This is a genomic window from Brenneria sp. L3-3C-1, assembly GCF_016456245.1.
GTDB lineage: Bacteria > Pseudomonadota > Gammaproteobacteria > Enterobacterales > Enterobacteriaceae > Brenneria.
Map to the genome: position 1 here is coordinate 230686 of NZ_JAEMHF010000002.1, position 57671 is coordinate 288356.

Annotated in this window: 48 protein-coding genes (2 of these 48 only partly in view); 24 read left to right on the forward strand and 24 right to left on the reverse strand. The window is 55.8% G+C overall.

Annotation, left to right across the window (positions count from 1 at the left end; all coding sequences use genetic code 11):
• On the forward strand, positions 1-539 hold the 3' portion of the coding sequence (locus JG725_RS07525; protein ID WP_172289799.1) for an aspartate/glutamate racemase family protein. 157 nt of this gene lie to the left of the window's left edge; only the last 539 of its 696 coding nucleotides appear in the window; the start codon falls outside the window, past its left edge; it ends in the stop codon at positions 537-539.
• Between the two features lie 158 nt (positions 540-697).
• On the opposite strand, the gene ypfM is transcribed toward JG725_RS07525, so the two are convergent.
• On the reverse strand, positions 698-757 hold the full coding sequence (gene ypfM / locus JG725_RS20870; protein WP_172290025.1) for a protein YpfM: 60 nt from the start codon (positions 755-757) through the stop codon (positions 698-700).
• Positions 758-989: 232 nt separating this feature from the next.
• Here ypfM and JG725_RS07535 point away from each other — a divergent pair, with 232 nt between their 5' ends.
• Genes JG725_RS07535 through JG725_RS07550 form a run of 4 tightly spaced genes read left to right on the forward strand, consistent with a single transcriptional unit; the run spans position 990 to position 3361 of the window.
• Entirely contained in the window at positions 990-1367 is a 378-nt protein-coding gene (locus JG725_RS07535; RefSeq protein ID WP_199377445.1) for an ArsC family reductase, read from the forward strand.
• A gap of 1 nt (position 1368) precedes the next feature.
• Positions 1369-2496 (forward strand): succinyl-diaminopimelate desuccinylase, encoded by a 1128-nt coding sequence (gene dapE / locus JG725_RS07540; protein WP_199377447.1) that lies wholly within the window; start codon positions 1369-1371, stop codon positions 2494-2496.
• Complete coding sequence (locus JG725_RS07545) at positions 2493-3167, forward strand: M15 family metallopeptidase (RefSeq protein ID WP_172289796.1); 675 nt, start codon at positions 2493-2495, stop codon at positions 3165-3167. Before dapE ends, JG725_RS07545 begins: the two co-directional genes overlap by 4 nt.
• Positions 3168-3169: 2 nt before the next feature.
• Positions 3170-3361: a YpfN family protein gene (locus JG725_RS07550; protein ID WP_172289795.1), complete on the forward strand. Its 192-nt coding sequence runs from the start codon at positions 3170-3172 to the stop codon at positions 3359-3361.
• Between the two features lie 136 nt (positions 3362-3497).
• On the opposite strand, the gene JG725_RS07555 is transcribed toward JG725_RS07550, so the two are convergent.
• The 5 genes from JG725_RS07555 to dapA form a co-directional block, all read right to left on the reverse strand.
• Complete coding sequence (locus JG725_RS07555; protein WP_199377449.1) at positions 3498-5567, reverse strand: tRNA(Met) cytidine acetyltransferase TmcA; 2070 nt, start codon at positions 5565-5567, stop codon at positions 3498-3500.
• A gap of 15 nt (positions 5568-5582) precedes the next feature.
• Positions 5583-6035: a DUF441 domain-containing protein gene (locus JG725_RS07560; RefSeq protein WP_172289793.1), complete on the reverse strand. Its 453-nt coding sequence runs from the start codon at positions 6033-6035 to the stop codon at positions 5583-5585.
• Between the two features lie 215 nt (positions 6036-6250).
• Positions 6251-6964, reverse strand: coding sequence for a phosphoribosylaminoimidazolesuccinocarboxamide synthase (purC, locus tag JG725_RS07565; protein WP_172289792.1), 714 nt, complete (start codon positions 6962-6964; stop codon positions 6251-6253).
• 100 nt (positions 6965-7064) lie between these two features.
• Positions 7065-8102, reverse strand: coding sequence for an outer membrane protein assembly factor BamC (gene bamC / locus JG725_RS07570; RefSeq protein ID WP_199377451.1), 1038 nt, complete (start codon positions 8100-8102; stop codon positions 7065-7067).
• A 16-nt stretch (positions 8103-8118) separates the two neighbouring features.
• The gene (gene dapA / locus JG725_RS07575) at positions 8119-8997 is read right to left on the reverse strand and encodes a 4-hydroxy-tetrahydrodipicolinate synthase (RefSeq protein WP_172289790.1); all 879 of its coding nucleotides are present in this window, start codon (positions 8995-8997) and stop codon (positions 8119-8121) included.
• Positions 8998-9586: 589 nt separating this feature from the next.
• Here dapA and JG725_RS07580 point away from each other — a divergent pair.
• From JG725_RS07580 to arsC, 4 genes are all read left to right on the forward strand, one after another.
• Positions 9587-10159 (forward strand): glycine cleavage system transcriptional repressor, encoded by a 573-nt coding sequence (locus JG725_RS07580; protein ID WP_199377729.1) that lies wholly within the window; start codon positions 9587-9589, stop codon positions 10157-10159.
• 2 nt (positions 10160-10161) lie between these two features.
• Positions 10162-10629 (forward strand): thioredoxin-dependent thiol peroxidase, encoded by a 468-nt coding sequence (gene bcp / locus JG725_RS07585; protein WP_172289788.1) that lies wholly within the window; start codon positions 10162-10164, stop codon positions 10627-10629.
• Between the two features lie 250 nt (positions 10630-10879).
• Positions 10880-12295 carry a M48 family metalloprotease gene (locus JG725_RS07590; RefSeq protein ID WP_370541619.1) on the forward strand — a complete coding sequence of 472 codons (1416 nt, stop codon included), beginning with the start codon at positions 10880-10882 and terminating at the stop codon, positions 12293-12295.
• Positions 12296-12321: 26 nt separating this feature from the next.
• Positions 12322-12678, forward strand: a complete 357-nt coding sequence (arsC, locus tag JG725_RS07595; RefSeq protein ID WP_199377453.1) for an arsenate reductase (glutaredoxin) — start codon at positions 12322-12324, stop codon at positions 12676-12678.
• A gap of 14 nt (positions 12679-12692) precedes the next feature.
• Here arsC and hda read toward each other — a convergent pair whose 3' ends face one another.
• The 3 genes from hda to upp all read right to left on the reverse strand — a co-directional run bounded on the left by hda (position 12693) and on the right by upp (position 15665).
• Positions 12693-13400 (reverse strand): DnaA inactivator Hda, encoded by a 708-nt coding sequence (gene hda / locus JG725_RS07600; RefSeq protein ID WP_199377730.1) that lies wholly within the window; start codon positions 13398-13400, stop codon positions 12693-12695.
• 130 nt (positions 13401-13530) lie between these two features.
• Positions 13531-14823 (reverse strand): uracil permease, encoded by a 1293-nt coding sequence (gene uraA, locus JG725_RS07605; protein WP_172289784.1) that lies wholly within the window; start codon positions 14821-14823, stop codon positions 13531-13533.
• A gap of 215 nt (positions 14824-15038) precedes the next feature.
• Positions 15039-15665 carry a uracil phosphoribosyltransferase gene (upp, locus tag JG725_RS07610; protein ID WP_172290024.1) on the reverse strand — a complete coding sequence of 209 codons (627 nt, stop codon included), beginning with the start codon at positions 15663-15665 and terminating at the stop codon, positions 15039-15041.
• A gap of 333 nt (positions 15666-15998) precedes the next feature.
• On the opposite strand from upp, the gene purM reads away from it, so the two are divergent.
• On the forward strand, positions 15999-17036 hold the full coding sequence (gene purM / locus JG725_RS07615; protein WP_199377455.1) for a phosphoribosylformylglycinamidine cyclo-ligase: 1038 nt from the start codon (positions 15999-16001) through the stop codon (positions 17034-17036).
• The gene (purN, locus tag JG725_RS07620; protein ID WP_199377457.1) at positions 17036-17674 is read left to right on the forward strand and encodes a phosphoribosylglycinamide formyltransferase; all 639 of its coding nucleotides are present in this window, start codon (positions 17036-17038) and stop codon (positions 17672-17674) included. The genes purM and purN overlap by 1 nt, the downstream gene beginning before the upstream one ends.
• Before the next feature lie 49 nt (positions 17675-17723).
• On the opposite strand, the gene JG725_RS07625 is transcribed toward purN, so the two are convergent.
• Together JG725_RS07625 and JG725_RS07630 are read right to left on the reverse strand one after the other, a co-directional pair.
• Positions 17724-18782 (reverse strand): HD-GYP domain-containing protein, encoded by a 1059-nt coding sequence (locus tag JG725_RS07625; protein WP_199377459.1) that lies wholly within the window; start codon positions 18780-18782, stop codon positions 17724-17726.
• The gene (locus JG725_RS07630; RefSeq protein WP_199377461.1) at positions 18766-21114 is read right to left on the reverse strand and encodes an ATP-binding protein; all 2349 of its coding nucleotides are present in this window, start codon (positions 21112-21114) and stop codon (positions 18766-18768) included. The genes JG725_RS07625 and JG725_RS07630 overlap by 17 nt, the downstream gene beginning before the upstream one ends.
• A gap of 284 nt (positions 21115-21398) precedes the next feature.
• Between JG725_RS07630 and JG725_RS07635 the strand changes: the two genes are divergently transcribed.
• Positions 21399-22505, forward strand: a complete 1107-nt coding sequence (locus JG725_RS07635; RefSeq protein WP_172289779.1) for an ABC transporter substrate-binding protein — start codon at positions 21399-21401, stop codon at positions 22503-22505.
• Complete coding sequence (locus JG725_RS07640) at positions 22498-24621, forward strand: TonB-dependent siderophore receptor (RefSeq protein ID WP_199377463.1); 2124 nt, start codon at positions 22498-22500, stop codon at positions 24619-24621. Before JG725_RS07635 ends, JG725_RS07640 begins: the two co-directional genes overlap by 8 nt.
• Positions 24622-24695: 74 nt before the next feature.
• Here the strand turns inward: JG725_RS07640 and ybbP are convergent, their stop codons facing one another.
• Both ybbP and ybbA read right to left on the reverse strand, forming a co-directional pair.
• The gene (gene ybbP, locus JG725_RS07645; RefSeq protein WP_199377465.1) at positions 24696-27125 is read right to left on the reverse strand and encodes a putative ABC transporter permease subunit YbbP; all 2430 of its coding nucleotides are present in this window, start codon (positions 27123-27125) and stop codon (positions 24696-24698) included.
• On the reverse strand, positions 27122-27823 hold the full coding sequence (gene ybbA, locus JG725_RS07650; protein ID WP_199377467.1) for a putative ABC transporter ATP-binding protein YbbA: 702 nt from the start codon (positions 27821-27823) through the stop codon (positions 27122-27124). The genes ybbP and ybbA overlap by 4 nt, the downstream gene beginning before the upstream one ends.
• Between ybbA and tesA the strand changes: the two genes are divergently transcribed.
• The 3 genes from tesA to JG725_RS07665 all read left to right on the forward strand — a co-directional run bounded on the left by tesA (position 27779) and on the right by JG725_RS07665 (position 30189).
• Positions 27779-28459 carry a multifunctional acyl-CoA thioesterase I/protease I/lysophospholipase L1 gene (tesA, locus tag JG725_RS07655; protein WP_199377731.1) on the forward strand — a complete coding sequence of 227 codons (681 nt, stop codon included), beginning with the start codon at positions 27779-27781 and terminating at the stop codon, positions 28457-28459. The two genes, ybbA and tesA, sit on opposite strands and share 45 nt — an antisense overlap.
• A 29-nt stretch (positions 28460-28488) precedes the next feature.
• The gene (locus JG725_RS07660; RefSeq protein WP_199377469.1) at positions 28489-29265 is read left to right on the forward strand and encodes an SDR family oxidoreductase; all 777 of its coding nucleotides are present in this window, start codon (positions 28489-28491) and stop codon (positions 29263-29265) included.
• Between the two features lie 63 nt (positions 29266-29328).
• A complete protein-coding gene (locus JG725_RS07665) occupies positions 29329-30189 on the forward strand; it encodes a co-chaperone YbbN (RefSeq protein WP_199377471.1) in 861 nt (286 codons plus the stop codon).
• 342 nt (positions 30190-30531) lie between these two features.
• Here JG725_RS07665 and JG725_RS07670 read toward each other — a convergent pair whose 3' ends face one another.
• Both JG725_RS07670 and JG725_RS07675 read right to left on the reverse strand, forming a co-directional pair.
• Positions 30532-31728 (reverse strand): nicotinamide mononucleotide deamidase-related protein YfaY, encoded by a 1197-nt coding sequence (locus tag JG725_RS07670; protein WP_172289772.1) that lies wholly within the window; start codon positions 31726-31728, stop codon positions 30532-30534.
• An 83-nt stretch (positions 31729-31811) separates the two neighbouring features.
• Positions 31812-32354, reverse strand: a complete 543-nt coding sequence (locus JG725_RS07675) for a YfaZ family outer membrane protein (RefSeq protein ID WP_172289771.1) — start codon at positions 32352-32354, stop codon at positions 31812-31814.
• A 267-nt stretch (positions 32355-32621) separates the two neighbouring features.
• On the opposite strand from JG725_RS07675, the gene JG725_RS07680 reads away from it, so the two are divergent.
• Entirely contained in the window at positions 32622-34055 is a 1434-nt protein-coding gene (locus tag JG725_RS07680; protein WP_199377473.1) for a catalase, read from the forward strand.
• Between the two features lie 21 nt (positions 34056-34076).
• Here JG725_RS07680 and menE read toward each other — a convergent pair whose 3' ends face one another.
• From menE to menF, 6 genes are all read right to left on the reverse strand, one after another.
• Positions 34077-35468 carry an o-succinylbenzoate--CoA ligase gene (gene menE / locus JG725_RS07685; RefSeq protein WP_199377475.1) on the reverse strand — a complete coding sequence of 464 codons (1392 nt, stop codon included), beginning with the start codon at positions 35466-35468 and terminating at the stop codon, positions 34077-34079.
• Complete coding sequence (gene menC / locus JG725_RS07690; protein WP_199377477.1) at positions 35456-36427, reverse strand: o-succinylbenzoate synthase; 972 nt, start codon at positions 36425-36427, stop codon at positions 35456-35458. Before menC ends, menE begins: the two co-directional genes overlap by 13 nt.
• Positions 36427-37284 carry a 1,4-dihydroxy-2-naphthoyl-CoA synthase gene (gene menB, locus JG725_RS07695; protein ID WP_172289767.1) on the reverse strand — a complete coding sequence of 286 codons (858 nt, stop codon included), beginning with the start codon at positions 37282-37284 and terminating at the stop codon, positions 36427-36429. Before menB ends, menC begins: the two co-directional genes overlap by 1 nt.
• A gap of 5 nt (positions 37285-37289) precedes the next feature.
• A complete protein-coding gene (menH, locus tag JG725_RS07700; protein ID WP_199377478.1) occupies positions 37290-38066 on the reverse strand; it encodes a 2-succinyl-6-hydroxy-2,4-cyclohexadiene-1-carboxylate synthase in 777 nt (258 codons plus the stop codon).
• Positions 38066-39742: a 2-succinyl-5-enolpyruvyl-6-hydroxy-3-cyclohexene-1-carboxylic-acid synthase gene (gene menD / locus JG725_RS07705; RefSeq protein ID WP_199377480.1), complete on the reverse strand. Its 1677-nt coding sequence runs from the start codon at positions 39740-39742 to the stop codon at positions 38066-38068. Before menD ends, menH begins: the two co-directional genes overlap by 1 nt.
• A gap of 107 nt (positions 39743-39849) precedes the next feature.
• Positions 39850-41178: an isochorismate synthase MenF gene (gene menF, locus JG725_RS07710; protein WP_172289764.1), complete on the reverse strand. Its 1329-nt coding sequence runs from the start codon at positions 41176-41178 to the stop codon at positions 39850-39852.
• A gap of 227 nt (positions 41179-41405) precedes the next feature.
• Between menF and JG725_RS07715 the strand changes: the two genes are divergently transcribed.
• The 3 genes from JG725_RS07715 to rcsB are packed head-to-tail and all read left to right on the forward strand — an operon-like array spanning position 41406 to position 45916.
• Positions 41406-42575 (forward strand): MFS transporter, encoded by a 1170-nt coding sequence (locus tag JG725_RS07715; protein ID WP_172289763.1) that lies wholly within the window; start codon positions 41406-41408, stop codon positions 42573-42575.
• 16 nt (positions 42576-42591) lie between these two features.
• Positions 42592-45267: a phosphotransferase RcsD gene (rcsD, locus tag JG725_RS07720; RefSeq protein WP_172289762.1), complete on the forward strand. Its 2676-nt coding sequence runs from the start codon at positions 42592-42594 to the stop codon at positions 45265-45267.
• A complete protein-coding gene (gene rcsB, locus JG725_RS07725; protein WP_172289761.1) occupies positions 45260-45916 on the forward strand; it encodes a response regulator transcription factor RcsB in 657 nt (218 codons plus the stop codon). The genes rcsD and rcsB overlap by 8 nt, the downstream gene beginning before the upstream one ends.
• A gap of 119 nt (positions 45917-46035) precedes the next feature.
• Here the strand turns inward: rcsB and rcsC are convergent, their stop codons facing one another.
• Positions 46036-48891, reverse strand: coding sequence for a two-component system sensor histidine kinase RcsC (gene rcsC, locus JG725_RS07730; RefSeq protein WP_199377482.1), 2856 nt, complete (start codon positions 48889-48891; stop codon positions 46036-46038).
• A 127-nt stretch (positions 48892-49018) separates the two neighbouring features.
• Positions 49019-51661: a DNA topoisomerase (ATP-hydrolyzing) subunit A gene (gyrA, locus tag JG725_RS07735; RefSeq protein WP_199377484.1), complete on the reverse strand. Its 2643-nt coding sequence runs from the start codon at positions 51659-51661 to the stop codon at positions 49019-49021.
• Positions 51662-51869: 208 nt separating this feature from the next.
• Here gyrA and ubiG point away from each other — a divergent pair, with 208 nt between their 5' ends.
• From ubiG to yfaE, 4 genes are all read left to right on the forward strand, one after another.
• Positions 51870-52589 carry a bifunctional 2-polyprenyl-6-hydroxyphenol methylase/3-demethylubiquinol 3-O-methyltransferase UbiG gene (ubiG, locus tag JG725_RS07740; protein ID WP_199377486.1) on the forward strand — a complete coding sequence of 240 codons (720 nt, stop codon included), beginning with the start codon at positions 51870-51872 and terminating at the stop codon, positions 52587-52589.
• A gap of 515 nt (positions 52590-53104) precedes the next feature.
• Positions 53105-55390: a class 1a ribonucleoside-diphosphate reductase subunit alpha gene (nrdA, locus tag JG725_RS07745; protein WP_172289757.1), complete on the forward strand. Its 2286-nt coding sequence runs from the start codon at positions 53105-53107 to the stop codon at positions 55388-55390.
• Positions 55391-55492: 102 nt separating this feature from the next.
• Positions 55493-56623 (forward strand): class Ia ribonucleoside-diphosphate reductase subunit beta, encoded by a 1131-nt coding sequence (nrdB, locus tag JG725_RS07750; protein ID WP_172289756.1) that lies wholly within the window; start codon positions 55493-55495, stop codon positions 56621-56623.
• Positions 56624-56639: 16 nt separating this feature from the next.
• Positions 56640-56900 (forward strand): class I ribonucleotide reductase maintenance protein YfaE, encoded by a 261-nt coding sequence (gene yfaE, locus JG725_RS07755; RefSeq protein ID WP_172289755.1) that lies wholly within the window; start codon positions 56640-56642, stop codon positions 56898-56900.
• A 9-nt stretch (positions 56901-56909) separates the two neighbouring features.
• Here the strand turns inward: yfaE and JG725_RS07760 are convergent, their stop codons facing one another.
• Positions 56910-57671, reverse strand: the 3' portion of a protein-coding gene (locus JG725_RS07760) for an isochorismatase family protein (protein ID WP_172289754.1). It continues 36 nt past the right edge of the window; the window shows 762 of its 798 coding nt (coding positions 37-798); the start codon falls outside the window, past its right edge; its stop codon occupies positions 56910-56912.

Below are 57671 nucleotides of genomic sequence, written 5' to 3' on the forward strand. Positions count from 1 at the left end.
CGCGGGGGGATTGGAAACAGGCCGCCCAGGTGTTGTCAGATATCGCCATTGGCTTAGGCAATGCGGGCGCAGAGGCTATCGTCATCTGCACCAACACCATGCATAAGGTTGCTGATACCGTAGAGACGGTCAGCCGGCTTCCTCTTTTACACATTGCCGACGCAACCGGAGAATACATAGATAAGCAGGGGATAAGAAAAGTCGGTTTGCTGGGAACCCGCTACACCATGGAGCAGGATTTTTACCGGCAAAGAATCCATGACCGCTATGGTATCGAGGTTATCACCCCTGACAAACCGGCAAGAGAGACGATAAACCGCATTATTTTCGAAGAGTTGTGCCAGGGAAAAATTGATCCCGGATCGCGCCGGAAATACCGGGAAATCATCCAGCGGCTTGAGCAACAAGGCGCCGGCGGCGTGATTCTCGGTTGTACGGAAATACCATTATTATTGAGCGCAGAGGATGCCAATGTTCCTCTTTTCGACTCCGGAGTTTTACATGCGCTGGCCGCGGCCAAATATGCATTAGCCATTTAATAACAAACAGTTAAATTAAAATTCCTTGCGAAAAAATAATAGCCTCTTTTATTTACTCAGGTTTCCTCATTTTACGCAAAAAAAAGCAGCTCCCGGTGGGTAACTGCTTTATTTGCTCGATCTTCCTGGTATGCAATGGCAGGTGTAACGTTTAATTATTATTTGCGTAACATTGCTTCAATAAAATCTTTCCAATGACTCACTTCTACTTCTATCATGGGAACCTCTTGGTAATTAACGGCGACGTATTATACGCACACTTTTTAACCAGGTGAAATAGTTCTGTAAGTATAAAAAGTATACTGCCGCTCATTTTCGTTTCTCAGTTCACTGTGGATCTCGCCGTTTTTTTTCGGCATGCTGGATCACCACGATGTCAGGGCTGTTCCCCTCGCTGTGCCGCTCGACAACCCTCATTCAATCCATTAAGCAGAAAGGACATTAATAACAATGACGCTGACCATGTACGGTATCAAAAACTGCGACACCATAAAAAAAGCCCGCCGCTGGCTGGAACAGCAACAGGTTGATTACCGCTTTCATGATTATCGCGCCGACGGCCTGGACGAGCAGCGACTTCAGCATTTTATCGAGCTACTGGGCTGGCAGTCATTAATCAACACGCGCGGCACGACCTGGCGTAAACTAAGCGAAGAACAGCGCAACATCATTAATAGCAACGCCGCCGGCAGCGAAACCACGGCAAAAACGCTCATGCTGGCGCAGCCCGCGTTGATTAAACGGCCGCTGTTAGTGACATACGCTGGAAAAGCGCTGCTTGGTTTCAGCGACGACAGCTACCAGAAATTTATCGCGGAGAACAAATAACGTGTCTTGTCCGGTTATCGAACTCGCTCAACAGTTGATTAAACGCCCTTCCCTCAGCCCGAATGATGAAGGCTGCCAGGAACTCATGACCGAACGCCTGAAAGCCATTGGCTTCACCATTGAACCGATGAATTTCGGCGATACGCAAAACGTCTGGGCCTGGCGCGGCACCGGGAAAACGCTAGCATTCGCCGGGCACACCGATATCGTGCCAAGCGGTGACGAAAGCCGCTGGCAGCATCCGCCTTTTGAACCCACCATTCGTGACGGCATGTTATACGGCCGCGGCGCGGCGGATATGAAAGGCTCACTGGCGGCCATGGTGGTTGCCGCCGAGCGTTTCGTCGCCGCCAACCCCGACCATCAGGGACGGCTGGCTTTTTTGATCACCTCGGATGAGGAAGCCAGCGCCGTTAATGGTACGGTAAAAGTGGTTGAAACCCTGATGGCGCGTAATGAGCGATTGGATTATTGCCTGGTGGGCGAACCGTCGAGCACCGCTATCGTCGGCGACGTGGTGAAAAACGGCCGCCGTGGCTCCATTACCGCCAATCTGCGCGTACAGGGCGTTCAAGGCCACGTCGCCTATCCGCATCTGGCCGACAACCCGGTACACCGGGCAATACCGGCGCTCAATGAGCTGGTTGAGACGCAATGGGATCAGGGTAATGAATTTTTTCCCCCCACCAGCATGCAAATCGCCAACGTTCAGGCCGGCACCGGAAGTAATAACGTCATTCCCGGCGAGCTGTTGGTACAATTCAATTTCCGGTTCAGCACCGAACTGACGGACGAACTCATTAAACAACGCGTTGCAGAACTGCTGGACCGTCATCAACTGCGCTACACTATTGACTGGCAGCTTTCCGGCCAGCCGTTCCTGACCGCACGCGGGGAACTGGTCGACGCGGTGGTTAACGCCGTAGAGCATTATAATGAAGTCACGCCGCAGTTGTTGACCAACGGCGGCACATCCGATGGGCGTTTTATCGCCCGTATGGGCGCTCAGGTGGTGGAGCTTGGGCCGGTAAACGCCACTATTCATAAAGTGGACGAGTGCGTCAGCGCTGCGGACTTGCAACTGCTCAGCCGGATGTATCAGCGGATTATGGAGCAATTGATCGCATGATTACTCATGCCATGCTAACCGGGAAAAACGACAGTCATCTGGTTACGCTCAGCGGACACCATCGCCTTCAGCCTGAAGCGGCTATCGCGTTTCAGGCTTTACAGCGCGCAGCGGAAAAAGACGGATTTAACGTACAACCTGCCAGCACCTTTCGTGATTTCGATCGCCAGCGTTTGATCTGGAACGGTAAATTCCGCGGAGAACGCCCGGTAATGGGTGAACAGGGTCAGCCGCTGGACGTATTATCGCTGGATGACGGCGAACGCTGTGAAGCCATTTTAAGGTGGTCGGCAATGCCGGGCGCCAGCCGTCACCACTGGGGCAGCGATCTGGATATCTACGATCCGGACCGCCTCCCGAAAGGGCAAAGGCTACAGTTGGAACCCTGGGAATACGAATCCGGCGGTTATTTCGCCGACCTGAACGACTGGCTCAGCCGGCATATGCATGAATTCGGCTTTTATCGCCCTTATGAACACGATCTCGGCGGCGTCGCCGCCGAACTCTGGCATATCAGCTATTATCCATTAGCACAGCATGCGGAAAAACAACTCACGTCGGGCATTATTTTGTCCGCCTGGCGAGGTGAGGATATCGCCGGTTATGACTGGCTATGCGAACACCTGCCGCAGTTGTTTACCCGTTTTATACACAACGTCGACGAGGCTTAATCATGGCATGGCTGGCTGATTACTGGTGGATAATCCTGATTATCCTGTTCGGAATGTTGTTGAACGGCATTAAAGAACTGCGCAATGTCGACCATAAACGTTTTCTGCTGCATAAGCCGAAACTTCCCCCGCATCGGGACAACAACGATAAATGGGATGAAGAAGACGATGACTGGCCGAAGAAAAAACCCTGAGCAATATCCTACTACGTTACATATAGCTCATATCATCTTTCCTCACACGGATACGCAGCTATGTCCACTCTTTCTGAGCCATGCACCTACCGTGGTTGGCACCGCTGAATGGCTTGTGGCTTCTCAGGGAAGAGGATCACTCTCGGCCGGAAACCACATCGCCACTCCGCGCCCAGTTGCGCCAATACAGACTGGCAGTCAAATCGTACTCACGCAGCGCGCCAGCCGTTTCCTCACGCCACTGCCGCAGCATGGTTTTTTTCCCCGATAGGCCAAGTACGCTGACAATCCGTTCCCCCTGCATGGGTTCTTCGATCAGCAAACGTAATGCGGGAAGAGGAAGTTCTGAGCTGAAAACCAGCCGCGATAGCGCCGCGTAACAGGCTTCCATTGGCCGGTGGGCAAACGCAAAACCGGCCAGCGTGCGCCAGTCCTCCTGCTCCAGTTCCGTCGTTTCGTCCAGCGGCAATGATAAATCCAGCGGAATAAGGCGTCGCAGCCAGAACCAATCCCGCGCCAATTGCCGCACGCCCTGCGCCGCCAGCGAGCGGCCTTTCGAACTCAAGGGCAATATCGCCATCGCGTTGTAACAGCCGCTGCTGGCTTCACGATGGCTGCCGATGCGCACCAGTTGAAAACCGCATGACCGCCAGAATGCCCACAGATCCGGTTGATAGCCAAAACTGACCGACAGAAAATCCAATCCTTGTTCATCTGCCGCCCGCTGTTGAAATGCGATTAAAGCCCGCCCGATGCCCTGTCGCCGGTAAGCCGCGGCTATCGCGATGCGGCTGACTCTGCGTGAACGAAGCATCGGCGCCATCCATTGCCCGCCGTGCGCGGCCAACGACTGGGCCACCAGATTACCGCGCGGCCGTCGCCGTCCGGCCCACACCTCGTGCGCCAGTTCGCCGGTTAAGCCGCCTTCCTCCACCATCCACAGTATGCCGCTAAGCGAGCCGGCCACGCTGGCGCTGCACACCTGCATACCCGGCGCATCCAACAGGCGACGTAAATCAAGGGGAGAGGTACGGTAGTGAGCGCTGCACAACAAAGCATAACACTGCTGTAAACGCTGCGGATGCAAGAGCCAACTTTGCGCGCTCTCCTCGCTGAGCGCCGGTGCAGCTCGCGGCGCAACAGGTGCTCCGGCATCTTCAGACCGGCATGACTCGGTGAACAGCAGCGCATTATCCACGATGCGCTCCAGCGGATCGTTTTTAGCCCAGCGTAACGGTTCATCCAGAGCGAACGCCTGCCATTGCGGCAGTGAGGCGCAGAACTTCAACAGGAACCCGCGCCCGGTGCCTTCATATCCCTGTACGGTGGTCGTGAGCAAAACTCGCGGGAAATAGCTCACCAGTTCGGCGAGCAACGGCGATGGGATCGCGGCGGCTTCATCAATCAGCAGCCAGTCAACAGGGGGGAAAGGATTGAGACGGCAATACGCCAGCAAGGCATCCGGCGCCCAAAACCGGGCGTCCTCCCGAGCATAATGTTGTAATACATCCGTCGCCGAACGAGAAGGCGCGGTGATCCAACAGGTTGCCGGACAACGGTGCGTCAACATCCCCGCCAGCGCTGATTTCCCCCGTCCTCGCGGGGCGGTGACGATATAAACTCCCGGCGATGCCGCACTCAGCGTTTGCAGAACGGACAGTTGTTGAGCGGTTGGTTGACCATCGGCGGGCCGCCAGTCAGGCCGGGGAGCCAATGGACGGATAGCCGCCTCACTCCCCTGACGCCAGATGACGACATCATCATCCGCCAGCAAATGGCGCTGAAAATGCCGCACAAAATGCGGAGTGGCGATAGGCCGGGGCTGCTCACTCCAGCGCAGGCTGTCTTCATCAGGCTGCGCCGACCATGAGCGCCACTCAGGCGCCAGCAGGATCAACCAGCTCCCCGCCCGCAACGCGCCCGCCAACATCGCCCAGGCTTCCACATCCAGCCCCTGCCGGGCATCAAATACCGCATGGGTGAATTCCCGCCCGAGCAATGTGCGCACTTTGCCCGCGGGCAATGCCGTCAGGCCGTTCGGCTCGCAGGAACCGATCCACAGACCGTCGCCGTCAAGTTGACTACGCAGAGTTAACGCCTGTTTGCCGCACCAGTCGGCATCCCCGCTGAGCACCATCAGGCGACGAACGCCGGCACGCTGCTGTTGGCGCTGGCCGTTGGCAAAATCGGAACAGAAAACGTTCATCGGCGGCGGAGACGATCAGGTTTTTCCGATCAACAGAGAAAGCAGACCCGCGGCGATCAGCGGCCCGACGGGAACGCCGCGAAACAGCGCCACGCCCATGACGGTGCCGACCAGCAGCCCCGCAACCACCGACGGCTGGCTACTCATTAGCGAAACGCCGCGCCCGCCCAACCAGGAAACCGCCACGCCGATCACAATCGCCAGTATCGATTTCCAGCTCAGGAACGAATTCATCACCTCGCCGGCGGTAATTTTTCCACTGGCAATGGGCGCCATCACCCCGATAGTTAGAATCACAATACCGATGCTTAGACCGTATTTTTCCACCCACGGAAAATAGTTATTCAGCGGCGTAATACGTACAGCCAGTAAAATCAGAATCGCCAGCGTAACGGTCATGTTATGGCTGATGATTCCCAGTCCGGCCAGCACCAGTAAAATTAACAGCGTCGGATCAAAATAGGCCATGAAAAATCCTTGCCCGAATAGCAGAGAAGAAAAAAGAAAATAGCGATGTTCGCGGCTTTCGCCAAGGCGGGCAATAATAGCACTAAATAAGCAGTCGGCGCAGGAGGATATCGGACATCAATCCATCAATCACGGAGAGGCCGTTTATTGAAACGGGGAATAAGTTGCCAGACCTGTTCAGCATCTGACAACCTGAAACGAAAACGATTGCGCAGTTAGTCTAATTTTACGCCGATACGCTGTGCGACTTCTTCGTACGCTTCAATTACTCCCCCGAGGCTCTGGCGGAAGCGATCTTTGTCCATTTTGTTCAGCGTGGCCTTATCCCACAGGCGGCTGCCGTCCGGCGAGAATTCATCGCCCAATACCACTTCGCCTTTAAATAAACCGAACTCCAGTTTGAAGTCCACCAGGATCAGGCCGGCGTCATCAAACAGTTTGCTCAGGACGTCATTCGCTTTATAGCTCAGTTCTTTCATGCGCGCGAGATTCTCTTCACTCACCCAGCCGAACGTTTTGCAGTAAGACTCGTTCACCATTGGGTCGTGCATGGCGTCATTTTTCAGGAACAGGTCAAACAGCGGCGGATTGAGCGCAATCCCTTCTTCAACCCCCAGGCGTTTTACCAGCGAACCTGCGGCGCGGTTACGCACAACGCATTCTACCGGCACCATATCCAGTTTTTTCACCAGCACTTCGTTATCAGACAGCAGGCTCACCATTTGCGTAGGGATTCCGGCTTCTTCCAGTTTGCTCATGATGAAATGGTTGAACTTGTTGTTCACCATCCCTTTACGATCGAACTGCTCAATGCGCTGACCATCCAATGCTGACGTATCATTGCGAAACTCCAGCACCAGCAGGTCAGGATCTTCGGTGGTGTAGACGGTTTTCGCCTTTCCACGATACAACTCAGCTAGCTTTTGCATCTTTATTACTCCACACAGTGAGGGCCAACCGCATACGGCCCGAGAATTTAACGCCTAGATTGCTTAATGAAGAAGGGCCGGATAATCCGACCCTTTCGAGTTACTGACTGAATGCCGCCTGGAATACCGATACCAGCGCATCGTTTTGCGACTGACTTAGCGTATGTCCTTTGGAGTCAATAAATTGCAGACTGCTGCGGTTATCAAGATCGCCCACCTGCAATTTGTAATCCCCGTTGGGAAGCTCAGGATTTTTCGCGCCTAGCCCATCCCATACGCTGCTGCCCGGCTCCTTGTAGGTGACGGAAACCGAACCCTGCGGACGGCTGCGATCGGTAACCGTCATACCGATTTTATTCAACGCCGTCGGCAAACGTTCCCATACCAGGGAATAAGGCCCGCGCACCACCAACAGCGGCAGACCCGTATCATCCGCCCCGCTCTGCACATCCAACGCACCGTTGGCGCGGTTTGCCAGCGCGCTTTCACGCGCGGTCGCCTGATTATCCAGGGCCTCGCTGAGCGTATTCAGCATCAACCCCGTGTAACGTTGGATTTGAGCAGGCTCAGTGACCGGATTATTCTGCTGCTGTAATGCCAACAGTTTCACCACCAGCGCGACCTGATACCCTTGCTGCTGCACGGCTATCTGATAACGGCCCTGATATTGAAGATCTTCATCCTGACGCGCCCAGGTGATCCAATCCGTCGTCAAGGTCTGCTCGGCATCCTGACGGCTGGCGATGGTGAAGCCTTTATCTTGCAGGATACCAACGACCTGAGACCAAAGCCGGCTGTTTTGCGCACTGTTTTCCAATAACAGTGTCGCCGTGCCGCCCGAGATTTGGGTACGGGAACCATTCAACAAAGCCAATGGCTGCAACGGCGGACGAATGTCCAGTTCTTTGCCTACCGCGCCATTCAGGGTAACTGGCGGTATATCATAATCCCCATTCTGCACCGGTAAAATCATCCCGGCCGGCGTGTTCAGCGCTTTCTGCGTCGGCGTCTCCAGATAGGATTCATCGCCGCTTACCTGACGTTTATAGCGCTGATCGCTGGAACAGGCAGTTAGCAACATCACTAACGATATGCCGACTACTTTTGCCACCATCGACTTTTGTAATGAATCAGTCATTAAATCTCCCTAACGATTACAGCAAACCTGCCTGCTTCAATGCGCGCGCCACCACCGTCCGACCGGAGTCGGTCAGTGGCGTCATGGGCAGGCGAAGCGTATCGGTCGCCATGAGTCCCAACTCCTTACAGGCCCACTTCACCGGGATCGGATTGGGTTCAACAAATAATTTCTGATGCAACGGCATCAGGCGCTGATTTAACCGGCGCGCCTCGACAAAATTGCCCTGCGCCGCCAGTCTGCAAAGCTCGGCCATTTCTCGCGCGGCAATGTTCGCCGTGACGGAAATCACCCCTTGACCGCCGAGTTGCATGAAGTCCAGCCCGATATCGTCATTGCCGCTCAGCAGACTGAAGTCTTCACTAACCAGCTCTTGGATCTGACTTACCCGACTTAAGTTCCCTGTCGCTTCTTTAATCGCGACAATATTTTTAATTTCGGACAAACGCGCCACGGTTTCCGGCAGCAGGTCGCAACCGGTACGGGAGGGTACGTTATACAGGATTTGCGGCAGGTCGGTATGTTCGGCAATCGCTTTAAAATGCTGAAACAGCCCTTCCTGCGTCGGCCGATTGTAGTATGGCGTGACCGACAGGCAGCCGACGACGCCGGTGCCGTGAAACCGCTTGGTCAGCGAAATGGCTTCGGCGGTGGCATTGGCGCCGGTTCCGGCGATCACCGGGATGCGGCCATCGCTCAATTCCAGCGTGGTCATCACCACATCGCCATGTTCCTCGTGGCTCAGCGTGGCGGATTCGCCGGTTGTTCCCACAGAGACAATCGCCGATGTACCGCTAGCGACATGATAATCAATCAGTTTTTTCAGGCTGACGCGGTCGACGGCGCCTTTGGCGTCCATCGGCGTAACCAGCGCAACAATACTTCCCGTAAACATTGGCCATCCCCTCCACAAACAAGTGCTTCATGGTACTTTTGACCTCTATGCAAAAGCAAGCGCGCAAGGACGTTGTAGGTATCTGACACACGTTTTTTTATGATACCGCGGGCGGCATTAAAAACTCTTCTGAGGTTTTTATTCCGAGCAGAAGGCTCCCCCACAAATCTGGGAAAAGAATTTCTGTAAGTGTAGTGAGGGTTTCGTGCGCACTAATCTCAGTCGATTTCTGCGACCGTCGCAGCACGCGCCCGACACGGGGGGCTTTTCGCGGAAATCGCATCGCTACGCGATGCCTTCGGCGTTTGTGACCGCTGTTCGGGCCGCCAGTGACGCGCTCCCCGCGCGGCACTGGCTTTCGCGACGTCCTGTCGCTCACCCGGCGGTCACATCCACCTCAGCGCGATTTTTTACGCGAAAGAACTCCCTAAAAAACAATATCCTGTTATCTAAGATGATTTATCAAATAACGACTAATTATTGTAGAAATACCTCAGCCCTGCGGGCCGCCGCGTTGCGGCGTTAAAAATTGCTCCCGGCAATTTTTTATGTTTACCATGTGGCTTTGGGAAGACGTACAGGAAGCATTATTTTGCCTAGCTCACAAGAACACTATCTGGTTATCACCGCCGTGGGAGCCGATCGCTCAGGAATCGTTAACGCGATTACCCGCCACGTCAGCAGTTGCGGCTGTAATATAGAAGATAGCCGTCTTGCCATGTTGGGTGAAGAATTTACCTTTATCATGTTGCTTTCCGGGAGTTGGAACGCCATTACGCTGATCGAATCCACCCTGCCGCTAAAAGGGGCGGAGATGGATTTATTGATCGTGATGAAACGAACGGAATCGCAGGCCCGGCCGCCAATGCCGTCCACCGTTTGGGTCAAAGTGGATGTGGCGGACTCACCGCACATTATTGAGCGTTTTACCGATCTGTTTGACTCTCATCAAATGAACATTGCTGAATTAGTCTCTAAAACTCAACCGGCCAAGGGGGAACAACCGCCGCAGTTGTATATTCAGATCACCGCGCACAGCCCTGCCACGTTGGATGGTTCAATTATTGAGCCAGCCTTTTATCAGCTATGTACAGAACTGCACGCGCAAGGCAGTATTAGCGTTGTGAACTATCCACAGCATGAAGAAAAAGACGGAGAGTAGTGATGAACACACTGAAAGCCGGTGATATGGCACCGAAATTTAGCTTGCCCGACCAGGATGGCGAACAAGTAAATTTAACCGACTTCCAGGGACAGAAAGTCTTGGTGTATTTTTACCCCAAAGCCATGACGCCGGGGTGTACCGTTCAGGCCTGCGGTCTGCGTGACAATATGGACGATCTGAAAAAATATGGCGTCGAGGTTATCGGGATCAGCACCGATAAACCAGAAAAACTGTCCCGCTTTGCCGAAAAAGAGTTGTTGAATTTCACGCTGTTATCTGACGAAAACCATCAGGTCGCAGAAGGATTCGGCGTCTGGGGCGAAAAGACGTTTATGGGGAAAACCTATGACGGTATTCACCGCATCAGCTTCCTGATTGATGAAAATGGCAAAGTGGAAAAGGTGTTTGATGATTTCAAAACCAGCAACCACCATGACATCGTTCTGGACTACCTGAAAACCGCCTGAGTTGTTTCGTTTTGGCGATATCGCCGGTGCTTTGCCTAGTAAAGTACCGGTTGCCTCATTGTCCTTCCTGCGCGCCGGACAAAGGATATTCCCGGTCTGCTCCACGATTTTCCTGTATAAATATTTCTTTGTGCGCCGCTGCTGTCTAAGATGCTTATCAAAGCGCTTCAATGTTGGTTGTTGATAAAGGTTGGCTTCCGTTATGTCTAGTCGGTTAAGAAAAACGGTCATTGCCGTTCTGTTAGGGACGATGCTGACCGGTAATACGCTTCCCGTTCAGGCCGAGATCCAGGATCGGCTGCCGGATATCGGCACCACCGCCGGCGGCACACTCAGTATCAATCAGGAACTGGCCATGGGCGATTTTTATGTCCGTCAGCTACGCTCAGGCGCGCCGCTGATTAACGATCCCCTGCTGTCCAATTACATCAACCAACTCGGAAATCGTCTGGTAAAGCAGGCCGATTCCGTACGCACGCCTTTTCATTTTTTCCTGATCCGCAATGATGACATCAACGCCTTCGCCTTTTTTGGCGGCAACGTGGTGCTCCATTCGGCTTTATTTCACTATGCGGATAACGAAAGCGAGCTGGCTTCCGTTCTGGCGCATGAAATTTCGCACGTGACGCAACGCCATCTGGCCCGAGCTATGGAGTCGCAACAGCGCAGCGCGCCGCTGACCTGGGTAGGCGCGCTGGGTTCCATTCTGCTGGCGATGGCCAACCCGCAATTGGGTATGGCCGCGCTGAGCGGCACCATGGCCGGCGCGCAACAGGGGATGATTACCTTTACCCAGGGTAATGAACAGGAAGCGGATCGCATTGGCATTCAGGTGTTGCAGCGCGCCGGCTTCGACCCGCAGGCCATGCCGAATTTCCTGCAAAAATTAGCCGATCAATCACGATATACATCGAAACCGCCGGAAATTTTGCTCACTCACCCCTTGCCGGAAAGCCGGTTGTCCGATGCGCGTAACCGGGCCAACCAGATGCGCTCCAGCCCGATGCAATCATCCCAGGATTTTCTGTTTGCCAAAGTACGTACTTTCGGCATGTATGGTTCGGCGAACAGGCCGTTAAGCGATGACTTGCTGGACGCCTGGGCGAAAGGCAACGTACGTGAACAATTGGCGGCCAAATACGGTCAGGCGATCCGTTTTTATCAGGCCAAAAAATACGATGAAGCGCGGAATGTGTTGCAACCGCTGTTGAATCAGGCGTCCGACAATCCGTGGTTTCTGGATTTGATGACCGACATCGATCTGGGGCAAAACCGCGCCGCGCAGGCGATCGCCCGGCTGCAAAACACGCCGGGCGCACAGACGAATCCCGTACTCCAGCTCAATCTGGCGAACGCCTACGTTGAGGGAAAACAGCCTGCGGCGGCGAGCAGAATTCTCTATCGCTATACTTACGCCCACCCTGACGATCCCAACGGCTGGGATTTACTGGCGCAGGCGTCCGCCGCACAGGGATCGCGGGCGGAAGAGTTATCCGCCAGGGCGGAAAGTCTGGCGCTAAACGGACAGCTTGATCAGTCCATTCGTTTGCTGAGCAATGCCAGTTCACTGGTAAAACTCGGCAGTCTGGAGCAGGCGCGCTATGACGCCCGAATCGATCAGCTACGCCAGCTTCAGCAGCGTTTCCAGCAGTACCAGAAAACCTAACGCCAGATAATTGAGGATGATTGACCGTGACCGAACACGTAACCATTTACCATAACCCGCGTTGCTCCAAAAGCCGGGAAACGCTGGCGCTGCTGGAACAGCGCGGCATCCGGCCCCGGGTGGTGTTGTATCTGGAAACGCCGCCCGATGCCGAAACGCTGACGCGTTTGATTCATCAGCTTGGTTTGACCAGCGCACGCCAACTGATGCGGCAGAAGGAGGAGATTTATCGGCAGTTGAATCTTGCCCGGAGCACACTGACCGAAACACAGCTTATTCAAGCCATGGTCGATCACCCCAAATTGATTGAACGCCCTATCGTGGTTGTCGATCAACAGGCGCGGATTGGCCGTCCGCCCGAACAGGTATTGGAAATTCTGTAAACAAGACGTTCCGATTACAACCCGAGGATCTCTTTTACAAACGGAATGGTGAGTTTGCGTTGGGCGGTGATTGACGCGTGATCAAGCTGATCCAGCGTCATAAATAACGTGCGCATTTCACGATCCAGACGCTTAAGCAGAAAACGGCTGACGTCTTCGGGCAGTTCGAATCCTCGCAGTTTCGCCCTCAGTTGCAACGCTTCGCCTTTTTCTTCATCCGACAACGGCTGGAGCTTATAAATCTGCCCCCAGTCGAGCCGTGAGGAAAGATCGGGCAAATGCAGATTAAGCTGACGGGGAGGACGATCGCCGGTGATCAACAAGCGGGTATGTCCGGCTTCCTGAATGCGGTTATAGAGATCGAACATCGCCATTTCCCAGGCTTCATCACCGGCGATTGACTCGATATTATCGATGCAGACCAACGCCAGTTGTTCCATGCCATCCAGCACTTCCGGCACGAAATAGGCCCGTTTATCCAGCGGCACATAGCCGACAGCCTGACCATGACGGGATAAATCAGCGCAGGCCGCGTGCAACAGATGACTGCGCCCGCCCCCTTCCCGTGACCAGAAATAGATATAACTGCCGTGCTCCTGATGCAAAGCCGTGGTAAGCGCGGCAAGGAGAGACGCATTTTCTCCCGGATAGAAACTGGCAAACGTTTCGTCATCCGGTAAATAGAGTGGCAATGAAAGCTGTGCCGGCGTGTTCAGAATCACCTCAAGCAAGACTGGCAGGAAAACGAACTGAGTCTATCACAGAAACCCAGCCCTGTTGAGGGCGTCGCAAACGCCCCGCAACAGGATAAAACGGCGCGGAGAGTAAAATCCGCCATCGGTAGAAATCACCTTAACGCTGCGCCGTTTCTTCTTCATCCGGCGCATCAAGAATCACTTCTTCTTTGCGGAACAGGCTAATGACCTTGAACAGCAGACTCATGCCGATACCGACAATCGTCGCCAGCGCCATGCCTTTCAGCTCGGTCGCCCCCAGATGAACTTTCGCGCCGCTGACGCCGATGATCAGGATAACCGAAGTTAGAATCAGGTTTTGCGCCTTGTTGTAGTCTACTTTGGATTCGATCAGCACACGGATACCGGAAGCGCCAATGACCCCGTACAGCAGCAACGACACCCCGCCCATTACCGGCACAGGCACCGCCTGGATCGCCGCCGCCAGTTTCCCGACGCAGGACAGCAGGATCGCCAGAATCGCCGCGCCGCCGATAACCCAGGTGCTGTATACCTTGGTGATAGCCAGTACGCCGATATTTTCACCGTAGGTGGTATTGGGCGTTGAACCAAAGAAGCCCGACAGCACGGTGGAAATACCGTTGGCGAACATCGAACGGTGCAGCCCCGGCTCGCGCATTAAGTCTTTCTTCACGATGTTGGCCGTGACCACCAGATGCCCGACATGCTCGGCAATGACGACCAGCGCCGCCGGCAAGATAGTCAGAATGGCGAACCACTCGAAACGCGGGGTGTAGAAGGTCGGCAGCGCAAACCAGTGCGCCTGGCTGATGGGGGTAAAATCCACTACGCCCATGGCAAACGACAGCGCATAACCCGCCAGTACGCCAATCAAAATTGGGATAATCGCCAGAAAACCGCGAAACAGCACCGATCCGAGGATCGTTACCGCCAACGTGGTCAATGAGATGGTGACGGCCGTGGTATCCACAGAGGCGCCGTCGGCGGGCAATAATCCGGCCATGCCGGCGGCCACGCCAGCCAGCTCCAGGCCGATAACGGCAACAATAGCGCCCATCGCCGCCGGCGGAAACAGCACGTCCAGCCAGCCTGTCCCGGCTTTCTTGACAATCAGCGCCACCAGACAGAACAGCACGCCGCACATAATAAAACCGCCCAGCGCGACCTCGTAGCCCAGCGGCAACAGCAGCAGTACCGGCGAGATAAAGGCAAAACTGGATCCCAGATAGGCCGGGATTTTCCCTTTACAGATAAACAAATAGAGCAACGTCCCGATACCGTTAAACAACAATACGGTCGCCGGGTTGATTTTGAACAGGATCGGCACCAGCACGGTGGCGCCAAACATCGCAAACAGATGTTGGAAGCTCAGCGGTATGGTTTGTAACAAGGGTGGCCGTTCACTTACCCCGATGGCGCGACGAGTCATCTTTGTATCCTCTGTAACATGGCTATTTGTGGTCTGCGGGCAAACTCCCGCGCCGGTTATTACAGCCAGACTTATCCCGCACCGCGGTAGCGGCGCAGCATTGTTCCGTGCTGCATGGTGTCGTTGTTATTCAGATGCGGCTCCGCCGAACCGCAGAGCGGCGAGTCTGAAGGCCCGCCGCAAAAAAAAAGCCGACTAATTAAGTCGGCTGCTTATTATTTCGTACCAAATATTTTATCGCCCGCATCGCCCAGGCCCGGCATGATGTAACCATGCTCATTTAGACCTTTATCAATCGACGCCGTGTACAGTTCTATGTCCGGATGGGCTTTTTCCAGCGCCGCAATCCCTTCAGGCGCGGCAACCAACACCAGCACCTTAATGCTCCGGCAACCCGCTTTTTTCAGCAGATCGATGGTGGCAATCATCGAGCCGCCGGTCGCCAGCATCGGGTCGACCACCAGCGCCATACGTTCTTCAATATTAGAAACCAGCTTTTGGAAATACGGCACCGGCTCCAGCGTCTCTTCATTACGGTAGATGCCGACAACGCTGATACGGGCGCTGGGCACATTTTCCAGCACGCCGTCCATCATTCCCAAACCGGCGCGCAGGATCGGCACCACGGTAATTTTTTTGCCCTTGATTTGATCGACTTCAACCGGGCCGCACCAACCGTCAATGGTCACTTTCTCGGTGGCTAAATCGGCCGTGGCTTCATAGGTCAATAAACTCCCCACTTCGGAGGCCAACTCACGGAAACGTTTTGTACTAATCTCGTTCTCACGCATCAGGCCCAGTTTATGTTTGACGAGCGGGTGTTTCACCTCGACGATCTTCATCATTATTCTCCCCTAAGCAGTGGACGGACAAAAAAACGCCGCTTGCGGCGGCCCGCAGGGTGGAGGCAGGACGCCCGGCATAAAAAAATCGCCGGATTATACCGCTTTTTGACTGAGCCGCATACGATTTAAGCCTGATCCAGATCAACCGGCAAGGGAAATTACCAACGATAAGGAAAAATGGAAACCCGGCGACACATCGCTCGCAAACGTTTGCTCACGCTGTTAGAATTAGCGCGCTTCATGGTTGAACCACCATCGTTTTGAACTACAGATTGTGTTAACCATAACTTGTTTTTAACCACAAATTGTAACCTCCGTGGGGACTCCGCAGTGACCGACAAAACCTCTCTCAGCTATAAAGACGCAGGCGTGGATATTGATGCTGGCAACGCATTGGTGGATCGTATCAAAGGTGTAGTGAAACAGACCCGTCGCCCGGAAGTCATGGGAGGCCTGGGTGGTTTCGGCGCCTTGTGCGCCTTACCGCAAAAATACCGCGAACCGATTCTGGTTTCCGGCACTGACGGAGTCGGCACCAAGCTGCGTCTGGCGATGGACCTTAAACGTCACGATACCATTGGTATCGATCTGGTCGCCATGTGCGTTAACGATCTGATCGTTCAAGGCGCAGAGCCCTTATTCTTCCTCGATTACTACGCAACGGGCAAGTTGGATGTCGACACCGCGGCCAGCGTGATTACCGGTATCGCAGAAGGCTGTAAGCAATCCGGTTGTGCGCTGGTGGGCGGCGAAACGGCGGAAATGCCGGGCATGTACCACGGCGAAGATTATGACGTCGCCGGTTTCTGCGTGGGCGTGGTCGAGAAATCGGAAATCATCGACGGCAGTAAAGTGCGCTCAGGCGACGCGCTGGTCGCTCTGGCGTCCAGCGGCCCGCATTCAAACGGCTACTCGCTGGTACGCAAAATTCTCGAAGTCAGCAAAGCCGATCCGGAGCAGGTGACGCTGGAAGGCAAATCACTGGCCGACCATCTGCTGGCGCCGACGAAAATCTATGTGAAATCCATTCTGTCGCTGATTGAAAAGGTGGATATTCACGCTATTTCTCATCTGACGGGCGGCGGTTTCTGGGAGAATATCCCACGCGTATTGCCGGAAGGCATGCAGGCTGCGATTGACGAATCAAGCTGGCAGTGGCCGGCGGTATTTAACTGGCTGCAACAGGCCGGTAATGTCAGCCGTCACGAAATGTATCGCACTTTTAACTGCGGTGTGGGTATGATTATCGCACTGCCGGCCGAGCAGGCAGATGAGGCCGTTGCGTTGTTGAACGACAGTGGCGAAAGCGCATGGAAAATCGGCGTCATTACGCAAACCGACGCCGGAGACACAGTGGTCATTAACTGATGAAAAACATCGTTATCTTGCTATCAGGTCAGGGAAGCAACTTGCAGGCGTTGATTGACGCCGGCAAGCGCGGACGCATTAAAGGAAAGATAGCGGCAGTGTTCAGCAATAATCCTGAAGCCCCGGGCTTACAGCGAGCGCAGGATGCGGGCATACCGACGCATGTCGTCAGCCCGGAAGAATTTGCCGATCGGGACGCCTATGATGCCGCCATGGCGCAGGAAATCGAGCAGTATGAACCGGAGCTCATCGTGCTGGCGGGCTATATGCGGATCCTCAGCCCCGCTTTTGTCGCGCGGTTCGCGGGTAAAATGCTCAATATCCACCCCTCGCTGTTGCCGAAATATCCGGGGCTGCACACGCACCGCAAGGCGCTGGAAAATAGCGATGGCGTACACGGCGCTTCCGTGCATTTCGTAACGGATGAGCTGGACGGCGGGCCGTTAATTCTCCAGGCCAAAGTCCCGGTTTTCAGCGATGATACGGAAGAAAGCCTGAAGGAACGCGTCCAGACGCAGGAGCATACTATTTACCCGATGGTGGTTGGCTGGTTCCTTTCCGGTCGGCTGATCATGCGGGAAAACGAGGCCTGGCTGGATGGCGTGCGCATTCCCCCGCAGGGTTATGCCGCCGAATAGCGTATACGGTCAGGCGCACACCCGCCCGGGTGCGCCTGATTTTTAATCCTCACACGGCTTCACGATAAATCTCCTGGATTCTGATGGCACCATCCAGAATATCCATAAAAGCGCTGACCACCTCAGGATCGAAATGAGAGCCTGATTGCGCCTTGATATAATCAATAGCCTGCTCATGCGGCCAGGCCGGCTTATAAGGGCGTTCTGAAACCAGCGCATCGAACACATCCGCCACGGCGACAATACGTCCCGGCAACGGAATATCCTTCCCCGACAAACCGCCGGGATAACCATCGCCATTCCATTTTTCATGGTGCGTCAGCGCGATATTGCGAGACATCACCATAAGCTGGGAATCGTCGCCGGCCAATATTTCGGCGCCGATAACCGTGTGCTGCCGCATGACTTCCCATTCGGCGGCGTTAAGTTTGTCAGGCTTGAGCAGGATCGCATCCGGAATACCGATTTTCCCCACATCATGCATTGGGCTGGAATGCAGAATCAGCTCGACGTCGCTTTCGCTCCATCCCAATTGGCGCGCCAGCAATGCGCAGGTATGGCTCATGCGCATAATATGGCGGCCGGTTTCGCTGTCACGGTATTCCGCCGCCCGGGCAAGGCGACGCACCACCTGTAGACGGGTGTCAAGCAGTTCCCGGGTGCGCAGGCGAACCATCTTTTCCAATACATCGTTCTGTTCGTATATCAGCCGATGAGCCAGATGGGCATCAAGCAGGTTACGCACCCGCATCAGCAGTTCGGTGCGATCGAAAGGTTTATTGACATAATCCCGCGCCCCGGCGCTCAGCGCTTTCAACAACCGCTCACGCCCGTGCTCCGCCGTCAGCACCATGATCGGCGGCAACAGCGGATCGTGCAACATTTTCAACTGCTGCATCAGTTGGTAGCCGTCGATATGCGGCATATTAATGTCCAGCAGGATCAGATCAGGGCGGGCTTCCAAATAGGTACGTAGCACCAGGCGCGGATCCTGAACGCTGACCAGACGGCAATAGCCTTCGCTGGACAACAGCTTTTCCAGCACCTTGAGGTTCGCCGCTTCGTCATCAACAATGAGGATACGAGCATCATTATGCTTGTTCATCATGGCGTAAATTCCCCCTATCATCGTACAGATGAGCGTCAATACTGGCCAGGAACCGACCGATATCCAACGGCTTGGTCAGGTAATCGGCAAAACCCGCCGCCATACCGCGCTCAATATCCTGCGGCATAACATTGGCCGAGACGGCAAATACCGGTACATGCCGTAGCCGGACATGAGACTTAAACAGCGCCAGCACTTCATAGCCATCCATGCCCGGCAGGTTGATATCAAGCAGAATCAAATCAGGCTGATGCGTCACGGCATACTCGATCCCCTCTTCCGGAGTATGCATCGCGACAAGTTGGATATGACGCAATTTATCCAGGATCTGCGCCACCAGCTTGAGATTCACCGGGTTATCGTCAATATATAGAATGCAATGCCGCCGCTGTCCGTCGATAAACGGCCTGGGCCGGGCCGCCGCCGGCCTCGCTTCCGTCGGCGGCAGCCGCGGATCGGCCAGCGGCAGCTCCACCCAGAAACGACTCCCCTTGCCAGGCACGCTTTCCACGCCGATTCTGCCGCCCATGGCGTCGATCAGCCTGCGGGTGATCACCAGACCGATGCCGCTTCCCTCGATAGCGCCACGCTCCTCATCAAGCCGGTTAAAGGGCTGGAACAACTCCCCCATACGCTCGCGGGCAATACCGTTTCCGGTATCGACAACGGCGATACGCAGCCCGTTTTGCCGCGTTTCCAACGCGATACGCACTTCGCCCCCGGCGTTATTGTATTTGATGGCGTTGGACAACAGATTCAGCAACACCTGCTTGAAACGAACCGGATCGGCGCTGACCGTCAGCTGTTCGGGAACATCCAGACACAGGGTTATTTGCCTGTCCGCGGCCAGCGGTTGGATCAGTTGCCGGCAGTCGCGCATCAACGCGGACAGATCCACCGCTTCTATCGACAGAGACACGACGCCGGATTCGATCTTGGCAAGATCGAGAACATCATTGATCAACTCCAGCAAATGTCGCCCCGCCTTGAGGATTTCCGTCACATTGTCTAACTGATCATCGTTCAGTTGCTCATCGAACGCCAGGATCTGGGAAAACCCCAGAATGGCATTCATCGGCGTGCGCAACTCGTGACTCATGCTGGAGAGAAATTCAGATTTGGCCCGGTTGGCGCGTTCCGCTTCAATCTTGGCGACCTTCAGCGCCCGCTCGCCCTCTTTTTGCCGGGTGATATCAAGAATGGTGGTCAGACGCAGCCCGCGGCCGCCAAAATCCTGCTCCCTGCCGCGCACAATGGCGGGAAAAGTGGTGCCGTCCTTTCTCAGCATCTCGGACTCATAGGACTCGGACCATTTTTCACCGATCAGCTGCGTCGCCATCGGCACCGCCGTCGGACTGGTATAAGAGAGCACCGGCTGACCGATGGCGTCCTCGCGCCGACAACGGAACAGCTCAAGCCAGCGCGAGCTGACGTCAACGATAATGCCCTGCGGGTCGAATACCACCACCCCTTCGTCGACATTATCCAGAAAGAAACGAAAACGCGCTTCGCTCTCGATCAACTCCCGCTCCGTCTCTTTGAAGCGAGTGATATCAAGATACAAACACAGCAGCCCGACCAGTTCGCCCCGCGCATCGCGCAGCGGAACCTTATTCACGCTCAGCCAGCGTTGCCCGCCCGTTTGCCGTTCGACAGACTCAACGGCATTCATTCTTGGCTGCCCGCCGTTCAGCACCGCCAGATCATCCTGACGATATTTCTCGGCCAGCGCCGGTTCAAACAGTTCAAAATCATCGCGCCCGACGATCTCGCCGGGATCGTTTCGTCCGGCATCATGAGTAAAATAGCGATTGGCGCCAAGATAGCGCAAAGAGAGATCTTTCCAGAACACGCCGGCCGGCAGGCGATCGAGGATTAATTGCCACAGGCTGCCCGAGTCCTGCGGGCACACCGCGTCAAGCAGCAACGCCAACTCTTGCCCGTCCCGCAAGGCGGGGGAAAAATAATCGACGCCTTGCTTTTGCCAGTAGATCTGCCTGGCGATACGGGTGGAACCATCAGTAAAGGCGATCCAGAGGGCAACGCGGCGCCCGTAGCGCGATAACTCATCGTGCCGCGCCGACGCAAGCTCGTCCATCCAGTCCAGCGAGGTAAGCAATATATCGCCATCGCCGACGGGTTGCGGCACGTGTTCCAGCGTGGCGCACTGCACCAATGTTAGCGAAGACAATTTTAGTGAAGACAATGAGAATTCCGACAGATCCACCCCATCACCGCACCGACCGAGCACAATCAGTCGGCCAGGAGGTTGAGCGATAGCGGATTTTATAAGTTTCTGGCGCTGATCCCCGGTCTGGCGGTACGCCCCCATTCTCTTTCTCCTTGCACAGCAAGTTTTACGGGTAACATCGTATCGCATCACCATAAAATTTTCACTAACCATAGGAATTTTCTGATATTAGAACAAACGGTAACTCGACTTTCGCCCGCCGCTTTTCGTCGCCGTCCGGCACTTTAATTATTTACTTAATTCTGCGTAATTTTCAGATCTGTAACGGTATTTTCCGCCGGCGCGGATTAACCCTACTCGCCACGTGTTGAAAACAAGAATGACAATGATTATCTTTCGCCGCCCACTTTTATGCAGAGTTAATCATGCGTATCGCCATCCTGGTTTTTTTATCCCTACTAAGCCCGTTATCGCCGGCTAAAACCGTCACGGATATGCTCGGTCGCCAAGTCGAGATCCCGGACAATCCGCAGCGCATTATCCTCGGTGAGAGCCGCATGCTGTATACGCTGGCTTTGCTTGAACCGGGCAACCCGGCAAAAAATGTGGTGGGCTGGCCGGGCGATATGCCGCGTTATGACGCGCAGAGTTGGCAACGCTATACGCAAAAATTTCCGCAGATCGCCCAAATCCCGCAATTAGGCAACGGCAGCCTGCAAACCATGAATGCGGAGTCGCTTCTGCCGCTCAAACCCGATCTGGTTATTTTGCCGCGGCTGGCAAAAACCGCCGCCAACGAAGACCGGCTGCTTCAGACGCTGACCAACGCCGGCGTCCCGGTCATTTATGTCGATTTACGCGTCGACTTACTCAATCACACCTTACCCAGTATCCGGCTGTTGGGGGAGGCATTGAATCAGCCGGAACGCGCGGCGGCATTCAGCGCCTTCTATCAACGGCATATGGATAGGGTCCGTCAGCGCATCGAGCAATATCACGGTAAAAAAACCACCGTGATGCTGCATCTGCATCTTGGTCGCCGCGATACCTGCTGCACCACCGCGGTGGGCGGAAATCTGGGCGACCTGCTGAGGTTTGCCGGCGGTGAAAACATCGCCGCCGGCGTCATCAGCAGCGTCTATGGCGAACTGAGTCCGGAACGGGCGCTGGCCGCCAAACCGGATGTCTACATCGCCACCGGCATGGCGGGGCCGCAAGGCAAACGCTTTTCCAGCCTGATGCTTGGGCCGCAGGTCGCGGAACAACAGGCCGACAGCAGCTTCCGCGATTTGATCCGTCAGGAACCGATTTTGTCTCATCTCGACGCGGTGCGAAACGGTCGGGCATGGAGTATGTGGCACAACTTTTACCTCAGTCCGTATCACGTGGTGATGGTCGAAATGTTTGCCAAAGCGCTCTATCCCGATTTGTTCACCGATATCGATCCGCAACACACGCTACAAGCGCTTTATCAGCAGTTTTTACCTATTGATTTTTCAGGGACCTATTGGAGTCATCTCACTCATGAATAATAAGACATGGCGTAACGGCTGGCCGTTGCTGGCGCTGTTGCCGTTCAGTATTCAGGCCGCAACACAATCCAAAGACGATACGCTGGTGGTCAGCGCGACAACGGCGACGCAGGCGGAAGCAGAAACCGGCTACCAGCCGCATAACACGGTCACCGGAACGCGCACTGAAAGTCGTCTGCTGGATGTGCCGCAGGCGGTCAACGTGGTGCCGACGCAGGTGCTTGAAGATCGCGCGGTACGCAATATTGATGAAGCGTTGTACAACGTCAGCGGCATCACGCAAGCCAATACGCTCGGCGGCACGCAGGATGCGCTCATCAAACGCGGCTTTGGCGACAACCGGGATGGCTCCATTCTGCGTGATGGCATCCGTTCTATTCAGGCGCGTAACTTCACCCCGAGCAGCCAACGGGTGGAAGTGCTGAAAGGCCCGGCCTCCATGTTGTATGGCATGGGCGAACCCGGCGGCGTGATCAATATCATCAGCAAAAAACCGGAGTTAGTGCAAAAAACCCATATTGAAGGCTGGGGCAGCAGCTTTAACGGCGGCGGCGGCCAGTTGGATGTAACCGGGCCGCTGGGCGCCTCGGGGCTGGCTTACCGTATGGTGATCGATCACGATGAAACCGATTACTGGCGTAACTTTGGCCGCAACCGCCAGACCACCATTGCGCCGTCCCTGATGTGGTACGGCGAGGACACCACGGTGCGCGTGGCATACGAGCACATGGAATATCTGACGCCATTCGATCGCGGCACCATTATCGATCCCAATACCGGTAAACCGGTGAACACCCCGCGCGATCGTCGTTTCGACGAACATTACAATACCACCCGCGGCGATCAGGACAGCATCACGCTACAGGTGGACCGCAATCTGACCGATCGCTGGAAAAGCAGCCTAACCTATTCCTATAACCGCAACCGTTATAGCGATAATCAGGCGCGGGCCATGAGCTATAACCCCGACACCGGCATATTGACCCGCCGTCCCGACGCCACGGGGTACGCCCACGCCCAAACCCAGATGGCGCAGTTTACCCTGAACGGCGATGTTGACTGGGGACGCATCAATCACCAGTTGCTGTTCGGCTTTGACTACGAAGCCGACCGCACTTTCCGCGGCGATATGATCCGCGGAACAAATAACAGAACAGACTTTAACATCTACAATCCGGTGTACGGTCAGTTGGCCGCATCGACCAACGCCATCGCGTCAGACAGCGATCAGCGGGAAAATATCGACAGCACCGGTTTCTTTATGCAGGATGCCATTCGCCTTAACGACCGCTGGTTGTTGCTGGCCGGGCTGCGCTACGACAGCTTTGACGTCATGGCCGGTAAAGGCCGTCCGTTCGTCACCCGCACCGACAGTTCCTACAGCCGGCTGGTGCCGCGCGCAGGGGTGGTTTACAACCTGACCTCGTATTCGTCGCTCTATGCCAGCTACAGCGAGTCGTTTAAGCCGAACGTTTCCATTGCCACGCAAATCGGCGCGCTGCCGCCTGAAATCGGCACCGCCTACGAGATCGGCGCCAAGCTGGATCTGCCAAACCGGATCACCGCGAATCTGGCGTTGTTCGATATTGAAAAACGCAATGTGATGGTCAGCGAACTCGACGGCAATGGCGATAGCGTGACCCGCACCGCCGGTAAAGTCCGCTCGCAGGGAGTTGAATTGGATCTGGCGGGTAAGCTCACCGATTCGCTCAGACTGATCGGCTCCTATGCCTATACCGATGCCAAAGTGACGGCTGACCCGGAAAATAACGGCAATGAAATGACCAATGCGGCCCGTCATACCGCGTCGCTGTTTCTGACCCAGGATTTCGGCGCCACCGGCTTACAGTCGGGGGATAACCTGCGCGTCGGCGCCGGGGCGCGCTATGTCGGCCGCCGGGCGGGGGATGCGGCAAACAGTTTCTATCTGGACGATTACACGGTCGCGGACGCCTTCCTGGCGTATAGCCTGCCGCTGAATGGCTATAAGGTGAAATGGCAGCTCAACGTAAAGAACCTGTTTGATAAAACCTACTACCCGTCCAGCGGCAACAACCTGCGCGTCGCCATCGGCGAACCGCGTCAGGTGGTGCTGCGCGCCAGCGTGGATTTCTAAACCGTATCCGCCCCATTCCGTTTCACCGCGGAATGGGGCGTGGATTCGGTCGCCCCTCCCGCCGTTCTGTATCGCTACCCGGCAAACTGCCGGAATAACGCCTTACCGCGCAGCAATCGCAATCCCAGCCAACCGCCGCACAGCGACAGCAGCAACGCCGCCGACAGCGGCAGCGCCACCCACATCGCCACGTTCGGCTCCCAGGGGAAGTTGAATACCTTACGTTGCAATAACCATAATGCGGCTTCCGCGCCAATGGCGGCGGCGATGCCCGCCACCAGCCCCAGCACGGCAAACTCACACCATAGCGTTGTGCGCAACAAACGCAGCCCGGCCCCCAAGGTGCGGTACACCATCAACTCCTGCCGCCGCTGACGCATGCCCACCTGAATTTGCGCCATCAGCAACAGCACGCCGCAGAACAGCACCAGAATCACCATGATTTCCAACGCCCGGCTAACCTGCTGCAACACCTGCCCGACCTGACGCAGGATACTGCCGATATCCAGTACGCTCAGCGTCGGGAATTGACGGTTTAGCTGGGCGATCATTTTTTCATCGCCCTCATAGCGGAAGCTGGTCAGCCACGACTGCGGCTGACTATCCAATGCCCCGGCAGGAAAAATAAAGAAGAAGTTCGGGCGCAGACTTTCCCAGTCCACCTGACGGAAGCTGGTCACTTTGGCGCTGAATGGCTGCGTATCGCCGGTAAAAGTCAGCGTATCGCCGATCTTAATCCCCATCTCTTTGGCTTCGTTCTCTTCCATTGAGACTTCACCGGCTTGCGGCGCCTGCCCTTCCACCAGCACATTGTGCTCGGGGATGCCGTCCAGCCAGGTCAGGTTCAGTTCGCGATTGACCGTGTTGCCGCCGGGATCGTCTTCATGGATGATTTCCGTGGCTACCTGCTGATTAATTTCCGTCAGACGCGCGCGGATAATCGGATAAAACAGCTCCGGCTTAACCTGATGCTGCTCAAGGAAGGTTCTTACCTGCGGCACCTGCTCGGCGGTCATATTCAGCAGGAAGTAATTCGGACTGCCCGGCGGCAACTGCTGCTGCCAGCGTTCCAGCAAATCGCCCCGCATCACCAGCAACAGCGCCAGCAGCATAAACGACAGCGAAAAAGCGGCCAGTTGACTCAGCGTCGACCACGGCTGACGCAGCAGACGGTTAATCGCCAGGCGCAGCGCCAGCCGCTTAACCGTCAAACGCCGCAGCAACAGCAACCCGCCCCAGCCAATCACGCCCAATAACAGCGACAGCACCGCCATACCGCCCAGCAATGACCACAGCAGCGTACCGCCGCCGGACAATATGGCAAGCATCCCGATAACGATCAGCGCCACCGCCGGCAGGTAATAGCGCAGCGGCCAGACATTGGCCACCACATCCTGACGCAGTACGCGCAGCGGTTGCGTCGCCAGCAATAAACGATACGGCCGCAGCCCCACCAACAGCGAGATCAGCACCAGCGAGCCCAACGCCCACACCCACGGCCACAGACCCGAGGCCGGCAGCGCCGCAGGCAACACCGGCGCCAGCATTTTCATCAGCAGCGCCTCAAAACCGAGGCCGACAAGGCTGCCGCACAGGGCCGCCAACCCCAACACCGACAGCCACTGCCCGACAATCAGCCGCCGCAGCGCCTGCCGTCCGGCGCCCAGCGTTTTTAATACCGCCACCAGATCGTAACGGCTGCGGCAATAGTGCCCCATGGACACCGCCACCGCCGCGATAGACAGCAGCAGCGTCAACAGCGCCGAGAGCAACAGGAATTGCTGCGAGCGTTTCAGCGACTGACTCAGCGCGCCCTCGGAATCTTCCATACCGTACCAGCGCTGATCGGGCTTGAGCAGCGGCTTGATAAAATCGCTAAAGCCGTCGATCTGCCGCGCATCCCCGGCAAACATATAGCGCCAGGTAATCCGACCGCCGGGCTGGATGGCGCCGGTTTTTTCCACATCGGCCAGGTTCATCAAAATACGCGGCGCGGTCTCAAACGGATTAAAGCCGGAATCCGGTTCCTGAATCAGCTCGCCGGCAACGCGCAGAGAGGTATCGCCCACATCCAGACTGTCGCCGACCGCTAACCCCAACAGCGCCAGCAGACGCGGCTCAACCAGTACGGTTCCGGGCTCCACCCGCAGCCCGCTCGGGCGCGTCAACAACTCGCCGTATAGCGGATAGCGTTGATCGGTGGCTTTCACCCGCGCCAGCTGCGGCGTATCGCCGGCGAAGGTCATGGTCATAAACGAAATCTGCCGGCTCAGCGTCAGCCCTTGCTGCTGCGCCGTCTGAAGCCACGCCTCATCCACCGGACGCGAGGCGCGCAATACCCGATCGCCGGCCAGAAAATCGCGGCTTTGCTGACTCAGCCCTTTTTCCATCCGGTCGCTGATATTGCCCAGCGCCAGCACACAGGCCACCGCCAGCGTCAACGCCAGCCAGACAATCAATAATGAGGGGGAGCGCCATTCGCGCCAGAACCAGCGCCAGATCATAGGTCTTCCCTCAGTTTGCCGTCCACCAGACGCAGCCGCCGTTCGCAGCGTGCCGCCAGTTGCTCATCATGCGTCACCAGAATCAGCGTGGTGGCGTAATCCCGGTTCAAAGAAAACAGCAAATCGACGATACGCTCGCCGGTTTTGCGATCCAGATTGCCGGTCGGTTCGTCGGCGAACAGCACTTTGGGATGACCGCTAAAGGCGCGGGCCAGCGCGACACGCTGCTGCTCGCCCCCTGAAAGCTGGGCGGGAAGGTGATGCAGACGCTCCCCCAGCCCCAACTGCTGCAAAAGCTGTTCGGCCTGCCCGCGGCTGTGGCTATCGCTCTCCCCGCGCAGCAGCGCGGGCAACTGCACGTTTTCCAACGCATTCAGCGTCGGCACCAGCATAAACGACTGAAACACAAAACCCACATCACGGGCGCGCAGCGCCGCGCGCCCCTCTTCGTCCAATTTGGACAGCGTTTCGCCCATCAGGCTGACGTCGCCTTCACTGCCGTCATCCAGTCCGGCCAGGATCCCCAGCAAGGTAGACTTGCCCGATCCCGACTCGCCGATCAGGGCGATTGTCTGCGCGGGTTTGACAATCAGCTCAACTCCGGTAAGGATGGAAAGCCGATGTTCCCCTTGACCAACGTGCTTACTAAGATGATGAACTTCAAGAATGTTTTCCGCGGGCCCGGTTTTGGTTGGCATAACGCTCGCTGGACTGGTCTTCGCAAACATGTTTTCGTCCTTTTGCTTCTGGGATTATTCAGTGTACGCGCTTTCGCGGCGGATACTTTATTGATACTGGGCGATAGCCTCAGTGCGGGCTATCGAATGCCGGCGGCCAACGCCTGGCCGGCCTTGCTGAATCAGAAATGGCAGACGCTGCCGGAAGGCGCCGCCGTTATTAATGCCAGCATCAGCGGCGATACCGCCACGCAAGGTCTGGCGCGTCTTCCGGCGTTGCTGGAACAGCATCAGCCGCGCTGGGTACTGATTGAGCTTGGCGGCAACGATGGGCTGCGGGGGTTTCCGCCGCAAAACATCGAACAGGATCTGAGCAAAATCATTACCCTGGTCAAACAGGCAAACGCCCAACCGCTGCTTATGCAAATCCGCCTGCCGACCAACTATGGCCGACGCTACACGGATTCATTCAGCGAGGTGTATCCCCGCCTGGCAAAACAGTTTGATATTCCTCTGGTGCCGTTCTTTATGGAGCAGGTGTATCTTAAACCAGAGTGGATACTGGAGGATGGGATCCATCCAACCCGTGACGCCCAACCGTTTATTGCCGACTGGATGGCGCAACAGTTGGAACCCTTAGTTAAGCATGAGTCTTGATAAATAGGGCTTTTCAATTAGGTAAAGTTATGCAAAAAACGGTTTTAATTACCGGATGTTCCAGCGGAATCGGCCTGATTGCCGCGCAGGATCTGCAAAAACGCGGCTACCGCGTGATCGCCGCCTGCCGGCGCGCTGAAGATGTCGCGCGAATGGCGGCGCTGGGTCTGGAAGGAATCGAGTTGGATCTGGACGACGGCGCCAGCGTTGAGCGCGCCGCCGCCGACGTCATTGGACTGACCGGGAACCGTCTGTACGCCCTGTTTAATAACGCCGGATATGGTTTATACGGCGCATTGAACAGCATTTCGCGTCGGCAGTTGGAACAGCAGTTTTCCAGCAATCTGTTTGGCACGCATCAACTGACGCAATTATTGCTGCCGGCGATGTTGCCGCACGGCGAAGGCCGCATTATTCAGACCAGTTCGGTGATGGGATTGGTCGCCACGCCCGGACGCGGCGCCTACGCCGCCAGTAAATTCGCCCTTGAAGCCTGGTCGGACACGTTACGGATGGAGCTGCACGGCAGCGGTTTGCACGTCAGCCTGATCGAACCCGGCCCGCTGGCGACCCGCTTTAGCGCCAATGTCGATCAGACGCAGACCGATAAACCGGTGACCAATCCCGGCATCGCCAAACGCTTTACGCTGTCGCCCGAAGCGGTATTGCCCAAACTGCATCACGCGCTGGAAAGCCCGCGCCCCAGGCTGCGTTATCCCGTCACGCTGGTTGCGCACGGCTTATCGTGGTTGCGTCGTCTGTTGCCCGGACGCTGTCTGGACAACGTATTACGCACCCGCTCCTGATATTGGCTTGAAGCGGCGCATTTTGCCCCCATTTATAGCCAAAATGGCTGAGAGAGAACTCCAATGCTAGAACAACAAGCAACGATTATTGATATCAACGAATCCAACCTGCATCAGGTGCTGGAACAGTCCGCGACCCTGCCGGTTCTGTTCTATTTCTGGTCGGAACGCAGCCAGCACTGTCAGCAACTGGAACCGGTGCTGAATAAGCTGGCGCAGGAATACGCCGGGCAATTTATTCTGGCCAAAGTCGATTGCGACGCCGAACAGCACGTCGCGGCGCAATTCGGCCTGCGCGCGATCCCGACCGTCTATCTGTTCAAAGACGGCCAGCCGCTGGATGGTTTTCAGGGGCCGCAGCCGGAAGAAGCCATCCGTGAACTGTTGACTCGCGCATTGCCGAAAGAAGAAGAACTGAAGGTCGCCGAGGCGCAGCAACTGATTCAGGAAGATAAACTGCCGGAAGCGATGGTGTTGCTGAAAGACGCCTGGCAGCTTAGCCAGCAGCGCAGCGACATCGGCCTGATGCTGGCGGAGATTCAGATCCAGCTCAACCGCAGCGAAGACGCCGAAGCCGTGCTGGCGACCATCCCGCTACAGGATCAGGATACCCGTTATCACGGTCTGGTGGCGCAGATTGAATTGCTGAAGCAGGCGGCCGACACCCCGGAAATCCAGCAATTGCAACAGCAGTTGGAGACCGACCCGCAGAACGCGGAGCTGGCGGTACAGTTGGCGTTGCAGATGCATCAGGTCGGACGTAACGAAGAAGCGCTGGAGCTGCTGATGGGCTTCCTGAGAAAAGATCTGGGTGCGGCGCAAGGGGCCGCGCGTAAAACGCTGATGGATATCATGGCCGCGCTCGGCACCGGCGACGCCCTCGCCGCCCGCTATCGTCGCCAGCTCTATTCGCTGCTGTATTAATCGCGGTTAATTCCACCCGGCCTCCCCTTTCCCGGGGAGGAATCCCCAGAAAGTGATTAAGTATTATTTGATCAATCACGTTAAATAACAAAAGGTTGTTATTTAGGGGTTCTCTTCGCGTAAAAATTGCGCTGAGGTGGGCGGGGCCATGGGGCGGCGGCGCTTGAGCCGCCCCATGTCGGGCGCGTGCTGCAACGGTTGCAGAAATCCGCATTGGTTAGTGCGCACGAAACCTCACTGCACCGACAGAAACGATTCCCCAAATTTGTGGGGATCCCTCACCTTTCAAGGAAGATTAAAACCCAATAATTTTAACAAGTTAGCCAATTAAGAATCGCATACTCAGTCCAGCGTTTCCAACACCGTGATCCAACCGTGGCCGCCGTAGACCGGCCAGCCATTAAGCCAACGGCGCAACATATTCATTGCCAGCATCGCCACCACTTCCTGATGCGTCTTCAGGCTATAACGCTGCACGTTGAACTGTATCGCCTGGGCAAACGTCCCTTGCGGCGTGTGCAGCGCAATCGCCAGCCGATCGTTTTGCCGCTCGCCCACGCTCAGCGCCAGCGCCGACTGATGGCGTTCGGCCAGTTGACGGGTATCGTCGGCCAGCCGCGCTAAATCCTGCGAATCCGCTTTTGCCGGCAATTCTCCCCCGGCCAGAGGGACGTTTGCCGACTGTAGCTGCCAGTTCAGCAAGCCGGCGGTAAAATGTTCGCTTACCGCCAGTTGAAGATGCCGTTCAACCAGGCGCCGGGCCAACTGAGCGGGTAAGCCTTCCGTCCCTTCGAATAGGGCGTTTTCCCCGGCGACGGCGCGCACCTGTTCCCATAACCGCTCCATCGCCGCCCGTTGCGCGGCCGGCCCGGTCAGCTTCAACTCAATAATCGGCATGGCGGAGCGATATCCCAGCACCACGCCCGGCGGAAGCGCCAATCCATCCAACTGGCTGGCAAGATCGCTTTCGGAACGGCCAAAGGTGGTTAAACGCAAACACAGCGGCGGCGGAGCAATCGTAAAGCGCTCGCGCAGACGCGGCATGATTTGCTGATCCACCATGACCTTGAATTCCGAGGGAACCCCCGGCGTAAAAAACATCAGGCATTGGTTCAACCGCAAGGCGAAACCGCATGCCGTGCCGACTGGATTGTCGACCATTTCGGCGCTGGCCGGGATCTGCGCCTGCTTACGGTTGCTCGGCGCCATCACCCGGCCGCGCTCGGCAAAAAAAACCTCCATCCGCGCCAGCCAGTCGGCGTGTTCGACCAATCCTTCACCGGCCGCGGTCGCCGCGGCCAGCGCGCTCAAGTCATCGCTGGTTGGCCCCAACCCGCCGTTTACAATCAGGATATCGGCAATCCGGCTACGCTGGGTAATCGCGGCGACCAACGCGTCGAGATCATCCCCCACCGTCATACGACTGGTCATCGGCAGCCCCTGTTGGAACAGGTAGTCCGCCAGCCAGGCCGCATTGGTATCAATAATCTGACCATGCAACACTTCATCGCCGGTACATAACATCTCGACCCTAAGCATGTTTTACTCCTGTTTATGGCAAACGGGCGCGATCGCTCGCGCCCGTCATAACTTCCGATACCTGTGGAGGGTAAGGCGGGTTATCAGAAATTCAGACCAACGCCGATATAGGCGGAATCGGCCAGCGTGTTATCTGAGCGGCCGCTCTCGCCGGCCATGTTGATATAACGATACCCCACATCCACATTGAGCGGCCCGACGACATGCCAGCGAACCCCCGCTTTACCTTCAACGTAGTGATCAACGTGGCTGGAGAAGGCGTCCGGCGAATAATAACCCTCGCCGTACACAGAGAAGTAACGGTTGATCGGCCACTGTACGCCGCCGCCCAGCGCCAGCGCATGTCCGTCAGAGCCGCGATCCTGATTCAGATACAGCGCCTTGCCGCCAAGCGTGACTTTCAGCGGGCCGACCGGCAGGGTGTAGCCCAGTCCGAAGCCGTAAACATCGTTATCGTTGTCGCCATGAGCATAGCTCACATTACCGGACAACCCGGGCACCAGCAGGCCAAACCCGGCGTTTGCGCCCACATAGTCACGTCCGGCTTCCCCGGAGATGCCAATGGCGTAAACGGAAGACGTCGCCAGCAGCAAACTTCCTGCACAAGCAATCACAAACTTTTTCATTGTTAATATCCTTAAAACCGTTGTTAAACGCACGTGCAAAATATGTCGATATCGTCGCCGATTCTACCCGAATCGGGCCGCTACTCCAGCACGATATTGTGTTAAAGCGGTATTTACGCCGTTAAAACGCGCCGGAAAATTTCAGCGGCGCTCCCGGAAGCATAAAAAATGATTAGCGTCGCTTATTTGGCTAAAAACCCCATAATGAATAATAGTATTTAGGGCAAAGACTCAAAAACGTAGAGTAATAAATATAAGGAACACATGATGAGCAAGAAAAAGCTGACGACGGTCGCCGGCGCTCCCGTTGTGGATAACAACAATGTCATTACCGCCGGACGGCGCGGCCCGATGTTAATGCAGGATGTCTGGTTTCTGGAAAAACTGGCGCATTTCGATCGTGAAGTGATCCCCGAACGACGGATGCACGCCAAAGGTTCCGGCGCACACGGCACGTTCACCGTCACCCACGATATCACCCGTTATACCCGTGCGAAAATCTTCTCTGAAATCGGTAAACAAACCGAGATGTTTATACGCCTTTCCACCGTGGCGGGCGAGCGCGGCGCCGCCGACGCAGAGCGCGATATCCGCGGTTTCGCCATGAAATTCTATACCGAAGAAGGCAACTGGGATCTGGTGGGCAACAATACCCCGGTATTCTATTTGCGCGATCCACTGAAGTTTCCCGACCTCAATCACATCGTTAAACGCGATCCACGCACCAACCTGCGTAACCCGGTCTACAAATGGGATTTCTTTTCCCAACTGCCGGAATCGCTGCACCAGTTGACGATTGATTTCAGCGACCGCGGTTTACCCAAGTCATTTCGTCATATTCACGGTTTCGGCAGCCACACCTACAGCTTCATCAATGCGGCCAATGAACGTTTCTGGGTTAAATTCCACTTTATCTGCCAGCAGGGGATTGAAAATCTGATGGACGATGAAGCAGAGGCGCTGGTTGGTAAAGATCGTGAAAGCGCGCAGCGGGATTTATTCACCGCCATTGAAAACGGCGATTTTCCCCGCTGGAACCTGAAAATCCAAATCATGCCGGAAGCGGAAGCCTCGCAGGTTCCCTATAATCCGTTTGATCTGACCAAAGTCTGGCCGCACGGCGATTATCCGCTGATCGATGTCGGTTTTTTTGAGTTGAACCGCAACCCGGATAACTACTTTTCCGAAGTGGAACAGGCCGCCTTTAATCCGGCACACATCATTCCCGGCATCGGTTTCTCACCGGATAAAATGCTGCAAGGCCGTCTGTTCTCTTATGGCGATGCCGCACGCTATCGCCTGGGGGTCAACCATCATCAGATCCCAGTCAACGCCCCCCAATGTCCGTTCCACAACTACCACCGCGACGGCGCGCTGCGCGTCGACGGCAACAGCGGCAACGGGGCGACCTATGAACCGAACAGCTTTGGCGTCTTTCAGGAGCAGCCAGACTTCAGCGAACCGCCGCTCACGCTGGATGGCGCCGCCGATCATTGGAATCACCGTGAAGATGAAGACTATTTCAGTCAGCCGCGGGCGTTGTTTAATCTGCTGAGCGAAGAAGAACACCAGCGCATGTTCCAGCGTATCGCCGGTGAACTGTCGCAGGTGCCGGAGTTTATTCAGGATCGTCAGATTGCGCTGTTTAACCGCGTTGATCCGGCCTATGGCGCCGGGGTGGCGAAAGCGTTAGGGAAATAATCGGCAGGCGTGAGGTCATCCTCACGCTTTTTTCCTGTCGTTCAGGCCATCGACCCACAATTTTACCTGCTGGCGGGAGAGTTTAATCCCGCCACTTTTCAACGCCTCGGGCAACAGATAATAGGCGACCGGACGCTGAAACCCCGGCAACTGCGGCAGCAGCCAGTCACGGATCTCATCCGGCGTTGTCGCGCCGCTTATTTCCACCACCGCCACCGGACGCTGACCGAACTCCACGTCATCAATCGGCACCACGCAGGCTTGCTGAACATCCGGGTGCGTAAGCAGCAGCGACTCGATATTTTCCGGCTGAATCCCCTCGCCGCCGCTGAAAAACTGATTATCCAGGCGGCCCAGAATGCGCCACTCGCCCTTATCGAAACAGCCGCGATCCCGCGTATGGAACCAACCCTGTTCGTCGACCAGCGGAACTAGCCGTCCGTCGCGCCAATAGCCCGAAGCCAGCGTACTGCCGCGCAGCAAAATTTCCTCGCCCGCCAGACGGATCTCCCGCCCGCTAAGCGGAAGCCCGACGCCGGCACGGCCGTCGGCGCGTTTGGCGCACACCGTCGAAGCCAGCTCGGTTAAACCGTATCCGCACCAGCACGTCACGCCGTGGGCCTCCGCCTGCCGGGTTAACGCCGCCGGGATCGTCGCCCCGCCCAGCAACACCGCTTTCAGCGTCGGGGGCAGCCTATTTTGCGTTAACAGCCGCCATAGCTGGGTCGGCACCAATGAGGCATGCGTACACCCCTGCAACGCCGTATCCAACGGCCGATCGGCGCGTACCACCAGCGTGGCGCCGGCGGCCAACCAGCGCCACACGATGCCCTGCCCGGACACATGAAACAGCGGCAACGACAGCAGCCAGCTATCTCCATGGGAGAACGCCATCATCTGCAACACGCCCCCGGCGCTGGCAAGGTGGGCGGCAAAGGTATGCGCGGCGGCCTTGGGCAAGCCGCTGGATCCCGAGGTTAACGTCAGCGTCGCCAGCCGCTCCGCTTGCCAGGGCAGCGCCGGTGGGGAAGAAGGCGCATCGACAGGGTCATGCCGTAACGCCGCCATCCCTGACGGCCACGGCCGCCCATTCAGGCATAGCCCGTAGCGGACGTCCAGTGAATACAGCAGGGTGTCGGTTAATGATTCAGGCAGTTGCGGATTGAGCGGCAACAGCCGCGCGCCGCACCGTAACAGCGCCAGATAACAGAACAGCATGGCGGGACTGTTCTTACCGCGCAGCACCACGCCGCAACCGGGCGCGACGCCCTGCCGCTGAAAACCGCAGGCCAGTTGATCGACCCGCTGCGCAAGCTGCCGCCAGCTCCAGCATCGCTCGCCGTCGATCAGCGCGTCTGACCGGGAGGCATGGCCGGCCCAGTGACGCCAGGGCCAGTCGTTCAGGATTGCCATACCCGTTCCAGTTGGTCGACCGCCAGCAGCGGTAATTCGCTTTCCGGCCAGGGCCGTATCACCTGCGACTGCATCAAATCCAGCGTATCCAGCCCGGGAATGGTATCCGGCGTCAGCCAGTGCGCCAGACGCGCCAGTTGGCTTAATCCCAAACTGGACTCAATACTGGAGCTGATGACCGCGGTCAGCCCCGCCTGATGCGCTTCCCGCACCAGTTGCCGACAGCGCGTCAGGCTGCCGACCAGCGTCGGTTTGATGACGATGGCGCTGACGCCCGGCTCGGCCTCGACCCGAAAGTCGGCTTCGCGCACGCTTTCATCCCAGGCGATATTGATGCCGGTGTCCCGCGCAAACTCGCGGGATTCCTGACGGGTTTTGCAAGGCTCTTCCAGAAAAGCGATGCGCGAACGCAACTGCGGCGCCACATAACGGGCGAACCCATCCGCTTTGGCCCGCGTCCAGCCGCGGTTGGCGTCCAGACGCAGTTTCAGATCCGGCAACGCCTCCAGCAGCACGTTGACGATCATGCCGTCACGCACCGCCTCATACAGACCGACTTTAACTTTGGCGACTTTCTCGCCCGGCAACGCCTGAAGCATGGCGAATAGCTCATCCGGATCGCCATTGCACAGCGGCGCCTTACGGTAATCCGCCGTCACAGGCAGCTCCTGATTCAGCTCAGCCAGCGCCGCGCTCAGACCAAAGGCCACCGACGGCGGGACATCATCCGTCAGTTCGTCGCCGGCCGCCCAGCGCCGTAGCTGCGCAAGCGTCGCCGCTTCGGCCTCCGCCAGCGTTTCCACGCTGAACTCAGGCAGCGGCGCAATCTCGCCCCAGCCCTGCCGCTCGCCCTGCTGCAAACAAACGATCAGCCCGTCGCGGGTTTTCAGGCGCTGATTGCGCAACACCACCCCGGCCTCCATCGGCACACGGTAGCGATAGACGTTAACCTGACGCATTACGGATTCCGTTTGAATTTACTGAAATCGGGCTGACGTTTTTCATTAAAGGCATTACGGCCCTCCTGCCCTTCGTCAGTCATATAGAACAGCATGGTGGCGTTACCCGCCAATTCCTGCAAACCGGCCTGCCCGTCGCAGTCGGCATTCAACGCCGCTTTCAGGCAACGCAAGGCCATCGGACTGTTTTGCAACATTTCACGGCACCAGCGTACGGTCTCTTTTTCCAGCTCGGCCAGCGGCACCACGGTGTTGACCAGCCCCATATCCAGCGCTTGCGCGGCATCGTACTGGCGGCACAGGAACCAGATTTCGCGGGCTTTTTTCTGACCGACGATCCGCGCCATATAAGACGCGCCCCAGCCGCCGTCAAAGGATCCGACGCGCGGGCCGGTCTGACCGAAAATGGCGTTCTCCGCCGCGATCGTCAGATCGCACATCATATGCAGCACATGTCCGCCGCCGATGGAGTAACCCGCCACCATCGCCACCACCGGTTTCGGGCAGGTGCGGATTTGGCGCTGGAAGTCCAGCACGTTCAGATGATGCACGCCGCTGTCGTCCTGATAGCCGCCGTAGTCGCCACGGACTTTCTGGTCGCCGCCGGAGCAGAAGGCTTTGTCGCCCGCGCCGGTCAGAATAATCACGCCGATGCCGTCATCATGACGGGCATTATCCAGCGCCTGGATCATCTCTTTCACCGTTTGCGGGCGAAAAGCATTACGCACCTGAGGACGATTAATGGTGATTTTGGCGATGCCGTCAGCGGATTTGTGATAGAGAATATCGACGAAATCACCGCTGCAATCGTGCCATTCCACCGGGGCGTAAAGCAGTTCTTCACTGGGATAGAGCATAGTAATTAGTCCTTAACGGGATGCGAAATAAAAGAAAGTATCCGTGCGGCATACGCCGCCGGATTGGCCTGATGCGCATTATGGCCGGCCTGCGCCACGCTCAACAACGGCAAAGCATACTGCTGCGCCAGCGCCTGAAACTTAGCGTCTCTGGCGCCGCACAGATAAGCAAAAGGAACCGCCAACCGCCGGAGTTTTTCTCCCAGCCAGGGCTGACGCCCCAGCGAGGTGGCCTCCAGCATATCCGCCACCGCCGCGCCATGATTGTGGCGGCGCAGGGAGACGAGATTGGCGCGCTGTTCGGCGGTTAAATCAGCAAAAACCGCCTGCTGATACCAGTCATGCAATACGGTTTCCAGCGGTTCATGGCGAAAACGCCGCGCCCAGCGCGCATCATGCAAGACGCGCTCTTCGCGTAATGACCGCACCGGCAGCCCCGGGTTTCCTCCCTCGACCAATAACCCTTGCAGACCATGATGCTGTCCGCAACAGGCATGATACATGGCGATGCGGCCGCCCAGCGAATACCCCAGCAGCCAATAACGCTCAATGCCTTGCCGCTGCAAGGTGGCGTTCAACCGCTGACTCATCTGCGCAAAACCGCCGGGCGTCACGCCGCGCGATCCGCCATGCCCCGGCAAATCCACCAGCAGCAACGGCCAGTGGGTGAAAAACGGCGCTATCGGCCGCCAGTCTTCGGCACTGCCCAACAGACCGTGCAGACATACCAGCCACGGCTGCGAGGGCGCGGGATCGCAGCCGACGACTTTCTGGCTGTGCATTACCAAGCGGCGACCTGCGAGACTAAAGCGTTGAGGGTTTCCGCGCCGTCTTTCGGCGGGACGACCACCTCCAACAGCGTTACGCCGCCCTGCTCCCAGCCCTTCGCAACGGATTGGGAAAGCTGGGTCCAGTTATCCGCCCGGACATAATTCAGCCCGAACATGGCGGCGGCATGACTGAACTCCACGTTTTGCGGCATACAGTAAAATGCCTCCCGCTGCGCCGCCGGCGTCGGCAGCAGCGAAAATATCTGCCCGCCGTTATTGTTTACCACGATAAGCACCAGCGGCGCCGGAGCGTGGCGCAGCAAAGCCAGCGCATTGAGATCGTACAACGCGGACAGATCGCCGACGATCCCCAGCGTCGCCTTGCCATTCGCCCGCTGGACGCCCGCCAGGGTCGAGATCAAGCCGTCGATGCCGCTGGCTCCCCGATTGCCGTACACCGGGTACGCCTGCGGTAACTGCGCCAGCGCATCGATAAGGCGAACCACCAGACTGTTGCCGACAAACAGTTGCCCCTCCGCGGGTAACAATTCCGGTAGGCGGTGCGCCAGTTGGGCTTCGCCAAACCGATCGGCCAAATAGGCGGCGGCATGCCGTTGCGCCCGCAAAGCGTAAGCGCTCAGTTCGTCAGCCCAGGGCGCCCGCGTCAAAGCCGGATGCGCCGCAAGCCAGTCGCTGATATCGGCAATCAGGCGGCGACCGCGATGGTGCGCCGGATCCAGACGGCCGGGCAGCGCATCCACCAGCCAAAACGTCTGCGGCTGGCAGTGTTCCTGCCACTGTAACAGCCGTTTCCCAGTCAGATTCGCGCCGAACTGCACCACAATGTCGGCCTGCCGCAAACATGCGGCCGCCGCCGGATGCGCCAGCCAGAGATCCGCGCAAGGCAACGGCTGACCGCTTTGCGACAGCACATCGCCAATCAGCGGCCAGCCAAGCGCGGCGGCCCACTGCGCGATCTGCGCGCCCTGCGCCGGGCTGACCTGCCCGACAATCGCCACCCCGCGCTTTTGCCGCCATTCATCCCAGTCACGCTGAACCGCCAACGCTGCGCGCCGCATTTCACGCAGCCAGGGGTCGTCGTGCCGCCACCAGTCGCCCAGCGCCATTAACCAGTCGCGGTATGCGGCGTCATCATCGGCGCCATATAAGGGTTCGGCAAACGGACAATTAATGTGTAACGCGCCGTGAGTAAGTTGAGCCATGACGCTGTCCAGCGCGGATACCAGCCAGCGGGCCGGAATATCGGGCGTCGGGCGCGGCAGATTCAGCGCCAACGTTGGGTGAGCGGCATAGAGCCCGTGCTGGCGAATAGCCTGATTGGCGCCGCAGTCGATCAATTCAGGCGGGCGATCGGCGGTCAGCACCACCAGACGCTCGCCGGTCAGCCCCGCCTCGATAATCGCCGGATAAAGATTCGCGGCCGCCGTGCCTGACGTCACCACAATCGCTACCGGTTCGTCGGCGGCTTTCGCCAACCCCAAAGCCAAATGCCCTAATCCCCGCTCGTCAAAATGGGTGTGGCAAATCAATGCGCCATGCTCGGCGGCGGCCAGCGTCAGCGGCGTAGAACGGGAGCCGGGCGCAATGCAGATATGGCGGACGCCATGACGGGTCAGCGCCTCAAGCAGCAACGTTGCCCAGCGACGATTAAATACACTTGTCGACATGTTTTACTCAACAATCCAGGTTGCGGTTTCTGACAATAATTATAATTTTTTCCGTTCCGCCGACTTTGATATAAACCCGTACGGGACACAACAGACATAAAACAAAACTATGACACATCGCCCTCTAGCAGGGATTTTAACCCGGCGGCTTTGTTTTCCAGCTCCAGCCATTCCTGTTCCGGATCAGAACCCGCCACAATGCCGGCGCCGGCGTACAGCTTCAAAATATTGTCGCTGATTTCGGCCGAACGCAATGCGACGCAAAACTCCGCCTGCCGACGGGACAGATAGCCCGCGGAACCGGCATACCAACCGCGCTCGAACGGCTCATGCTCGGCGATGAAGCGTCGCGCGACGCCTCTGGGAATACCGGCCACCGCCGCGGTGGGCTGCAAATCATGGAGACAAACGGCGTCCGACCGCTCCCGCAACTCAGCCTGAATGGCGCGACGCAGATGCTGTACTTTGCGCAAACCGACGATTTCCGGCGGCATCACATCCAGCGTCAGCGCCGACGGTTGCAACTGCCGGCAAATATCATCCACCACCAGCATATTTTCGTACTGATTTTTGCTATCCGTCATCAGCCAATCGGCAAGGGCCGCGCGCTTACGCTCATCTTTATCGCTCGCCACCGTGCCGGCCAGCGCCTCGGTTTCGAGCAGCAAATCACGGCGACGATAAAGCCGCTCGGGACTGGAGCCGAGAAACGCCTGACCGGGGTCATGGGCCAGCATGAAATGGAAACAGCGGTGATTGACCGCGCGGCTGGCCGCGATAAAGGTCGTGGCCCGCAAAGGCCGCGCCAGCGTTAGCGTCGTCGCTCTTGCCAGAACCACTTTCTTCATTTCTCCGGCGGCGATATCCCGCAACGCCCGCCGCAGCAGATTGTCCCAGTCCCGGCGATCCGGCTGATGCTCAACCGCGTTGATCTCGGCCTGCAAGGGCGGCAACGGACGCATCGGCAACAGAAAATTGATGAATGCCGACGCTTCCTCGGCATCCAGTTGCAATGAGGTTTCACTGAATAAGTTTATGCGCAGGCTCAGCGTATTTCCCTGCCGTAATAACTCGACGCGCGGCAAGAAGAGATAGCCGGGGGATACGCCCCGTTCCCTCTCGGCGGAGGTCTGGTCAAAAGCGTTCAGCCCCCAGATCCGCACGTTCTGGTCACAATCTTGTTGCACAAGGAACGCTTCCGCATCCTGAATCCGCTGAAAGCCGCAGACGCGCCCGCAAACCGCCGCCTCTTCGTTTTCCTGTCGATGCTGCCAGTAAAACTGCGGATACGCGGGCTGCGTCGCCAGCCACGACAATAATTCAGACGGTTCACTGAGGGTCAATGAACGCGTTATCTGTCTGAACCCCGCGCTTGCGGGCTGTGGTTCGCGCAAATCCTGCTGCATGTATCGCAACAAGTCGGAAAGTTGTTTCAACGTAACCCCGGTATCCTAACGTAAAGGACGGGATTATACGGAAAAAATGGCGCCGTGGGTGAGAGGTTATGCAGAGAGTCCGCGGCTTATCTTTCACGCCACCGAGGTTAACTTATCTGATTATTACGCCCTCCTTGAGCGGGAGGCGATGAACTCTTCGATTCAGCTAGGTAATTATGGTAGAAAGAAGCCCTTATTTCGTCCATTTAGGTAGTATCGTTCCATTTATGAGCACCACACTGAGTTCCGACGCGTCCTGTATCAGTCAAAAACAGCCGGGCAAAAAAGCGCAGGTCGCCACGCGTATCACTTTTTTTGTAGCCGGTTTGGCGATGGCCTCCTGGGCGCCGTTAGTGCCTCTGGTTAAAAATCGTCTGGCAATCAGCGACGCCTCTTTGGGAATGTTGTTGCTTTCCCTCGGCATCGGTTCGCTGCTGGCGATGCCATTCACCGGATTGCTGACCGGCAAACTGGGATGCAGAACCGTTATATTGCTGGCTGGCGCCGCGCTTTGTCTGGTGCTGCCGCTGCTGACGCAGGCAGATACGCTGCCGCTGATGGCGATTACGCTGCTGTTTTTCGGCGCGGCCATCGGCATGATCGACGTATCCATGAATATTCAGGCGATCATTGTCGAACAGGCCGGCGGGCGGGCGATGATGTCCGGCTTTCACGGCTTTTTCAGCATTGGCGGGATCGCCGGCGCGGGCGGGGTCAGCATGTTGCTGTGGCTGGGCTTGTCTCCCCTGATGGCGATTCTGACGATTGTCGTGGTGTTCCTTATCTTGCTGTCTGTGGCGCAAAGCCATCTGCTGCGCGCCACCCGCCACGCCGAGGGCGGCCCGCTATTTGTGATCCCGCGGGGTTGGGTGATGTTTATCGGCCTGCTGTGCTTTATTATGTTTCTGACCGAGGGAGCGATACTCGACTGGAGCGCGTTGTTTTTAACCGTGGAGCGTAACCTGAGCAGCGCCCAGGGAGGCATCGGCTATGCCGCGTTTTCCGTGGCGATGACGTTGGGCAGACTGAAGGGCGATCGTATCGTCAATGCGCTGGGGCGTTACGCCGTCCTGATGGGAGGAAGCCTTTGCGCGGCATTGGGCCTGCTGTTGGCCATCAGCATCGACAATGCGGCGATAGCCGTCCTCGGTTTCGTCATGGTGGGGATTGGCGCATCAAACGTGGTTCCGATCCTTTTCAGCGCGGCGGGTAATCAAAAAATTATGCCGGCGAATCTGGCTATCGCCTCGATTACGACTGTCGGTTACGCTGGTATTCTAATCGGCCCGACGCTGCTGGGGTTTATCGCTCAGCTAAGCAGTCTGGCGGTGGCATTTGGCAGCGTCGCGCTGTTGTTATTGATCGTCAGCGCCAGCGCGCGCGCCGTTATCCGTTAATCAGGAGCGTTAATCAATGCCCGCAATAATAATGCGCTATTTTGCTTTGTTCATCGTGCTTTTGCTGCTGGTGACCGGCTTGTTTAGCTATAACTACCTCAGTAGCTGGCTGACCGAGAAAAAGCACGCATTGACGGACATCGCGCAAGGCGTCCAAAAGCGCATTGATACTTATCGTTTCTTTACCTATCAGATATATGGCGGCCTGAACAACGAGCCACCGCTCGCCGACGCCCCGATCAACTCCATCAATCTGATGCCGAATGTGTTTTACGTGGAGAAAAACGGCCAAAAAACCGATGCGTTGATATTCGGTCAGCATGATGAAAGCACCTTGGTTTCCGTACGCCGGATATCGCGCTATCTGGACATCCTGTGGGGCGCGGAAAGCGATGTTTATACCATGTATTATCTTAACGGCATCGATAACAGCCTGACGATGATTTCAACCCAGACCTTGAAAGACATCTCATCCCAGTTCCGGGGAAACTATATCACCGCGATCGCCGAAGCGCGCCGCACGGAAATGCTGCAACAGGCCAACGCATTGGATGAGCGCGAAAGCTTCTCTCCCATTCGCAAACTGCGATTTTACAACAATTACTATTTCACACTGCGAACCACTTTCAATCAGCCCGGCCATCTGGCGACCATCATTGCCTTCGACTTACCGATTAACGATTTGATCCCGGCCAATATGTCGCGCGAGAATTTTATGCTGCGGCAAGACATACCAAGCAGTTTTGACGCCAACAGCGGCAGCGAGGATATGACGACCGCTCAATTGAACGGTTCATTCCTGGAGATATCCTCTCTGCTGGTCAATGCGCCGGTAAAAATCGTTTTCCAGGTCCCGATAAAAGTGCTGGTCACCGATATGCTGCGCAACAATGTGTGGCTGCTGTTGCTGAATCTGGTCTTGCTGCTGCTGGCGTTTTCCGGACTGTATTCGTTTCGCAAAAAAAATGCGCACCCCGGCGAAGACCTGTCGCAACGTCTGAGAAAGCAGTTGAATATCTATAATGAAACCATCGGCAATATTCCGATGGGCATACTGATTTATGACTTCAGCAGCAACAAAGTCATCATGCAGAATGAACTGGCGGAGAACTTGTTGCCGCACCTCAGTCTGCAAAAAATCACCAATATGGCCGACGAACATCAGGGGGTCGTTCAGGTCACGGTGAATAATGAAATGTATGAAATACGCCAGTTACGTAGTCAATATTCGCCCGACTATTGTCTGTTTCTGCTGCGCGAACAGGACAGAGAAATTCTGGTTAATAAAAAGCTACAGTTGGCGCAGCGTGAATATGAGAAAAACGTTCAGGCCAGAAGGCATCTGTTCAAAAATCTATTGAACGAATTCAAACAACCGTTGCTTTCCCTACGGCAGAGTATCCTTTCCCTGCGCCGCACCGATGATATTGCGGAACAGCGGCAGATCGTCCGACAGCTTTTGACCGAGGCCGGCTGCGCCATCGAATTGCTGGAAAACATCGCCTTGCAGGAAAAACTGGAGACGCAGCAATGGCAGCCCGCCCATGCGCGTTTTTCTCCGCTGACCGTCGTGGATAATTTATTGCTGGAATTATTGCCGAAGATTAACCAAAAAGGGCTCGGCCTGTTTAACCATTACAAACTGGATATTAACCAAACCTATCTGGGCGATAGCGAACTGCTGAAGAAAACCCTGTCGTTGCTGCTGAATTACGCCATCACCAATACTGACTACGGCAAGATTACGGTTTCTGTCGATCGTGACGCCAATGAGCCGAAAAAACTGATCGTTCAGGTCAGCGATACCGGCGCCGGGATCTCGGGAAACGAGCAGGATAATCTTGACTACCCCTTTTTAAATCCGACGACGGCGGATCGCTTCAGTCAAAATTCAGGATTGACCCTATTCCTGTGCAATCAACTGTGCCATAAACTGGGCGGCGAGTTGCATATCAACAGTAAACCGGGGCTGGGCACACACTATATTTTGACGGTAACCGCGGAGCCGGAAGCCTTGCCGGTCGAGGAAGAGAAGCTGCTGGACGGCATTAATGTCTTACTGGATATCACCTCAGATGAGGTACGGCATATCGTTAGCCATATGCTTACCGGCTGGGGCGCCAATTATCTGCTGGTCGACGATCGTCAGGTCAATCAGCAGGCCGATCTGTGCGTCACCGACGATCCGGAAAGAAACGCGAATTATTCCATATTGCTCAGCGGCGATGATACCGAGTTGGTTTCTCTGGGATCGCATCGGCTGCGGGCGAATTATAATATCAGCCAGCTCTTGCTGGAAGCGCTGCTGAAATTGATTGAGCAACAGCTGGAAATACCGGTGGATACGGCGTCGGCGGAGGATAACCATGATACTGATGCCTACGCCCGTCAATTGGCGTCAAGTGATTATTATTCTCTGTTTGTCGAGACAGTACCGGATGATTTAAAGAGGCTGTATACTGAGACGCAACAGGGCGATTTTTCATCACTTGCGCAAACGGCACATCGGCTGAAAGGCGTGTTTGCCATGTTAAATCTGCATCCCGGCAAACAGCTGTGTGAGCAGCTTGAACAGCATATTACCGCGCGCGATAGTGTACGGATTGAAAATAACCTTCATGAAATTGGAGGATTCGTCAGTGCATTACTACAGCAAGGTAGCCAACCTATGAGTAACCAAAACGATGAGTAACCTAAACGTAATTATTGCCGACGACCATCCTATTGTCCTTTTCGGCATCAGAAAGTCGCTTGAACAAATTGAATGGGTCAATGTGGTGGGCGAATTTGAAGATTCGACGGCCTTGATCAATAACCTGCCAAAACTGGACGCCAACGTTTTAATTACCGATTTGTCCATGCCGGGAGATAAATACGGCGACGGCATAACGTTAATTAAATACATTAAACGCCATTTTCCCCATCTCTCTATTATTGTTCTGACCATGAACAATAACCCGGCTATTCTGAGCGCCGTGCTGGATTTGGATATTGAAGGCATCGTACTCAAACAAGGCGCGCCGACGGACTTACCCAAAGCCCTGGCGGCATTGCAGAAAGGGAAAAAATTCACGCCGGACAGCGTCTCCAAAGTGCTGGAAAAGATCAGCGCCAGCGGTTACGGCGACAAGCGTCTGTCGCCGAAAGAAAGCGAAGTATTGCGGTTATTCGCCGAAGGTTTTCTGGTAACCGAAATTGCCAAGAAACTGAACCGCAGTATTAAAACCATCAGCAGCCAGAAAAAATCAGCCATGACAAAATTAGGCGTGGATAACGATATTGCGCTGCTGAATTACCTTTCTTCGGTGAACGGCCATACGCCGCAAGCAGAAAAAGAGTAAGCAAAGCGCCGACCGGCACGGCAACAGGCAGCGGATAACGTTGCCTGAGTTTCGCATCCTTTCTATTTAATCCCCCGGCCCTCCCCTTCACAGAGGAGGGCGTAAGGCGATTTTTTTACTCAGGTTTCTTTCACCTGACGCACAACGTTGCTGTAATACGTCAGTGTCTGCTGCAAGGTATCCAGCGTTACCGGTTTTGATAAACAATTATCCATGCCCGACTGTAAACAGCGCTGTCTTTCTTCAGCCAGCGCATTCGCCGTGACGCCAATAACCGGGAACGTCCGCCCTGATTCACGTAAACGCTGGGTTAATCGGTAACCATCCATATTCGGCATATTGACGTCGGTCAGCACAAGATCGATGTTGTTTTTACTTAATACGCTCAACGCGTCTACGCCGTCGTTTGCCGTCATCGCCTTATACCCCAACGATCCAAGCTGATCGGCCAGCAAGCGCCGGTTAATCGGATGATCATCGACCACCAGAATCATGATGTCACCATTCTCGATACGGCCATAGCGGGTCAACGGCGTCGAAAGTGCGGAATGCGAGCTATCGTTTATATCCGCACGGTAAATTTTCTCCAGTAAATCTGGGAGATACTGTGGCGTAGAGGTACTGTGCAGCCAATGACCGGGGCTGATTTCCTGCGCCGAACCGGTATGCGAACCGCTAATTTCAATATGCGCCCGCGCCTCAAACGTCTGCGACAGCGCATAATCGCTGACGATCACATCATCAGCGGCGATCGTCTGGCGCTGATAGCGGCAAGCCTGTAGCCCGTGCGCCTGTAGAAAAGCCAGCAGGTAAGACTCCAGCCGCGCATTACGCACCATAAGCCAGCACTTTTTCCCCTGCAAACCGGCATTAATCGCCACCGGGACATAGCGCGCCTTATAGAGAGGAAGCCTTATGCCGAACTGACTGCCCAACCCCGGCTCCGACTCAATGGTGATATCGCCGTCCATCAGGTTGACCAGTTTCTCACAGATCGCCAGCCCCAGCCCGGTGCCCTGGAAATGACGCTGCACGCCGCTGCCGGCCTGAAAGAACGGATCAAACAGCTTCACGGTTTCACGGGACGGGATCCCGACCCCGGTATCGCGCACCTGAAATTCCAGATAACCGTCACGGCAGCCCACCTGGAAAATAATGCATCCCGTATCGGTGAATTTAATGGCGTTGCTCAACAGGTTGGACAACACCTGCTGCAAACGCACCGGATCGCCGGACAGGCTCACCGGCACATTCGGATCGATAAAGCAGTACAGCGAAAGACGTTTTTTCACCACCAGCGGTAAATAATTGCTGGTGATGTGGCTGATCACCTCATGAGGCGCGAACTCACAGGGTTCGATTTTCAACTGTTCAGATTCAATCTTGGAAAAATCGAGGATATCGCTGATGATTTTCAACAACAGCGAGGATGAATTATTCATCGCCGCGACCAGACGATTCGCATCCTTGGGCAGGGCTTTGGTTTGTAATAAGTCCAGATTACCGATAATGCCATACAGCGGTGTGCGCAATTCGTGACTCACCGTGGCCAGGAACATCGATTTGGACTGGCTCGCCTGTTCCGCGGCATTGGCCATTTCCTGCAACGACTCTTCCATTTTCACCCGGGCGCTGACATCCAGCAGCACGCAAATCGCCACGTTTTCATTACGATAGCGCGAATGCACGAAGCTGATTTGCAGATGATGGTTTCGGCTGGTCATCACATCGACGAACTTGGATTGCTGCTCGCAGATAATGCGGGTAATGCGCAGGCGATCTTCATGCGTCAGCAAGTTCAGGTAATTATGCGCCAGCTCATTACTGAGAATATTGGTGCCGTCGTTAATGCGCAGGATGCAAATCCCCACCGGGGCGGATGCCACAATTTTACGGTTAAACTGTTCGTTTTCTTCCAACTGGAACGCATTGACTTCGGCAGGCAACAGCATTTTCCGCTCAAAGATCCACGCCAGCGCAAACAGCAATAAAGCCGATAGCGCATTCAGCGCCGCCATATTAATTATCAACGTGCCGATATGAGACAGTAATACTTTTAACGGCAACGAATAAATGATGCTGAAAGACGTGGGCGACAGATTTTTTTTCAGGATAATTTCATCATAGCCATTCACGTAGCCAAAGTAATTATGCTCTATCGGATAATTGCTCACCGAAGAGGTGTAACGGCCCACGCCCTCGGCAAACTGCAAAACCGTCTGATTATATTGATTGATCAGTTTGACATTTATCGGGAATTTCCCCAAAGAGACGAAATCGTCCAGGCGGATCGTCTGCTCGATCCCCATGATCACTTCCAGCTTATTACCGATATAAATCGGCGTCAGCGCATACAGATAACCGACGTCCGGTATTGAGGCCGGGGTAATCCAGTAGACGGTTTCATCCCGGGCGACGGAAGGAATGGTGTTTTTCTGCTCCAGAAAACGATCCTGAACGTTTTTAAGCAGGTTATCGCGATCAAGCGACGGGTTGCGGATACCGAAATCCACCATACAGCGCCGATCGCCGCCGACAAAAAATACCCGGTTCAGATCGTACACCGCCGAAAAATTTTCTCGCCAGCCGGTAAAAAAATCACTTAACGACGCCAGGGGGCTATTATTTCCCCCACCATTAACCGCGCAACTCGCCCCGGGATATAAGGGATAAATCGATAACGTCGAGCTCTCATCCGCCGGCGGGTGTTGATTGCCGGCGGCGGCGTTCATCAGGCGGTTTGCCGCCAAATATTTAAGCTCGCGCACCACATCGGCCGCGTGACGAATATATCCCTGAGCTTGATCGAAGCTCAGGTTATATTCCTGGCGCAGTTCTGATTCTTTTTTATCCAGCGTCTTACTGATATAAAACACAGATATCAGCGCGCCAAGCACCCACAGCATAACGGCCACCACCCGAAACAAATAGCGGGAGACTTTCAATGTCGTATGGAACGAGGCGAGATATTTCAAGTGGATACCGTTGGATTAAGAAAAAGATTAACGAGCGCCATAAACCTGTCGATACACTACCGATCCTGCATAAAAAAAGCCAGCGCATCACACGCTGGCTCAGGGTTATTGCGGCTAAAACGACGGCTTATTCTTCGTCGTCTTCCGCGATGTCGTCATCGGCATCAATGTCGTCGACGGCATCGTCGTCTTCGGCAATTTCACCGTCAACGCTGACCACGCCATCCAACTCTTCATCTTCCACCGGTTCCGCCACACGTTGCAGACCAACGACTTTTTCATCTTCCGCCGTACGGATCAGCGTAACACCCTGGGTGTTGCGCCCGACAATACTGACTTCAGACACGCGGGTACGAACCAGCGTACCGGCATCGGTGATCATCATGATCTGATCGGCGGCGTCAACCTGCACTGCGCCAACCACTTTACCGTTACGCTCGCTGACCTTGATGGAGATAACGCCCTTCGTGGCGCGCGATTTGGTCGGGTACTCGCCCACAGCGGTACGTTTACCGAAACCATTCTGCGTCACGGTCAGGATATCCCCTTCGCCGCGCGGAATGATCAGGGAAACGACGCGATCTTCGCCTTGCAGATTGATACCGCGAACCCCGGTTGCCGTACGGCCCATGGAACGAACAGCGCTCTCACTGAAGCGAACCACTTTCCCGTCCGCCGAGAACAACATCGCTTCGTCGTTGCCGTCGGTCAGGTCGACGCCAATCAGCTCATCGCCATCGTGCAGGTTAACGGCAATAATCCCGGCGCTGCGCGGACGGCTGAATTCAGTCAGCGCGGTTTTCTTCACCGTACCGCTGGCGGTAGCCATAAAGACGTGGCGACCTTCTTCATATTCACGCACCGGCAGAATGGCGGTGATACGTTCATCCGGCTCAAGCGGCAGCAGGTTGACGATCGGGCGGCCGCGCGCGCCGCGGCTGGCTTCCGGCAACTGATAGACCTTCATCCAGTACAGACGACCGCGGCTGGAGAAGCACAGGATCGTATCGTGGGTGTTGGCCACCAGCAGACGATCGATGAAATCCTCTTCTTTAATCCGGGCGGCGGATTTACCGCGTCCGCCGCGACGCTGCGCTTCATAATCGCTCAGCGGCTGATACTTGACGTAACCCTGATGCGACAAGGTCACGACGACATCTTCCTGATTAATCAGATCTTCGATGTTGATGTCCGCGGTATTGACGGTGATTTCAGTACGGCGTTTATCGCTGTATTGATCCCGGATGGCTTCCAGCTCTTCGCGGATCACTTCCATCAGGCGTTCCGGGCTTGCCAGGATGTGCAGCAACTCGGCAATCTGCGCCAGCAGCTCTTTGTACTCATCCAGCAGTTTTTCATGCTCCAGGCCGGTCAGTTTCTGCAAACGCAGATCCAGAATCGCCTGGGCCTGTTGCTCGGTCAGATAATAACGACCCTCGCGGATACCGAACTCCGGCTCCAGCCAGTCAGGACGCGCGGCGTCATCGCCCGCCCGTTCCAACATCGCGGAAACCGTACCCAGCTCCCACGATTGGGCGATCAATCCGGCTTTTGCTTCCGCCGGGGATTGGGCGCGGCGGATCAATTCGATAATCGGATCGATATTCGCCAGCGCAATCGCCAGACCTTCCAAAATGTGCGCGCGATCGCGGGCTTTACGCAGTTCAAAAATCGTCCGCCGGGTAACCACCTCGCGGCGGTGGCGAATAAACGCGGAAATAATATCTTTCAGCGGCATGATCTTCGGCTGGCCCTGATGCAGCGCCACCATATTAATGCCGAAAGAGGTCTGAAGCTGCGTCTGAGAATACAGATTGTTCAGCACCACTTCGCCGACCGCGTCGCGTTTAATCTCAATGACGATACGCATACCGTCTTTGTCAGACTCGTCGCGCAGCGCGCTAATCCCTTCAATACGCTTGTCTTTCACCAGCTCGGCGATTTTTTCAATCAGGCGCGCTTTGTTCACCTGATAAGGAATTTCATGCACGATGATGGTTTCACGCCCGGTTTTAGCGTCCGCTTCCACTTCGGCGCGGGCACGGATATAAATCTTGCCGCGTCCGGTACGGTAGGCTTCTTCGATACCGCGCTTACCGTTAATGATGGCGGCCGTCGGGAAATCAGGCCCGGTAATGTGCTCCATCAAGCCTTCAAGGCTGATATTTTCGTCGTCGATATACGCCAGACAGCCGTTAACCACTTCCGTCAGGTTATGAGGCGGAATATTGGTCGCCATCCCGACCGCAATACCGGAAGAGCCGTTGACCAGCAGGTTAGGGATCCGGGTCGGCATGACGTCGGGAATTTGTTCCGTGCCGTCATAGTTCGGCACAAAATCAACGGTGTCTTTTTCCAGATCGGCCAACAGTTCATGGGCGATCTTCGACATGCGAACTTCGGTATAACGCATTGCCGCCGCGGAGTCGCCGTCAATGGAACCGAAGTTGCCCTGGCCGTCGACCAGCATATAACGCAGTGAAAATGGCTGCGCCATACGCACAATCGTATCGTAAACGGCCGTATCACCGTGCGGGTGATATTTACCGATCACATCCCCGACCACACGGGCGGATTTTTTGTAAGGCTTATTCCAGTCGTTCCCCAATACGCTCATCGCGTATAGTACGCGACGGTGTACCGGTTTTAGTCCATCACGAACATCTGGTAACGCACGCCCGACAATAACGGACATGGCATAGTCCAGATACGAGCTTTTCAGCTCTTCTTCAATGTTGACCGGTGTGATTTCTCTGGCAAGGTCGCTCATGGAGCCGCTATCCCTCTATTTATGCATCTACCCGAGTTCAAAAGGTGAAAAAGTATATCACAAACCGCCGTTTTGGGGAAAACTCCCCGGCAAGCGACAAAGGATATCCGCCCGGTCACGCCGTAGGAAAATCGATGATAACTACAACATTACCGGCGCTGGCGATATACTCGCAGCCAATGAAGATAACCAAAGGTCGTGATTGCATATGAATGCAGAACAGCAAACCCCGAATGTCGACCATCAGGAAATCGCCAAATTTGAAGCCATTGCTTCACGCTGGTGGGATCTGGAAGGCGAGTTCAAACCGTTGCACCGCATCAACCCGCTGCGTCTGGGCTACATTTCACAGCATGCCGAAGGGCTGTTTGGCAAAAAAGTGCTGGATGTAGGCTGCGGCGGCGGCATTCTGGCCGAAAGCATGGCGCGCGAAGGCGCGGAGGTCACGGGGTTGGACATGGGCGCGGAGCCGTTGCAGGTGGCCCGTCTGCATGCGCTGGAAAGCGGCATGGCGGTAAATTACATTCAGGAAACCGTGGAAGCGCATGCCGAGGCGCACCGCGGCGAATACGACGTCGTGACCTGCATGGAAATGCTGGAACACGTTCCCGATCCGCAGTCGGTGGTTCAGGCCTGCGCCAGTCTGGTCAAACCGGGCGGTCACGTGTTCTTCTCCACCATTAACCGCAACGCCAAAGCCTGGCTGATGGTGGTGGTCGGCGCCGAATACATCCTGAATATGCTGCCGCACGGCACGCACGATATTAAAAAGTTCATCCGCCCCGCCGAACTGATCGGCTGGATCGACGCCACGCCGCTGCGCGAAAAACATATCACCGGCTTAAGCTATAACCCGCTGACCGACCACTTCAAGCTCTGCCCGAATGTGGAGGTCAATTATATGCTGCACACCCGGCACGAAGCGTAAAACGCGTTATACCCGTGCAAGCGCTGAGGTAAGCGGCATGGACGCCGCGAAAGCCAGCGCCGCGCCGGACAGGAACGCTTCCCCAAATTTCTGGGGACTCTCAACTCGCAGACGGGCATCCCCTGCCCCCTACAAAGACACAACATGAATCAGACGATTCCGAGCTTCAGCGGCGGTTTTATGCATTGCGCAAGGCGATAATTCGCATCGCGAACAAGAAAGCGGCAACCGATCAATTATTTAGTTTTTTTATCCCGATGTATTGACATGAGCAGAGGCCGCGAGCGAACCGGCATTTAGCAAATCAATAACATTTACTACCCAAGTTATCCACAATTTAGCCTGATTTTGTTCACTTGCAATAACCCGTTTTTCTCACTATCTTGTTATCAAACTAAACTCACCCCCCTATATATAGTGTTTGCATCCGGCGAAAAGGTACGACTGTGCCTGGCGCTTTATTTTGTATGACGCAACCAATGTAGGGTTAAAAAAACGGATAGGTGTTACATCCCATGAACCAGAGCCTGCTAGTAACCAAACGCGATGGCAGTAAAGAAAGAATCAATCTGGATAAAATCCACCGAGTCATTACCTGGGCCGCGGAAGGATTACATAACGTCTCTGTTTCTCAAGTGGAACTGCGCTCCCACATTCAGTTTTATGACGGCATCAAAACCGCCGATATTCATGAAACCATCATTAAAGCGGCGGCCGACCTGATCTCGCGTGAAAGTCCCGATTACCAGTATCTGGCCGCGCGTCTGGCGATCTTCCATCTGCGTAAAAAAGCCTACGGCCGGTTTGAGCCGCCCGCCTTGCTGGATCACGTCGGCAAAATGGTCGAGATGGGAAAATACGACAAACATCTGCTGGAAGACTATAGCGCGGAAGAGTTCGCCGTCATGGACGGTTTTATCGACCACTGGCGCGATATGAATTTCTCTTATGCGGCGGTCAAGCAGCTCGAAGGGAAATATCTGGTGCAGAACCGCGTCACCGGCGACATCTACGAAAGCGCGCAGTTCCTGTATATCCTGGTGGCCGCCTGCCTGTTCTCCGGCTATCCGCGTGAAACCCGCCTGGATTACGTAAAGCGTTTCTACGATGCGATCTCGACCTTTAAAATTTCCCTGCCGACGCCGATTATGTCCGGCGTGCGCACCCCGACCCGCCAGTTCAGCTCCTGCGTGCTGATCGAGTGCGGCGACAGCCTGGACTCCATCAACGCCACCTCCAGCGCCATCGTCAAATACGTCTCCCAGCGCGCCGGCATCGGCATCAACGCCGGCCGCATTCGCGCGCTGGGCAGCCCGATCCGCGGCGGCGAAGCTTTTCATACCGGCTGTATCCCGTTCTATAAGCACTTCCAGACCGCGGTTAAGTCCTGCTCTCAGGGCGGCGTGCGCGGCGGAGCGGCAACGTTGTTCTATCCGCTGTGGCATCTGGAAGTGGAAAGTCTGCTGGTGCTGAAAAACAACCGCGGCGTGGAAGGCAACCGCGTCCGTCATCTCGACTACGGCGTACAGCTTAACAAGCTGATGTACCAACGTCTGGTGAAAGGCGGCGACATTACGCTGTTCAGCCCCTCTGACGTGCCGGGGCTGTATGACGCCTTTTTTGCCGATCAGAACGAATTTGAACGTCTGTACGTGCAATACGAAAATGACGACAGCATCCGTAAGCAGCGCATCAAAGCGGTGGATCTGTTCTCGCTGATGATGCAGGAACGCGCGTCAACCGGTCGTATTTATATCCAGAACGTGGATCACTGTAATACCCACAGCCCGTTTGACGCGCACATCGCGCCGGTGCGCCAGTCCAACCTGTGTCTGGAAATCGCGCTGCCGACCAAGCCGTTGTATGACGTCAATGACGAAAACGGCGAAATCGCGCTGTGTACGCTGTCCGCCTTTAACCTCGGCGCCATCGACAGCCTGGACGATCTGGAAGAGCTGGCGACGCTGGCGGTACGCGCGCTGGATGCCCTGCTGGACTATCAGGACTACCCGATCCCGGCGGCCGAACGCGGCGCGATGGGGCGTCGTACGCTGGGCATCGGCGTCATCAACTTCGCTTACTATCTGGCGAAAAACGGCGTGCGCTATTCCGACGGCAGCGCCAACAATCTGACGCACCGCACCTTTGAAGCGATTCAATATTATCTGTTGAAAGCGTCCAACGTGCTGGCGCGCGAGCAAGGCGCCTGCCCGTGGTTCAACGAAACCACCTACTCGCAGGGTATCTTGCCGATCGACACCTACAAGCGCGATCTCGACGCGATTTGTAACGAACCGCTGCATTACGACTGGGAATCGCTGCGTAACGACATTAAAGAATACGGTCTGCGCAACTCGACGTTGTCGGCCCTGATGCCATCGGAAACCTCTTCGCAGATTTCCAACGCCACCAACGGCATTGAACCGCCGCGCGGCCATATCAGCGTTAAGGCGTCGAAAGACGGGATCCTGCGTCAGGTGGTGCCTGAATATGAAACGCTGAAAGACGCTTACGAACTGCTGTGGGAAATGCCCAATAACGACGGCTATCTGCAACTAGTCGGAGTAATGCAGAAATTTGTCGATCAGGCGATTTCGTCCAATACCAACTATGACCCGTCACGCTTCCCGTCGGGGAAAGTGCCGATGAAGCAGTTGCTGAAAGATTTGCTGACCGCCTATAAATTCGGCGTCAAAACGCTCTACTATCAAAACACCCGTGACGGCGCCGAAGATGCGCAGGACGATCTGCTGGCGGAGCCGCAGGACGATGGTTGCGAAGGCGGCGCCTGCAAGATTTAAGCTACGGACATAGGCTGCCGACGAACGCTCCACTTCCCCCTTTTGTCCCAGGGAGAAGCCGGGAGGGTTTGTCGGCAACCTCGCGTTCTTTTGGAGATATCAATGGCCTACACCACTTTTTCGCAGAATAAAAATGACCAACTGCTTGAACCGATGTTCTTCGGTCAATCGGTTAACGTCGCCCGTTTCGATCAGCAGAAATATGAAATATTTGAGAAACTAATTGAGAAACAACTTTCTTTCTTCTGGCGCCCGGAGGAAGTCGACGTTTCCCGCGATCGCATCGACTATCAGGCATTGCCAGATCATGAAAAACACATTTTTATCAGCAACCTGAAATACCAGACATTGCTGGATTCCATTCAGGGGCGCAGCCCGAACGTCGCCTTGCTGCCGTTGATTTCCATCCCCGAATTGGAAACCTGGGTGGAAACCTGGGCATTTTCGGAAACCATCCATTCGCGCTCCTACACCCACATTATCCGCAACATCGTCAACGATCCGTCGCTGGTGTTTGACGACATCGTCACCAATGAGGAAATTCTCAAACGCGCCAAGGACATTTCCGCTTACTACGACACGCTGATCGAAATGACCAGCTACTATCATCTGCTGGGCGAAGGCACGCATCAGGTCAACGGCAAAACCGTTACCGTTAACCTGTATGAACTGAAAAAGAAACTGTATCTGTGTCTGATGAGCGTTAACGCGCTGGAAGCGATCCGCTTCTACGTGAGCTTTGCCTGTTCGTTCGCATTTGCCGAACGTGAGTTGATGGAAGGCAACGCCAAAATCATCAAGCTGATTGCCCGCGACGAAGCGCTGCATCTGACAGGGACGCAGCATATGCTGAACCTGATGCGCGGCGGCCATGACGATCCGGATATGGCGCAAATCGCCGAAGAGTGCCAGCAGGAGTGTTATGACCTGTTCGTGCTCGCCGCCCAGCAGGAAAAAGAGTGGGCGGAATACCTGTTCCGCGACGGCTCGATGATTGGGCTGAACAAAGAAATTCTCTGCCAGTATGTGGAATATATTACCAATATACGTATGCAGGCGGTGGGTCTGGCGCTGCCGTTTGAAACCCGCACCAACCCGATCCCGTGGATTAACGCCTGGCTGGTTTCCGATAACGTTCAGGTCGCGCCGCAGGAAGTGGAGGTCAGCTCCTATCTGGTGGGTCAGATCGACTCTGAAATGAACGCCGATGATCTGAGCGATTTCCAGCTTTGATGGGTGCCGGAAAAGTATGACTACCTCGACCATCACGCTGCGCACGTCCGGTGCGCAGTTATGCTGTTCCGACGAGAGACGCTCCTTACTGGATGTGCTGGAATCCAACCGGGTCAGCGTCGAATATCAGTGCCGCTCCGGTTATTGCGGCTCATGTCGCGTGCGTCTGCTCAAGGGCAAAGTCGCCTACCGCCAGACACCGCTGGCCTGTATTCAACAGGATGAAATTCTGCCCTGCTGCTGTATGCCGCTGGACGATATTGAACTGGATATGTGACGCCGGGCGTCAGGCCTGCGCCGGTTCCGCCGCAACCGGCTGCTCGGCCAGCCAGCCGAAAACTTCGTCAATGCCAAGCACATCCGCATAACGGGCGTTAAGATCCAACAGCGTAAAATCCAATACTGACTGACTTCTATCGCCGGCAATCTCGCGCGGCAATACCACGTGGAACCCATCCTGGAATGCTTCAATCGCCGTGGCGCGCAAACTGCCGCTGGCGGTCACCCCCCCCAGAATGACCGTATCCACCCCCTGCCGCTTCAGCCACGCCGTCAGATCGTGGCCGTGCAAATCGGAGATATAGCAGGTGGATTGCATCCGATCGAACGCGATGTCTTCCAACGCCGCATCGATCTGATTAAGGTAGGCATCCTCCGTCAGCGCCGTGATTGAGGAGAATTTTTTCCCCCACATGCGGGAAAAGTGGTGATCTTGCTGATAAATCGTGCGGCTGAATACCGTCGGCAATTGATGTTGCCGGGCCAGTTCCAGCAACTGACGCAGCGCGGTTTTATTAAACGACGTATTGATCGCCAGCGTGGATCCCGAATCCATAAAGGCATAGGTCACGTCCCGTATCAGAACGGCCGCCTTCGAGCCAAAACCAATTTTACTGGCAAACCCGGTCTGTGAATAAATGCGCTGGATTTCATCGGCCAGGTAGCGACGCTGGCCGCCGGGGGTGTAAACCACCTTAAGGCCATAGGTTTTCACCTCGCCATTCTCCTCCAAGCGCCTCAAAGTGCTGGCGGAGATCCCCAGCATTTT

Bases quoted from the DNA above. Each gene is read 5' to 3' on its own strand.
- menB (WP_172289767.1), bottom strand. From the start codon at position 37,284: ATGCTCTATCCCAGTGAAGAACTGCTTTACGCCCCGGTGGAATGGCAC.
- JG725_RS07590 (WP_370541619.1), top strand. From the start codon at position 10,880: ATGCTGACCGGTAATACGCTTCCCGTTCAGGCCGAGATCCAGGATCGG.
- JG725_RS07660 (WP_199377469.1), top strand. From the start codon at position 28,489: ATGCAAAAAACGGTTTTAATTACCGGATGTTCCAGCGGAATCGGCCTG.
- JG725_RS07535 (WP_199377445.1), top strand. From the start codon at position 990: ATGACGCTGACCATGTACGGTATCAAAAACTGCGACACCATAAAAAAA.
- JG725_RS07545 (WP_172289796.1), top strand. From the start codon at position 2,493: ATGATTACTCATGCCATGCTAACCGGGAAAAACGACAGTCATCTGGTT.
- purC (WP_172289792.1), bottom strand. From the start codon at position 6,964: ATGCAAAAGCTAGCTGAGTTGTATCGTGGAAAGGCGAAAACCGTCTAC.
- uraA (WP_172289784.1), bottom strand. From the start codon at position 14,823: ATGACTCGTCGCGCCATCGGGGTAAGTGAACGGCCACCCTTGTTACAA.
- JG725_RS07715 (WP_172289763.1), top strand. From the start codon at position 41,406: ATGAGCACCACACTGAGTTCCGACGCGTCCTGTATCAGTCAAAAACAG.
- JG725_RS07560 (WP_172289793.1), bottom strand. From the start codon at position 6,035: ATGGCCTATTTTGATCCGACGCTGTTAATTTTACTGGTGCTGGCCGGA.
- nrdB (WP_172289756.1), top strand. From the start codon at position 55,493: ATGGCCTACACCACTTTTTCGCAGAATAAAAATGACCAACTGCTTGAA.
- purN (WP_199377457.1), top strand. From the start codon at position 17,036: ATGAAAAACATCGTTATCTTGCTATCAGGTCAGGGAAGCAACTTGCAG.
- JG725_RS07625 (WP_199377459.1), bottom strand. From the start codon at position 18,782: ATGATGAACAAGCATAATGATGCTCGTATCCTCATTGTTGATGACGAA.
- menH (WP_199377478.1), bottom strand. From the start codon at position 38,066: ATGCACAGCCAGAAAGTCGTCGGCTGCGATCCCGCGCCCTCGCAGCCG.
- JG725_RS07630 (WP_199377461.1), bottom strand. From the start codon at position 21,114: ATGGGGGCGTACCGCCAGACCGGGGATCAGCGCCAGAAACTTATAAAA.
- menD (WP_199377480.1), bottom strand. From the start codon at position 39,742: ATGTCGACAAGTGTATTTAATCGTCGCTGGGCAACGTTGCTGCTTGAG.
- ybbP (WP_199377465.1), bottom strand. From the start codon at position 27,125: ATGATCTGGCGCTGGTTCTGGCGCGAATGGCGCTCCCCCTCATTATTG.
- ybbA (WP_199377467.1), bottom strand. From the start codon at position 27,823: ATGCCAACCAAAACCGGGCCCGCGGAAAACATTCTTGAAGTTCATCAT.
- JG725_RS07640 (WP_199377463.1), top strand. From the start codon at position 22,498: ATGAATAATAAGACATGGCGTAACGGCTGGCCGTTGCTGGCGCTGTTG.
- bcp (WP_172289788.1), top strand. From the start codon at position 10,162: ATGAACACACTGAAAGCCGGTGATATGGCACCGAAATTTAGCTTGCCC.
- bamC (WP_199377451.1), bottom strand. From the start codon at position 8,102: ATGACTGATTCATTACAAAAGTCGATGGTGGCAAAAGTAGTCGGCATA.
- nrdA (WP_172289757.1), top strand. From the start codon at position 53,105: ATGAACCAGAGCCTGCTAGTAACCAAACGCGATGGCAGTAAAGAAAGA.
- JG725_RS07680 (WP_199377473.1), top strand. From the start codon at position 32,622: ATGAGCAAGAAAAAGCTGACGACGGTCGCCGGCGCTCCCGTTGTGGAT.
- JG725_RS07665 (WP_199377471.1), top strand. From the start codon at position 29,329: ATGCTAGAACAACAAGCAACGATTATTGATATCAACGAATCCAACCTG.
- gyrA (WP_199377484.1), bottom strand. From the start codon at position 51,661: ATGAGCGACCTTGCCAGAGAAATCACACCGGTCAACATTGAAGAAGAG.
- menE (WP_199377475.1), bottom strand. From the start codon at position 35,468: ATGGCAATCCTGAACGACTGGCCCTGGCGTCACTGGGCCGGCCATGCC.
- JG725_RS07670 (WP_172289772.1), bottom strand. From the start codon at position 31,728: ATGCTTAGGGTCGAGATGTTATGTACCGGCGATGAAGTGTTGCATGGT.
- yfaE (WP_172289755.1), top strand. From the start codon at position 56,640: ATGACTACCTCGACCATCACGCTGCGCACGTCCGGTGCGCAGTTATGC.
- JG725_RS07555 (WP_199377449.1), bottom strand. From the start codon at position 5,567: ATGAACGTTTTCTGTTCCGATTTTGCCAACGGCCAGCGCCAACAGCAG.
- tesA (WP_199377731.1), top strand. From the start codon at position 27,779: ATGAACTTCAAGAATGTTTTCCGCGGGCCCGGTTTTGGTTGGCATAAC.
- upp (WP_172290024.1), bottom strand. From the start codon at position 15,665: ATGAAGATCGTCGAGGTGAAACACCCGCTCGTCAAACATAAACTGGGC.
- ubiG (WP_199377486.1), top strand. From the start codon at position 51,870: ATGAATGCAGAACAGCAAACCCCGAATGTCGACCATCAGGAAATCGCC.
- JG725_RS07635 (WP_172289779.1), top strand. From the start codon at position 21,399: ATGCGTATCGCCATCCTGGTTTTTTTATCCCTACTAAGCCCGTTATCG.
- rcsD (WP_172289762.1), top strand. From the start codon at position 42,592: ATGCCCGCAATAATAATGCGCTATTTTGCTTTGTTCATCGTGCTTTTG.
- JG725_RS07550 (WP_172289795.1), top strand. From the start codon at position 3,170: ATGGCATGGCTGGCTGATTACTGGTGGATAATCCTGATTATCCTGTTC.
- dapA (WP_172289790.1), bottom strand. From the start codon at position 8,997: ATGTTTACGGGAAGTATTGTTGCGCTGGTTACGCCGATGGACGCCAAA.
- menC (WP_199377477.1), bottom strand. From the start codon at position 36,427: ATGCGTCAGGTTAACGTCTATCGCTACCGTGTGCCGATGGAGGCCGGG.
- rcsB (WP_172289761.1), top strand. From the start codon at position 45,260: ATGAGTAACCTAAACGTAATTATTGCCGACGACCATCCTATTGTCCTT.
- JG725_RS07675 (WP_172289771.1), bottom strand. From the start codon at position 32,354: ATGAAAAAGTTTGTGATTGCTTGTGCAGGAAGTTTGCTGCTGGCGACG.